Here is a 57,671-nt window from a genome sequence, read left to right as displayed (position 1 = left end):
GCTGATGAAGAACCAATTGCCGCCCCAGGCCACATCGCCGCGCACGCGGCCGAACTCCGGCACCTCGACCACGACGTCCTGGGCAAGGCGGTAGCTCTCGACGTTGTCGATCGACACGCGACCGTCTTCGTGCAGTTCCGCGACCACGGTGCCCACGGGCGTGTCGATCGCATGCCGTCCTGGCCCGATCCGGCCCAGGTGCGCCAGCGTCCGCACCAGGCCGATGGTGCCGTGACCGCACATGCCCAGGCAGCCGACGTTGTTGAAGAAGATCACCGAAGCCACCGAGCCGGTTTCCACCGGCGGCAGCAGCAATGCGCCGACCATGGTGTCGGATCCGCGCGGCTCGCAGGCCACCGCGCGACGCCAATGGTCGTGGGCGCTGCCGAACAGCGCGCGACGTTCGGCCAGGGTGCCGTCGCCCAGGTCGGGCGCGCCGGAAAGCACCACCCGGGTCGGTTCGCCGCCGGTATGGGAGTCGATGAAGGCTATGGTCTGCATGGCGCTCATCGTCCGTCGCGCGGGACCGCCGGGTCTAGCCGGCATCCCAGCCGACCGATGCGGAAATCAGCATAATCGGTCCATGCACGACAGCCCGCCCACCTTGATCGACGCCGACGAATTGCAGGCCCTGCTCGACGCAGTGCCGGACATCGTTTTCTTCGTCAAGGACCATTCCGGACGCTACACCCATGCCAATCTCACCTTGGTGCGGCGGCTGGGATTGGCCAAGCGCGCGGACGTCGTCGGCCGCAGCGTGGACGAAGTGTTTCCGCCCAAGCTCGGCAGCCGTTACGCCGCGCAGGACCGTCGCGTGCTGGCCGGGCAGCGCATTCACGACCAGCTCGAGATGCACATCTTCCCGAACCGCGTGGCCGGTTGGTGCCTGACCAGCAAGCGTCCGCTGATCAGCGGCGAGCGGGTCGTGGGCCTGATCGGAATTTCGCGCGATCTCGCCCAGCCCGACGGCCGCCATCCGGGCTACGATCGCCTGCGCAACGTGCTCGACCATCTGGAAAGCCATTTCGACGAACCGGTGCGGATGCAGGCCCTGGCCGATCTGGCCGGATTGTCCCTGTCGCAATTGGAGCGGCAGTTCCGCCGCGTGTTCCAGCTCAGTCCGCAGCAGTGGCTCACCCGCTTGCGCATCGAGGCCGCGATGCAGCGCCTGCGCGGGCCCGACACCATCGCCGCCATCGGCCATGCCTGCGGCTTCACCGACCAGAGCGCGTTCGCACGTCAGTTCAAGGCGACCGTGGGCATCACTCCGCGGAACTATCGGAAGCTGCACCCGCTCGGCTCCGCCGAGCCGACATGAGCATCTGCACCGCGGCGATCAGCACCACCACCAGCACCAGCCAGCGCAGCCAGATCACCGGCAGCGATTTGACCACGAACGCGGCGATCAACACGCCCGGAATGCCGCCCAGGGTCAGGCCCAGCGCCGCACGCAGATCGTAGCGTCCGGCGCGAACGAAGGCGCCGCCGCCTACCGGCATCAGGAAAGCGCAGGCGCCCATCATGATCGGGAACGCCGCCAGCGGACTCATGCCGAGCAGGCTCACCAGGATCAGGCAGGGCGCGTACAGCCCGATCCCGAGCATCATCAACGCGCCCAGCATGAAACTCGCCGCGACCGCGAACGCCAGCGTCGCCCCCTGCAGGCCCTGCGCATCGCCGCCGCCGGGCAGCCACTCCAGGTTGGTCGCCAGGAACAATGCCGCCGCGGCCAGCAAGGCCACGCCCATGCCGATCTGGATCGCGCGCCGCGGCAACCGCGTCACCACGCCCACGCCGATCCAGGCGCCCGCGACCGCGGCCGCGATCATGCTGGCCAAGGTGACGAAATCCACCGTCACCACCGCGATGAAGATCAGCGCCTGCGCGACCGTGGGCAGCGCGTGGCCTGCGTTCAAGGTGCCGGGAATGTCCTCGTCGGCGACCCGGCCGCGCAGCTTGAAGATCGCGGTGGTGGTGGCGAACGAGCCGATGCCGAGGGTGTCGAAGAAGTTGGCCGCGAAACCCGTCAACCAATCGCCGAGGCTGGGGCGCGGCGATGCGCCGGTCGCGGCGCTTCGGCGGCGCTCGATCGTCCACCAGCGCGCAGCGTAGGCCAAGGCCAGGGCCGCGAGCGCCGACAGCAGGACCAGGGGCCCGACGCTCATGGCGCGCAGCCCGCGAATCCGGCTATGGCCTGTGCAGCTGTTGCCATCGCATCCTCCCAAACCCCCATTCACGCATCTTCGGTGCAGGGCGCTGGCCTGGATTGGCCCGCTTCCGCGCCAGGGATGCGGATTTTTGCGTAGTCGGCGAGCGGCCGCGGTGCCTAGGATGGTGGCTCGAATCCGATGCCCAGGACCGCCCTTGATCCACCCATCGCCCACGGCGGGCGCGACGTCGATGCAACGCGCACCATCGCCTCTTCGCTGCCCGTGGCGCTGCGCATGAGCACCTCGGACAGTCACGACGGCCCCATCGCAGTGATCGGCGCCGGCGTCATCGGTTGCGCCGTCGCGTATGCGCTGGCGCGCGAGGGCCGACCAGTGCTGCTGATCGACCGGGCCGCGCCCGGCGAGGCCGGCGCGTCCTACGGCAATGTCGGGCACCTGGCCACGGAACTGGTCGAACCCCTGCCCTCGCCCGGGCTGTTGTTCGGCTTCTGGCGCGAGCTGTACGCGCTGGGCGGGCCGTTGGACGTGCCGGTGCGGCGGCTGGGCGCGTTCGCGCCATGGGCGCGGCGTTTCGCGATGGCCGCGTTCCGGCGCCGCGCCCACACCCAGCATCTGGCGCCGCTGGTGCGACCGGCCGGCGCGGCCTATGCGCAGCTGCTTGCGGAAATTGGTCGCGAGGATCTGCTGCGACGCAACGGCCACTACCAATTCTGGCTGAGCGCGAAGGGCGCGGCCCAGGCCACGGCCGAGGCGCGGCACATGCAGGCGCTGGGCATTCCGACCGCGCCGGTGGCGCCGGACGTGCTGGCGAACGTGCGTACGGCGGCCGGCGCGCAGCATGCCGCCGGCCTCTGGTTTCCCGAGAGTGGGCATATGCTCGATCCGCAAGCCGTATGCCAGGCGCTCGCGCATGCGGCCGCGGCGCGCGGCGCGCAGCTGCGGCAGCTCACGGTGCGCTCGCTCGAACCCGAAGGCGAGCGCATCGCGATCACCACCGCAGACGAACGCTTCAGCGTGCCCGCGGCCGTCGTCTGCGCAGGCGCCTGGTCGGCGCCGCTGCTGGCGCCGTTCGGCCTGCACGCGCCGCTGGAAGCCGCCTACGGCTACCACGTCGAACTGCCCGACGAAGCGGCCTATGTCGACGCGCCGGCGCTGTACGCGGATCAGAAAATCCTGGTGACGCCGATGCGCGGACGCCTGCGCGCCTCCGGCTACATGGAGTTCGGCGGATTGGACGGCGCGCCGGATCCGCGCAAGCCCGCGCGCTTGCGCAGCCAGCTCGCCGCGCTGGGTTATCGCTGCGCGGCCGATGGCCCGAGTTGGCGCGGGCCGCGACCGGTGCTGCCCGACTACCTGCCCGGCATCGGCCGCGCACCGGGGGCCGCCCCGCTGTACTACGCCGTCGGCCACCAGCACCTGGGCCTGACCCTGGCGCCGGCGACGGCGGACTTGATCGCCGACCTGGTCGCCGCACGCACGCCGCGCCAGGACCTGAAATCCTTCGATCTGTCGCGGTTCGGGTCGCCGAGCCGCCAACGACCTTCGATCCGAGCAACGCCATGACTCTGCATACCATCGCCGAACAATCGGACTTCCACCGAACCGGTCGCCTGGAGGAAGTCGAAGCCCTGTGCGCAGGCTACGCCGAACGCTGGCCCGAGGCGGTGCGCAGCTTCGTCTACGGCTACTCGGGCGAGGGCCGCCCCTTGCGCGCGTTGCTGGTCTCGCGCAGCGGCGCGCTGACCGCCACGGCGCTGCGCGAACGCGGCATCCCCTTGCTGATGATCCAGGCCGGCATCCATCCCGGCGAGAGCGACGGCAAGGACGCCGGCTTCGCCGCCCTGCGCGAGTTGCTGGGCGGCGAACCGATGACCGAACCCAGCCATCCGGGCAAGATCGCCATGCATGCGCCGGCGGCGGACGTGCTGGAGCGCATCGCGCTGCTGTTCGTGCCCGCGTTCAACGCCGACGGCCACGAACGCGTCGGACGTTGGAACCGGCCGAATCAGAGCGGACCGGAGGAGACCGGCTGGCGCGCCACCGCGCACAACCTCAATCTCAACCGCGACTACACCAAGGCCGATGCGCCGGAAATGCAGGCCATGCTGCAACTGCTGTGCGACTGGGATCCGCTGGTCTGCGCCGACATGCACGTGACCAACGGCGCCGATTTCGAGCCGGACGTGTCGATCCAGGTCGAGCCGATCCACCAGGGCGACCCGCAGCTGTACGCCAGCGGCATGCAGCTGCGCGATGCGCTGATCGAAAGGCTGGTCGCGCAAGGTTCGCTGGCGCTGCCGTTCTATCCCGATCTGGCGGTGGCGGACGACCCGGCCTCCGGCTTCCAGCTCACCGTCTACTCGCCGCGCTTCTCGACCGGCTACTTCCCGGCGCGCAACCGCTACACGGTGCTGGTGGAAACCCATTCGTGGAAGGACTACGCGACCCGCGTCCGGGTCACGCGCAATACCATCGTCGGTCTGGCCGAACTGACCGCCGAGCACGGTGCGCAATGGCGCGAGGCAGCGCTGCGCGCCGACGCGACCCCGCTCGGCGGCGAGAACGTGGTGCTCGACTACGCAGCCGGCTGGCGCGAGCCGACGGCGGACGCCGAGGACGCGGCGCCGGAGGCCATGCAGGGCGATGCGTCGCTCGGGACCATCGAAACCGTCGAGACCATCGAGTTTCGCGGTTACGCCTACACCCGCGATCCCTCGCCGATTTCCGGCGAACCCGTCACCGTCTACGATCCGCGCACGCCGCAGATCTGGCGCGTGCCGTTCCGCCGCAACGTCGCTCCCTCCCTGGTCGTGCGGGCGCCGCGCGGCGGCTACCTGGTGCCGCCCGCCTACGCGCAGGCCATCGAACGCAAGCTCGCGCTGCACGGACTGAGTTCGCGGCGCCTGGATAGGGACGCCGGAACGCTGGAGGTCGAAGCGTTCCGGGCGACGCGCGCCCGTTTCTCCCCGACGCCGTTCGAAGGGCGCATGCGACTGAGCTTGCAGGGCGCCTGGCGGCCGGAACCGCAACCGCTGCCGGCCGGCACCTTGTTCGTACCGATCGCGCAAACCCGTGCGCGCCTGCTGATGGCGCTGCTGGAGCCGCAGGCGCCGGACTCGTACGCGGCCTGGGGCGGCTTCAACGCTCACTTCGAGCCCAAGGAATACGTCGAGGCCTATGTGACCGAGATCTTCGCGCTGCGGATGCTGGACGAAGACGCCGTGCTGGCGGCCGAATTCCGGCGCCGCCTGAAGGAGGACACGGCCTTCGCCGCCAGCCCCGACGCACGGCGCGAGTTCTTCCAGAGATTGCACGCCTCATGGGATGCGCGCTTCAACATGTACCCGATCTACCGCAGCGACAGCGTGCCGGCGGAGGCCTGAGTCCCGCCGGCAGCCAGTCGCCGCATATCGGCTTCGCAATCCGATCCCGGCGCGGGTTTCGCCGCGCCTGCCGCGCTCTCGCCTTCGCTGCGAGAGCGGCCGCCCTATCCACGCCTGCTTCGGCGCACGCCCGCCTCGGCGGCCGGCAGCGGCGCATCCGGCTCCGCCGCCACCCGACCCTGCACGGTACGCGCTCGCATTGCCGGGCCCAGCGGCGCCTACGGCGGCTTTTTTTGCCTAGCGCGCGCCCCACGGGCGACAATCCGCCATCCCTACGCGATTTCCCGCCATGCCCATCCGCGCCATCCTCACCGACATCGAAGGCACCACCAGCAGCATCTCGTTCGTGAAGGACGTGCTGTTCCCGTACGCGCGCCGCGCCCTGCCCGGTTTCGTCGCCGCGCGCGGGCGCGAGCCGGCGGTGCGCAAATGGCTGGACGCGGTCGCGACCGAGAACGGCGGCGTCTGCGAGGACGCGATGATCGTCGAGGTGCTGCAGGGCTGGATCGACGAGGACCGCAAGCACACCGCGCTCAAGGCGCTGCAGGGCATGGTCTGGGCCGACGGCTACAAGGGCGCCGACTTCACCGCGCACATCTACCCCGACGCCGCCGCCGCGCTGCGCGCCTGGCACGCGGCCGGACTGCCGCTGTACGTGTATTCCTCCGGCAGCGTGCCGGCGCAGCGGCTGTTCTTCGGCCACAGCGACGACGGCGACCTGACCGGGCTGATCTCGGGCTGGTTCGACACCGAGATCGGCGGCAAGCGCGAGGCCGCCAGCTACGCCCGTATCGCCGAGGAGATCGGCCTTCCTCCGGGCGAGATCCTGTTCCTGTCCGACGTGGTCGAAGAATCCGACGCCGCGCGCGAGGCCGGCCTGGCCACGGTGCTGATCGATCGTCTGGACGACTACCCGCAGCCGCGCGTAGGCGAGGCCGCGCACGGGCATGCGCGCGCGACCGCGTTCGATCAGGTCGAGGTTTGACGCGACACCTGGAGTTGCGGTCGTCGTAGGCGGCCCGAGCAGAAGTTTGAGGCGTCAATCGCGGCTCACGCCGCTCCTACAGACGCAGACGCTGACGCTGACGCACCTTAGCTTTGGGGTAGGAGCGGTGTAAGCCGCGACCGTCGGCGCGAGCAGCCGCGCCGACCAAGCAAGTTGCCCGCAACGGGCTACATGCGTCGGTGCGACAGCTGATGCCTAGACGCTGAGAGGCCGCGGCTTACGCCGCTCCTACCCCAGGCCAGGCGAACACTATAGGCGACTGACGCTGCGCACCCGCACCTCCGCGCAATCCACACCGTGCGCCTCCGCCGCCTGGCGGCGGAGGCGCTCCAGCACCTGGGCCGGATCGAAGGCGCCGGCCGGCGCGTAGTCCAGCGTGCTCTGGCCCCACACGACGTAGCGGCCGCCAACCAGGATCTCGTAGTCGGCGAAGTAGTAGTAATGCGCGCTCATGTTTGGCGCCCGGGTCATAAGCTCTCGGCTCAGGTACCCACGTGCACGCCGTGCCCGCACTCGGCGCAGCCCAGATGTTCCAGTGCGATCGCCAGCGCCAGGGTGTAGCTCTGCGCGGCGTAGCCGTGCACCTGCGCCAGGCAGGCGCCGTCGCGCGGCGCCAGCGAGGGCTCCGGCGCGTCCATGTCGTCGTCGTGGACTTCGATGTAGGGCGTGTCGAGCGCGTTCAGGGCGCGACGCAGGCGTTCGCTGGCCGGAGCGCAGGCGCCGGGGTCGAACAACAGCAGCTCCACGCCGCTGGCGCGCAGGCCGCACAGGCCGTCGACCAGCTCGGCTTCGCTGCGGCAGCTGCGCAGAGCGATTGTCTTGCCGGCGTCGGCCGCGCATTCGGCCAGGCGCGCGCGCACCGCGTCGGGCACGCGTGCGGCTTGGGCGTAGTGGGCTTCGGGACCACGCAGAATCACGATGGACACGTTCTTGCTCGCTGCGCGCTCGGGGCGGCGCGCATGCGGCACTGTAGGCGCGGCCGACGTAAAGCCTCCATGCCGCGCGCGCGGCGCGGCGTAACCGCGGCGTAAATTCCGATGCGGCGTCGGCGACGGTTCAGCCGTGGATCTTCTCGCCGCGTTCCAGCATCGCCACCAGCTTCTCGATCCGGGCCGCGCGGGTCTCGGGCTTCTTCGCGGTCTGGATCCGCCACAGCACCGCGTAGCGATTGGCGCGGTCGATCTGCTCGAAGAATTTGCGCGCCTTGGCGTTCTTCTTGAACGCCGCGGCCAGGTCGTCGGGCACTTCGATGTTGCGCGCCGAATCGTAGGCGGCCTGCCAGCGTCCGTCGGCCTGGGCCGCCTCGACCTCGCGCAAACCGCCCGGACGCATGCGGCCGGCCGCGATCAGGGCCTCGACCTTGCCGATATTGATCTTGGACCAGACGCTGCGCGACCGCCGCGGGGTGAAGCGCTGCAGAAAGTGCTGCGTGTCGCAGCTGCGCTTGAGGCCGTCGATCCAACCGTGGCACAGGGCCACGTCCAGCGCCTCGGCATAGCTCACCGAGACCACGCCCTGGTCCTTCTTGGCGATCTTCAGCCACAGCCCGGGCGCATCGGCGTGCGCGATCAGCCAGGCCTCCCAGGCCGCGGCGTCGCGGAACAGCTGGATCGGCACATCGGTCGGCAGTTCGGCGCTCATGGCCTTATTCCTTGGCGTCCTGCAATCGGTAGACGGTCTGCGCGCGTTGCTCGCCCCGCCAGGGATCGAGCGTGCGCACTTCGATGCGGTGTTCGCCCGCGGCCAGATCGGTCGGCAAGGTGCCGCGCCACAGGTGCGCGGAGGGTTCGGCTTCGGGCGAGCGATCGTAGCCGCGCAGCGCGGCGGCCTGGTCGTCGCGCGCGTTCTCGGCCAGCAGGTTCGGATCGGCCTGTTCGCTGCGCTGCATCGGCGCCCAGGCGCCGTCGTCGATGCGGAACTCGACCCGGCTGTCGTCCTGGCCCATGTAGACGTTGGCGAATACGGAGAACGCCGGATAGGCGCCGCGCCGCAGCACGCGCGGCGCGTGCAGCGACATCGCCGGCGTCGACGCGGCCGCGGCGGCCAGGCGCGCGGGATGCCAGCTCAATCGATAGCTGCCGGCTGCGTCCACCGCCAGGCGCGCGTAGCCGTTGGGGGTGCCGTCGGCCATGGTCGCGTCGGGGATGCCCTGCCCGTCCTTGACTCCGGACCAGAACGCGCCGCAGGCGGCGCCGACGTTGTACTCGTGCAGCGGCGCAGCGCCGTGCCAGCCGTCCTTGGCGCCGTGATAGACATGGCGCTGGACATGGCCGTGGCCGCTGAGCAGCAGCACGTGCGGGAAATCGCGCAGTAGCGCGAACAGGCGCTCGCGGTCGGCGTGGCGAAAGGTCTCGCGGCCGGGCGCGGCGTCGAAGAACGGGATGTGCACGCCGATCACCAGCAGCCGGTCCTTGCGCGCCGTCGCCAGGTAGCGCTCGAGGAAGCCGAACTGCTCCTCGCGCAGGCCGCCGATGTAGGCCGGGCGCTGGCCGGGCCGGTAGATCACGTCGTCGAGCATCACGAACGAGGCCTCGGGCTCTTCCCAGGCATAGGTGTCCGGGCCGAACACATTGCGGTAGCTGAGCAGCGAATCCTCGTCGCGGCCGGCGTCGAAGTCGAGATCGTGATTGCCCGGCGCGTGCAGCCAGGGCACATCGAGCAGGGCGGTGGCGCGGTTCAGCGCGGGGTACAGCGACAGGTCGTCGTGGACGATGTCGCCCAGGCTCAGGCCCAGGTCGGCGACCGTGCCGCGACCGCGCGACTGCGCCAGCAAGGGTTCGACGATGTCGCGGCGGTAGTAGTCGACGTCGGTGGCGGTCTTGGGCTGCGGATCGGCGAACACCAGCACGTCCAGCTGCGGACGCGTGCGCGCCTGCTGCGGGATCAGGCCGTAATCGCGACAGCTCGGGAAGGAGGCCGGGATGCCGCCGTACTTGAGCTTGGGCCCGGGCTCGCGCTGCACGTTGAAGCTGAAATCCGGCAGTCCGTTGTCGCGGCGTCCGACCCGGTAGCCCGGCGGTTTGATCACGAAGCTGGTGCGGCCGTCGATCGCCGGCAGGTGGTAGCTGCCGTGGGCGTCGCTGACCACCAGATCGACGCCGTCGGAGACCCGGATGCCGGGCAGACCCGGTTCGCCGTCGTCGCGGCGGCCGTTGCCGTTGCGGTCCTCGTACACGGTACCGCTGTTGCACGGCGGCGGCAGCGCGAGCGCGGTGGCCGGGGCGATCAGGGCGAGCGACAAGAAGCAGGCGGTGACGGATGGGCGCATGGCGAACTCCGGGCGGGCGCCCATTATGCGGCGCCCGATTACCGATCCATGTGCCCGGGAACACAAGTACGCGCGCGGACACCGTGCCTACTGTGGGAGCGGCGTGAGCCGCGATATGCGACAACACGCTGGCCGACGCAAAGCCGACTCCGGGCGGACGCTCATTATGCGGCGCCCGGTTGCTGATCCATGTGCCCGGGAGCACGAGTACGCGCGCGGACACCGTGCCTACTGTGGGAGCGGCGTGAGCCGCGATACGCGGCAATACGCGGGGCGGCGCAAAGCCGACTCCGGGCGGGCGCTCACTATGCGGCGCCCGCTTACCGATCCATGTGCCCGGGAGCACGAGTACGCGCGCGGACACATGCCTTCTGTGGGAGCGGCGTGAGCCGCGATACGCGGCAATGCGCGGGGCGGCGCCAGGCCGGTCGCAGGCGGATCGCTCCTGTCTGCGTATTTCGTCGGACAGTGGAATTCTAATCGCGGCTCACGCCGCTCCCACAGACGGCATGCGCGAGGACAGCCGAGAGATTCGGGGCTAGGCCGGCTCGGAGCCGCGATGCGGCTGGCCGTGGCGCGACTTCAGCACCGCGACCGCGTCGGCCAGCGACAGGCCGCGCGCGCGCAGCAGCACCAGCAGGTGGTAAAGCAGGTCGGCGGCCTCGCCGCACAAGGCGGCATCGTCCTCGACCACGCCGGCCAGGGCGGTTTCCACGCCCTCCTCGCCCACCTTCTGGGCGATGCTGCGGCGGCCCTGTTCGAACAGGCGGGTGGTGTAGCTGCCGGGCGGACGCTCGCGTTCGCGGCGCGCGACCAGGCCGTCGAGTTCGACCAGGAAATCGTCGGGCGCGTGCTCGAAGCAGCTGGCGCGGCCGAGGTGGCAGGTCGGTCCCTGCGGGCGCGCCTGCACCAGCAGGGTGTCGCCGTCGCAGTCGGCTTCGATCGCGACCAGCTGCAGCACGTTGCCGGAGGTCTCGCCCTTGGTCCACAGGCGTTGCCGGCTGCGGCTGTAGAAGGTGACGTGTCCGCTGGCCAGCGTACGCGCCAGCGCTTCGCGGTCCATGTAGCCCAGCATCAGCACGCGCAGGGTCGCCGCATCCTGCACGACCGCGGGCAACAGGCCGCCCTGCTTGTCCCACGACAAGCCATCGATGGCTTCGGGCGCCAAGGTCGGCCATGCTGCCGGTTCAGTGGACATCGCGGATTTCTATGCCTTGCGCGCGCAGTTCGCGCTTGAGTTCGGGAATACGGATCGCGCCGGAGTGGAACACGCTGGCGGCCAGCGCGGCATCGGCGTCGGCGTCGCGGAACACCTGGGTGAAATGCTCGATCGCGCCGGCACCGCCGGACGCGACCAGCGGCACCTCGCAGCGCGCGCGCACCTCGCCGAGCTGCTCCAGGTCGTAGCCGTCGCGCACGCCGTCGCTGCCCATGCAGTTGAGCACGATCTCGCCGGCGCCGCGTTCCTGCGCCTCGACCACCCAGTCCAGGGTGCGTCGCGCCAGCGCGCGGGTACGCTCGGGATCGCCGGTGTACTGGCGCACGCGCCACTGCCCGTCCTCGTCGCGCAGGCTGTCGATACCGACCACCACGCATTGCACGCCGAAGGCATCGGCGATCTCGCCGATCAGCTCGGGCCGCTCCAGCGCCGGGGTGTTGATCGAGATCTTGTCGGCACCGGCGCTGAGCACCGCGCGCGCGTCGTCGACGCTGCGGATGCCGCCGGCGACGCAGAACGGGATGTCGATGCTGCGCGCCACCCGTTCGACCCAGTCGCGGTCGACGCTGCGGCCCTGCGGGCTGGCGGTGATGTCGTAGAACACCAGCTCGTCGGCGCCCTCGTCGCGGTAACGCAGCGCGAGTTCGACGATGTCGCCCATATCGACGTGATCGCGGAAGCGCACGCCCTTGACCACGCGGCCGTCGCGGACGTCGAGGCAGGGGACGATGCGCCGGCTCAGCATCGCTGTGCCTTGTGCAGGGCTTCGCCGAGGCCGAAACGGCCTTCGATCAGGGCCTTGCCCAGAACCGCGCCGCGGCAGCCGGCGTCGTGCGCGGCGACGATGTCGGCGATGTCGCGGATGCCGCCGGAGGCCTGCACCTGCATCTCCGGGGCGATCTCGCGCACGTGCCGGTACAGGTCCAGGTTCGGTCCCTGCATGGTGCCGTCGCGGGACACGTCGGTGCATAGCAGGTGGCGCACGCCGACGTCGGCAAAATGCTCCAGCATCGGCTCCAGCTGGGCGCCGCTGTCCTCGGTCCAGCCGGCCACGGGCAGCCGCCAGTGGCCGGTGCTGGACTGGCGCGCGTCCAGGGCGACGGTGATGCGGTCGGCGCCGTAGCGCTGCAGCCAGTCGCCGACGCGATCGGGTTCGCGCACCGCCAGCGAGCCGACCACAACGCGGTCGGCGCCGGCGTCGAGGATGGCCTCGATGTCGGCTTCGCTGCGCACGCCGCCGCCGGTCTGCACCCGCATCCAACTGGTGGTGGTGATCGCGCGCAGCAGCGGCGCCAGGGTGTAGCCGCCGTAGCGCGCGGCGTCCAGGTCGACCAGGTGCAGCCAGCGCGCGCCGGTGTCGGCGTAGCGCTTGGCCATGGTCAGCGGCTCTTCCTCGTAGGCGGTTTCCCGCTCGTAGTCGCCCTGGTGCAGGCGCACCACGCGGCCGGCGCGCACGTCGATGGCCGGGTACAGCGTGCAGTTGTTCATGCCGGCACCCCGTCGAGGAAGTTGCGCAGCAGACGCGCGCCCACCGCCGCCGAACGCTCGGGGTGGAATTGCGCGCCGTAGCGGTTGTCGCGGCCGACCACGGCCGAGAACGGCGCGCCGTGTTCGCTCGCGGCCAGCGTGTCGGGGCCTACCGGCACCGCGTAGCTGTGCACGAAATAGGCGCGGTCGCCGTCGGCGATGCCGTCCAGCAAGGGCGACGTGCGTCGCCGTTCCAAAGCATTCCATCCCATATGCGGCACGCGAACTCCCGGGCGCGGTTGCAGTTTGCCGATGCGTCCCGGCAACAGGCCGAGACACTCCACGTCGCCCTCCTCGGACGACTCGAACAGCAGCTGCATACCCAGGCAGATCCCGAGCAGCGGCTGACGCAGCGCCCGGATGGTGTCGACCAAACCGAGCTCGCGCAGCCGCGCCATCGCTGGCGCCGCCGCCCCGACCCCCGGCAGGATCACGCGCTCTGCCGAACCGATCGTGGCGGGGTCGGCGCTCAAAACCGCGTGCGCACCCAACCGCTCCAGTGCATAACGCACGGAGCCGATGTTCCCCCCCCCCATATCGATCAGTACGACGTTCGTCACGGAAACCTCTCAACCGTATCGCGGTCCCTCGCGATGGTGCTTATTCAGTTAATCGCGGGACCGGTCCCAAACCGGCCCCGGCCGGCCGCACGTGGCCTGCCTGAACGGCTGGGCACGGGCCACCCACGGCCTGCCCCCTGCCCGCGGCCTCAGAGGCTGCCCTTGGTGCTGGGCAGGCCATGGCCCTCGCGCCGGATCGCCTGGCGCAGGGCGCGCGCGACCGCCTTGAAGCAGGCCTCGACCTTGTGATGGTCGTTGTCGCCGCGCACGTTCAGGTTCAGGTTCAGGCCCGCCGACTCGCACAGCGAGCGAAAAAAATGCGGCACCAGCTCGGTCGGCACGTCGCCCACGCGTTCGCGCGCGAATCCGCCCTCGAACACGAAGTACGGGCGCCCGGAGAAGTCCAGCGCCGCGGTCGCCAGGCTTTCGTCCATCGGCAGCACGAAGCCGTAGCGGCCGATGCCGCGCTTGTCGCCGAGCGCCGCGCGCAGGGCCTGGCCCAGGGCCAGCGCGCTGTCCTCGATGGTGTGGTGCTCGTCGATGTGCAGGTCGCCCTTGCACTCCAGCTCCAGCGCGAAACCGCCGTGCTTGCCGAGCTGCTCGAGCATGTGGTCGAAGAAGCCCAGCCCGGTGCTCACGCGCGGCTCGGCCTCGCGGTCCAGGTCGACGCCGACCTCGATCCGGGTCTCGCGCGTGTTGCGCTGGATGCGCGCGGTACGCGGCGCATCGGCCAGCGCGTGCGCGATCCCCGACCAGTCCCATTCGCCGCCGAAATCGACGGTGCGCAGCTGGAAACCGCGGATGCCCAGATTGCGCGCGAATGCGATGTCGGTGTCGCGGTCGCCGACCATGGCCGAACGCGTCCAGTCGATGCCGCGGTCCTTGAGCAGGGGCAGCGCCAGGCCGATCGCCGGCTTGCGGGTGGGCGCGTTGTCGGCCGGCAGGCTGCTGTCGATCAGGACGTCGCGGAACTCGATGCCCTGGCTGGCGAACACCTGCAGCATCAGCGCATGCGGGCCTTCGAAGTCTTCGCGCGGGAACGCCAGGGTGCCCAGGCCGTCCTGATTGCTGATCATCACGAACTGGTAGCCGGCATCGCGCAGGCGCAGCATCGCCGGAATCACGCCTTCGACGAAGCGCAGCTTGGCGTAGCTGTCGATCTGGTAGTCGTCGGGTTCGGCGATCAGGGTGCCGTCGCGATCGACGAACAGGAGTGGGGTCTGGCTCATAGGTTCCGGTGGTCCGACAGGTTCATGCGGCGCGTTCGGCGGAGTCGCGCTGTGCCGCCGCGAGCGGCGCCAGGGCGTCGAGCACGCGTGCGTTTTGTTCTGCGGTGCCCAGGCTGATGCGCAGCGCGTCGCCCAGTTGCGGCGCCGCGCGCAGGTCGCGCACCACCACGCCGGCGGCGAGCAGCGCCTCGAACGCGGCCTGCGGCCGCTCGAAGCGCGCGAGCAGGAAGTTCGCCCGCGAGGGGTAGACCTGGCGCACGCCGGGCACGGCCGGCAGCGCCGCGTACAGGTGTTCGCGTTCGAGCACGCAGGCGGCCGCGTTGTCCTCGCTGAGCGCGCGGGCGCCAGCGTCGAGCGCGCGCAAGGCCAGTGCGACGCAGGGTTCGGCCAAGGGATACGGCGCCTGGCAGCGCTGCAGCGCGGCGATCAGCTCCGCGTCGGCGATGGTGCTGCCGATGCGCGCCGCCGCCAGCGCGTGCGCCTTGGACAAGGTGCGCAGAACGACCACGTTCGGCTGTTCGGCGATCAGGCCGATCGCCGACGGGGCCTGCGCGTATTCGAGGTAGGCCTCGTCGACCACCACCAGCGCGCGTTCGCGCAAGCGCTGCGCCAGCGCCGAGATCGCCGGCAGCGGCAGCAGCGTGCCCGAGGGATTGCCCGGCGAGCACAGGAACACCAGCTTGGCGCCGGAGTCCTCGGCCGCCGTGGCGACCGCGTCGAAATCGCAGACGAAGCCTTCCGGCGTATCGCGCAGCGCGACCTCGACCACGCGCGTGCCGTGCAGGCGTGCGCAGACCGCGTACATGCCGAAGGTCGGCGGCGTGGTCACGATGGCGTCGCCGCCTGGGCGGCAGAACGCGCGCAGCAGCAGGTCGATGCCTTCGTCGCTGCCGCGCCCGGCCAGCAATTGCGCCGGCTCGCAGCCGTACAGCGCGGCCAGCGCCGCGCGCAGCGGCGGCGGCTGCGGATCGGGGTAGCGGCGCAGCGCGCCGTCGGTGTCGGCGGCGTTGGCCCAGGCCGACTCGTTGGCGTTGAGCCAGATCGAACCGCTGAGGGCTTCGCTGCGCGCCGACTTGTAGCCGGCGAAATCGCGCAGGTCCTCGCGCAGCAGCGACAGCGGCGCGTTCATGCCGCCACCTGCCGCAAGCGCAGCGCGACCGCGATCCGGTGCGCGTCCAGGCCTTCGGCAGCGGCCAGTTCGACCGCGCAGGGGCCGATCGCGGCGATCCCGCGCGGCTGCACTTCCTGGACCGTGATCGCGACCTGGAAGCTGGCCACGCTGACCCCGCCGGCGTAGCGCGCCGCGCCGCTGGTCGGCAGCACGTGGTTGGTGCCGCTGCAGTAGTCGCCCAGAGCTTCCGGGGCCCAGTCGCCCAGGAACACCGAACCGGCCGCGAGCACCTGCGGCAGCCACGCGCGGGCGTCGCGCAGGGCCAGGATCAGGTGCTCGGGCGCGTAGCGATTGCTGACCGCGAGCGCGTCGGCGATCGACGTCACCGTGATCGAACGCGAAGCGCGCAAGGCGGCGCGCGCGGTCTCGGCGCGCGGCAGCGCGGCCAGCTGGGAGTCGATCTGGGCGTCGACCGCGTCCAGCAGCGCCGCGTCGTCGCTGAGCAGGATCACCTGCGAGTCCGGGCCGTGTTCGGCCTGCGACAGCAGATCGGCGGCGACGAAGGCCGGATTGGCGCCGGCGTCGGCGATCACCAGCACTTCCGACGGCCCGGCCGGCAGATCGATGGCCGCGCCGCCTTCGAGCAACGCGACCTGGCGCTTGGCCTCGGTGACATAGGCGTTGCCCGGCCCGAACAGTTTGTCGCACTTGCCGACGCTAGCGGTGCCGAAGGCCATCGCCGCGATCGCCTGGGCGCCGCCGAGCTTGTAGAGCCGGCTCACTCCGCAGCGGCGTGCGGCATACAGCACCGCCGGATCGGCACGGCCGTCGCGGCGCGGCGGCGTGCACAGCACGATCTCCGGGCAGGCGGCCAGGCGCGCCGGCATGCACAGCATCAGCGCGGTCGAAGGCAGCGGCGCCGAACCGGCCGGCACGTACAGGCCGACGCGCTGGATCGGGCGCAGGATGCGTTCGCAGCGCACGCCGTCGCCGCTGTCCAGGGCGTAGGGCTGGGTCATGCCGGCGGCGTGGAAGGCCTCGATGCGGCGCGCGGCCTGGTCGATGGCGGCGCGCAACGGCGCGGAGATCTCGCGTTCGGCGGCATCGAACTCTTCGATACCCACCACGAATTCGTCCAGCGCCACGCCGTCGTAGCGCGCGCTCAGGGCGCGCAGCGCGGCGTCGCCGTCCGCACGAACCTGCTCGATGATGGCTGCGACCGACTCGGCGGTGTCGCGGCGGGTCTGCTGGGCCGGACGGCGCAGCGCGGCCTCGCGCTGGTTCTCGTCCAAGGTGTTCCAGTCCAGCCGCTGCATGATGCTTTCGCCGTTCATGCCAGCATGCCCTCGACCGGCAGCACCATCAGTCCGCGCGCGCCGGCGCGCTTGAGCTCTTCCAGTCGTTGCCAGGTCACCGCGCCGTGGCACAAGGCCTGCAGGGCGACGCCGTCGCCGCCGTCCAGTTGCATCACCGTCGGCGTTTCCGCATCGGGCAGCAGCGGCAGCAGCTCGGCCAGCAGCTGGCGCGGAGCCTGGAACAGCAACAGCTTGCTGTGGCGGATGCGCAGCGCGCCGTCGAGGCGGCGCAGCAGCAGGTCGGCCAGTTCGCCGCGCACGTCGTCGAAAGGATGGATCGGCCCGGCCAGCACGGCTTCGCTCTGGATCAGGGTGGTGACCGCCTTGAGCTGATTGGCGGCGAGCGTGGCGCCGCTGGAGACCAGGTCGCAGATCGCCTCGGCCTGGCCCAGGCGCGGCGCGATCTCGACCGAACCCGACAGCAGCACGACCTGCGCGTCCACGCCCTGCTCGGCCAGCCAGGCCGACAGCAGCGCCGGGTAGCTGGTGGCGATGCGCTTGCCCGCCAGTTGCGCCGGGCCCTGCCAGTCCCAAGCCTCGGGCACGGCCAGGTCCAGCCGGCAGGCGCCGAAACCCAGCGCGCGCCATTCGCGGAAGGCGGCGGCGCGGCCGTTGCCGCGACGGTCGCCGTCCTGTTCCAGCAGCACGTTGCGGCCGACCACGCCCAGGTCGCAGACGCCGTCGGCGATCAGCCCGGGGATGTCGTCGTCGCGCACCAGCAGCAGGTCCACCGGCAGGGTTTCGCCGTAGCAGAACAGGCGGTCGCGGCTCTCGCGCCAGCTCAGCCCGCACGAGGCCAACAGCGCGCGCGCCGGCTCGGCCAGGCGGCCCGACTTCTGGATGGCGATGCGCAACCGGTCGCGCGCGGCCGGACTGGCGGTAGGACTCATGGCGGGGGATCTCGAAGAGGCGGGAAGCGAAGGGCGCACAGGCCCGGCGGAACGGTTCAGCGGACGCGCGTGGGGCGTCGATGGAGCGCCGCGGCGTAGCCGCCGGCACCGCGCTCCAGGGTCCGTGCGACACGCCCGATCGTGGTCACGCTGACGCCGGTGCGGTCGTGAATTTCGCGGTAGGGCACGCCGTCGCGCAGCAACGGCACCACGCGCCAGCGGTCGGTCATGGCCTCGAGCTCGGCCGGCGTGCACAGGTCTTCGAGGAAGGCCCGCATCTGCTCCGGATTGCGCAGCCCCACCAGCGCGCCCGCCAGGCTGGCGATCGGGTCTTCGCTGTCGTCGATGTCTATGGCGCGGCGCTTCATGGGGGTTCGCTTCGGGTCCGGCTCGGGTCTGCTTCGGGTTCGCGATCGATAATGTACTAATGCGTTAATACATTAAACGATCCGCCAACCGCCCGTCAAGCCGGCCACGGCCCCGCCCCGCGGGCGGCCGGCATCGGCGAAAGCCGCCGTTCATCACACTAAGACAGGCCGATCGGCGGTCGCTGGCGCTACGCGTGTGGCCGCGCCAGCCGCAAACTAGGGCGGTGCCGGAGCGTAGACTGCCTCCGAGCCCGCGCCGCCGAGACCTGCCGCCGGCCGGACAATGGAGAGAGGGTGCGCATGGGGCGTGGTTGGAGAGGCCTACAGCTTTGGCTGCTCGCGTTCGGGCTCTGCCTCGCCGCTGCGTCGTGGGCCGCAACCGGAAACTCGACGCTGGTGCTGGACGCCACCCATAGCGGCGTTCCGCTGGAACCGTACATCGCCTATTACCACGACGTCGACGGCCGCCAGAGCCTGGCCGGCGCCGAGCAAGCCCTGCGCGACGGCCGCTACGCTCCGCTGCCCAACGGCAACGCCGCATTCGGCTTCCAGCCCGGCGCCTACTGGTTCCATGTGCGCCTGCTCAACCGCGACCGCGACGAGCGGCGCTGGCTGCTGGTGCAGCAGTACGCGCTCAGCGATCGCATCGACGTCTACACCCGCCATGCCGACGGCCGCGTCGAGCATCTCGCCGGCGGCGACAGCCTGCCGTTCTCCTCGCGCAGCATCCGCTACCGGCACCCGAATTTCTGGTTGAACCTGCCTGCGGGCCAGCCCGCGGATCTGTACGTGCGGGTGCAGAGCCAGAGTTCGATGCAGGTGCCGCTGACGTTATTCACGCCGACCGCGTTCACCGAGGTCTCGCGCGACGCGCAGTTCGGCATCGGCCTGTACTACGGCATCCTGCTGGCCTTGTTCATCTACAACCTGGTGCTGTGGCTGAGCCTGCGCGACGCCAGCTATTTCTGGTACCTGCTGCATATCTCGGCCTTCGGCCTGGTGCTGCTGACCCTCAACGGCCTGGGCTTCGAATACCTGTGGCCGCGCTCGACCTGGCTGGCCGACAAATCGGTGCCGCTGTCGATCTGCCTGGCCCAGGTCGGCATGCAGCAGTTCGCCCGCACCTTCCTCAGCCTCAAGCAGCGCTGGCGGCTGGGCGACCGGGTCGGTCTGGCGATGATCGGCTTCTTCGTCCTGCTCGGCCTGGCCGCGACCCGCCTGCCCTACAACGTCGCCACCCCGATCGCTTCGGCGGCGGTGTTCTTCAGCATCGCCTGGATCGCGGTCGCGACCCTGGTGGTGCTGCGCAGCGGCTATAAGCCGGCGCAGTTGTTCCTGCTGGCCTGGTCGATGTTCCTGTTCGGCACCGGCATGTTCACCGCGATCGCCTTCGGCCTGCTGCCCAAGGTATTCATCACCGAGTACGGGGTGCAGATCGGCTCGGCCCTGGAGATGCTGCTGCTGTCGGTGGCCCTCGGCTATCGCTACGCCTCGCTGCGCAGCGAGAACGAACGCATCGTGCACGAGGCCAAGACCCAGCTCGAACACAAGGTCGAGCAGCGCACGGTCGAACTGCGCAGCGCGCTGGCGCAACTGGAAGACGCGCACGAGCGGCTGCGCGAGAGCAGCCAGCGCGACGGCCTGACCGGCCTGCACAACCGCACCCACTTCCGCAACGTGTTCCAGGACCTGCTGGAGAAATCGCAGCAGAGCGGGCGGCCGCTGTCGCTGCTGATGATCGATCTGGACCACTTCAAGCAGATCAACGACCGTTACGGCCATCTGGTCGGCGACGAATGCCTGTGTTGGGCCGCGCGCACGCTCGGCCATGCGCTGCAGCCGCATCGCGCGCTGCTGGCGCGCTTCGGCGGCGAGGAGTTCATCGTCGCCCTGCCCGGCCTGGACCTGCAGGCGGCCTCGCGCGTCGCCGAGGACGTGCGCCAGCACCTGCGCGAGCAGCCCTGCCGCAGCGGCGAGCACGCGATCACCATCACCGCCAGCATCGGCGTGCACGCGATCCAGCGCGAAGCCGACAACGACAGCGATAGCGACAACGCGATCGACCCGGCCCTGCAGGACGCCGACCAGGCCCTGTACCAGGCCAAGGCCGACGGCCGCGACTGCGTGCGCACTTCGATGCCGGAGACGGGCGACCGCCGCGGCTAGCCGATCAGCTGCGGGTCGATCAGCTGCGGGGCAATCAGCCGCGAGGCGACCGGCCGCGTGCGCTTAAGCCGGATGCCCGTAGAGCACGTCGGAACGCAGCACGTACTTGACGCCCTGCTCGACCGCCGCGCCTTCGTGCCAGGTGTCGTGCACGAACAGCAGGGCCTCGCCGGTCGCCGGCGCGATGCGGAAATCGCGGAAGTCGGTATCGCCGCCGACGAAGCCTTCATTGAGATAGACCAGCAGGGTCAGCTTGCTGCTCAAGCCGTCCTCGGTCCAGGGACCGTCCTTGTGCATGCGGAAGCGCTGGCCGGGACCGTATTTGTAGAAGCGCAGGGATTTCGGCAATCCCCGCGCGACCTGACCGTCCAGCGCCGGCAATGCGACGCCGGACAGGCGCTGCCACAGCAAGCCGACCCAGTCCGGCGACTCGAACACCACGCGCTCGTTGTTGCGCACGTGCGGCATCGCCTGCTGACCGGCCGTGGTGCGCACGCCTGCGGCCTCGAAACCGTGCTCTTCGGCCAATGCGATCAACTGCGCGCACTCGTCGGCGCCGAACAGGCCGCCGACGGTGAACGCACGCTCCGAATGCGCGGTCAGCTGCATGCCGATCCCGCAGACCAGGTCACCCGGCTCATTCGCGCACGACCGCGCGCGCGGCCGCGAGCACGCTGCCGTCGGACACCATGCGCAGCGCGGTCGCCACTTCGCCGTCCAGGGCGCGATCGCGCGGCAGGAAGGCGATGCGTTCGCGGATCGCGGCGTGCGCAGCCGCGACCGCACGGCCAGGACGGAACTCGTCGGCGGCCGCGAGTTCGGCGCGCAGGCCTTCGACCTCGGCCAGGAAGCCGGCGTGGTCGCTCTCGCCCGCGGCGGGACCGCCCGCGACCTTGGCGGCCAGCCCGAGCGCGTCCGCGCGATCGGCCAGATCGCGTGCGGCGTTGATCATGTCGCGACGCAGATCCAGCGCTTGCGCGGCGGTGTACAGCTCCAGCGCCAGCACCTTGCCCAGGTCGTCGGCCATGGCCAGCACGTGGCGGGCCTCGTTGGCGCCCATCGAGACGTGGTCCTCGGCGTTGGCGCTGGTCGGGATCGAATACACCGAGGCCGGATGCGCGCGGCTGGCGAGGTCGTTGACGATGGCCGCGGCGGTGTACTGCACGATCATGTGACCGGACTCGGTCGAATCCTCGTTGCCGATCAGGAACGCCGGCAGGCCGTCGTTAGTGGCCGGATCGACCAGCTTGTTGAGACGGCGCTCGGAAATGCTCGCCAGCACCGGGATTGCGGCCTTGACGTAGCTCATCGCCAGCGCCAGCGGCATGCCATGGAAGTGGCCGGCCGAAATCACCTGCTGCTCGACGTGCTCGGCCTGCGCATCCGGGAACACGATCGGATTGTCGGTGAGCGAGTTGAGCTCGACCTCGAGCACGCGCGCGGCCTGGGCCAGCGCATCGCGCACCGCGCCGTGCACCTGCGGGATGCAGCGCAGCGAATAGCTGTCCTGCGGCTGGTGCTTCTTGCCGCCGCGGAACGGACGGAAACGCAGGTAGAACTTCTCGCGGCCGTGACGCTGGCCGAACGGCACCCAGTCCCAGCCGATGTCGAAGCGCAGCGTCTGCGATTCCGGCGTGCTCCAGCTGTGCGGCTGCCAGGCGCGGAAGCGCGGCACCAGGTGATAGGGAATGTCCGACAGGGTCGAACCTTCGAGCAGCCGGCGCAGGTGCGCGGCGACTTCGACCTGGCCCGGGTGCGGACGCAGCGCGTGCACTTCCTCGGCGAACGCGCCCAGGCGGCCGGCGAAGGCGTCGATGGTCATGGCCGCGGCGAGGTCGGCGGTGTCGGCCAGGTCCTCGAGCTTCTCCAGCGCGAGCACGCCGCAGGCGAGCATCTGCGCGGTGCCGTTGTTGAGCGCCAGGCCTTCCTTGTACGACAGCGTCACCGGCTTCAGGCCGGCGCGCTGCAGCGCCTGGCCGCCGGGCATGCGCTCGCCCTCGTAGAAGGCTTCGCCGCCGCCCAGCAGCACGATGGCCAGATGCGACAGCGGCGCCAGATCGCCGCTGGCGCCGACCGAACCCAACTGCGGCACCACCGGCACGATCCCGGCGTTGAGCATCGCCGCCAGCGCCTGCAGGGTCTGCACGCGGATGCCGGAGTGGCCGCGCATCAGGGTGTTGATGCGGATGCACAGCATCGCGCGCACGATTTCGGGAGCGAACGCCTCGCCGACGCAGACCGCATGGGTGACGATCAGATTGCGTTGCAGTTCCTCGTGCAGGGTCTCGCCCGAGGGCTGCGCGCCCGGCAGTTGGTCGCGCAGGTGGTGCGCGCCGAGCAGGCGGTCGGCGTTGCTGCCGAAACCGGTGGAAACACCGTAGATCGGTTCTTCGCGGCGCACCTGTTCGGCCAAGAAGTCGGCCGCGCGTTGCACCGCCGGGAGTTGCGCCGCGGCCAGTTCGACCTGCGCGCCATAAGCCACCGCCACCAGCTGCGCCCGCGTCAGCGAACGGCCATCGAGTTGGATCTTGTTCATTTGCAACCTCGCCTCGCACCCTGGCGATCATCTGAACGGCGGGCCTTCGCCGCGAACGGCTCAGCCCGACCGAGCGTACTCGGGAGTCGGTGCGTCAATGACACATGGTGAACCGCGACGGCGAATGCGCGCCGCGGGATGATTCAGCCCGCCACGGCGCCGGATTCCGATCCGGCGCGCAGCGAACCGTGGAGCGGAATCCGGACGCGAACCCGCGCGCCCGGCACCGCGATTCATCGGCGCACAACGCCATCGGAGCTGCGCGACCCGCAACCCCGATGCCGTCCGCGCCGCTGCAACTCATTCGGAGACGGTCCGCGGCATGACCCGCGCCTGCTCCAGCTCGACCCGCAGCGTGCGCGCCAGATCGCCGCGCGCCACCTCGAACTGGTCTTCGCGACGCAGGTCCTTGACCGTCGCGGTGCCCTTGGCGATCTCGTTCTCGCCCAGCACCACCACGAAGCGGATGCCGGCGCGGTCGGCGTATTTGAACTGCTTGGCGAGCTTGGACGGCTCCATCACCACTTCGGTGTTGAGACCGCCGTGGCGCAGCTCGTTGGCGACCGCCAGGCAGTGCGGCATGTGCGCATCGTCCATCTGCGTGACCAGCACCTGCACGGTGCTGGCGGCGGTGTCGACCAGGCCGGCCTCGCGCAGTTGCCAGAACAAGCGGGTCAGGCCGATCGAGATGCCGACGCCGGGCAGGCGCGACTTGGTGTAGTGGCTGGCCAGGTCTTCGTAACGGCCGCCGGAGCAGATCGAACCGATCTGCGGGTAGTCGTCCAGGGTGGTCTCGTAGACGGTACCGGTGTAGTAGTCCAGGCCGCGCGCGATCGAGAAGTTCAGCGCGTAGTTGGCTTCGGGCACGCCCAGCGCGCGCACCAGTTCCAGCACCTCGCGCAGTTCCGCCACGCCCACGCGCAGCGACTCGTTGCCCTCGCCCAGCGCGTCCAGGTGCGCCATCGCGTCGGCGTGCGAGGTCGAACGGATCTTGACGAAGTCGAGGATGGTCGCGGTGCCCTGCGCGCTCAGGCCGAATTCGGGACCGGTCAGGGTCTCGCGCACGTAGTCCTCGCCGCGCTTGTCGAGTTTGTCGACCTCGCGCAGCACCCGCGCCTGCAGCTCGCCGTCGGCTACGCCCTGGGCCTCGAAGAAGCCGCGCAGCAGCTTGCGGTTGTTGAGCTGGATGGTGAACTTGCCGATGTCGAGCTCGGAGAACACGGCGTGGATCGCGGCCGGCATCTCGGCGTCATGGCGCACGCTCAGCGAGTCCTTGCCGATCACGTCGATGTCGCACTGGTAGAACTCGCGGAAGCGGCCGCGCTGCTGGCGCTCGCCGCGGTAGACGCGCTGCATCTGGTAGCGGCGGAACGGGAACGCCAGCTCATGCTCGTGCTCGGCCACGTAGCGCGCCAGCGGCACGGTCAGATCGAAGCGCAGCGCCAGCTCGGGCACGCCTTCACCGCCGCCCTCGGCGGCCTTGTTCAAGTTGCCGGTGGACTGGACGAAATACACCTGGCGCTCGGTCTCGCCGCCGGACTTGGTCAGCAGCACCTCCGACAGCTCCATCACCGGCGTTTCCACCGGCAGGAAGCCGAAGCGCTCGAAGTTGCGGCGGATCGTGTCGAGCATGCGCTGGAAGGCGATCTGGTCGGGCGGCAGCAGCTCCATGACGCCGGGCGGGGTGCGTGGCTTGATCAAGCGGGACTCCGGAGGTAAGACGCGGCGGGCGGCGCGAGGCGCGCGCCGTCGACGCAAGAGCCGTAGTTTAACGTTCCGACCGTACGGCGCACCCGCACCCGGAATGCCGTGAACGCGGGCTCGCGAAATCGATTGGCTCCGACCCCTTGCCTCGGCCCCTGGGGTGTCGCTAGAATTGTCGGCTCAGCTGTCGGGGTGTAGCTCAGTCTGGTAGAGCGCTACGTTCGGGACGTAGAGGTCGCAGGTTCGAATCCTGTCTCCCCGACCAATCTGAAACCGGAAAAGCCTGGAAACTCACGTTTCCGGGCTTTTTTGTGGGCGCAGCTTTTGTGGGCGGGCTCCGGCGAGGAGCCTGCCCTGCCGCCCGCCGGAGCCGAATCCGCGTCGCGCCCCAGCGTTGTCCCAGCCGCCATCGGCCTTTCATGAACCAATCGAGTGCTTCAGGGCGCGTCGCCCCTGACGGAGCGCCCGGTCGCCCATGCGGCGGCCAAGGCCCTCGGCAAAGAGCCGTCGCCCACTCCGTCGACTATTAAATAGAAGGCAGGCGCGATGGCCGCGGAATGAAGATCGGGCGCTCGCGGATCACGCCGCCGGCCGGACCGCGCCGTCTGGAGCAGGCAGCCCGGACCACGAAGCCCGAGCCCTGCGGGAGCGGCGGCTCAGCCGCACGCACCGCAGCCGGGTCCGGGCATCCCCCACGGAGGCGACCCCGGACCCCACCAGGCAAATCCCTTCCAGCCGTTACGGCTGCACGGCGTATCCGGCAAAGCGCCAGATGCCGTCTTCGTCCAACCGGAACGACACCAGCTCGCGCACCGGCGGCTTGCCGGCGAATTCGGCCAGGAACTCGGTCGAGGCATACAGGCCCGGCGGCAAGGCGCTGCCGTCGCCGGACTGGCGGCGCACCGACAGCCAGCTGCGACTGGGGGTTTTGCCCAGCGGCTGGCGCGACTTGGTGATGCCGGCGACGAACGCATCGCGGGTCAACGACTTCTTGGTGACCACCGAGGCCTCGTCCCACAGCTTCGCCGCCTGGCCCGCGTCCACCGAACTGGCAACGCGCAGGGCCGCATCGCGTATCGCATTGGGATCGACCGCCCCCGGGGTCGCACGGGCAGCGGCCTGAGACGCGCCCGGGCGGGCGGCCTGCGGCTGTTGCGCCGCCACCACGCCCGTGGTCAGCAGCAGGGCGATACCGATTGCAGAAATTAGCTTGTTCATCCGAATACCTCGATCGAAGTTCTATGCCGCGTGCACTAAGCCTAGTGCCGCGGTGTTATTGAAGCCCCCACACCACCACCTCGACGCGGCGATTGGGCTGCAGGCAGGCCACCAGTTCGTCTTTCGGCAGCGAATCGGAGCACTCCTTCACCGGCTCCGACTCCCCTACCCCCTGCGCCTTCAGGCTGTCTGCCGCCACGCCGTTCTCGATCAGCAGTTCGCGCACGGTCTGCGCGCGCGCCTGCGACAGGGTCTGGTTGGCGGCCTCGTCGCCGATCCGGTCGGTATGGCCGATCACCTGGACGATCGTCGCTTTCGAGCCCTTGAGCTGGCCGGCGATGGACGCCAGTTCCGCGCGGCCTTGCGGCAGGATGTCCTGCGGCCCGGAGCGCGCGAACGCGAACAGCGCATCGGCGGACAGTTCGAAACGCTTCGGCCCGGCCGCGGGCGCGGCCGCCGCAACGGCCGGAGCCTGCGTCTTCAACAGGTCCGCGCATCCGGCCGGCGACCAATGGAAACTCTGGCCGTGGTAGTCCTGGTCGAAGAGCACCTTGTACTGACAGGTGACGACGGTGTCGTCCTGGCGGAAATGAAACAGGTAGTCCCACTCGCGGGCGGCGTAGCCTTCACGGAAATGCGGCCTGCCGATCAGGTAGTACAGCTGATCCTTGGTGACGCCGGCGCCGATCTGGCGCAGGTTGTCGACATTCGGGAACGTGCCTTCCTTCAGCACGATCCGGTCGACGGATGGAAAGACGACCTCGCCCGCCCGGCCGTCCGGCGCGATGTCGCGGCTGACATGGCGCGTGCACGCCGTCAGCGTGGCGGTCGCGATGAGGGCGCATAGTGCGAACCGTGCGATTCGCGTCGAGTTGTTCGTGATGACCATGCTTGTATCGCCTCTTGTATGTCGTCTCATGACTTCGGTGGTCGGTCGGATGTCCCTGGCGACGGCTGCTAGCCCGAGGATGTCCGCCGCCGCTGGCCGGTATCCGCTTGGTAAAAAGGAAGCGGCAGGCCATGCCGGGGTGGGCGCTTGCGCAGGCCTGCCGCTTCGGCAACTACCATTGAATTCCGGCGCCCACCGAGAAGCCCCAATCGCGAGTGGTATTGCCGCTGGCCTGGGCCTTGTAGACGAAGCGGCCGTTGTCGGTGATGCCCGACAGGCCCAGGGCCATGCCGTACTCGCCCTGGTAGCCGCCGAAGCCCACCGCCAACATGCTCTTGCCCGGCAGGTAGGCCTGCGGCAGGCCGGCCATGGCCATCGCCGAGGATGTCGCGCCGCGGTAACCGCGTTCCATCGTCCACACATCGTTGTCCAGCTGGGCCAGGCGGGCGTCGGTGTACTGGTTGGCCTGGTTGATCGCGTAGTTCACGCCCGAGCTCAACTGGTTGACGTTGACCGCGTCGGTGCCGGCGATGCCCGGCGCCACGCCGGTGATCGTGCGGCCGCCGATGTTCATCTCGCCGGTCGAGGTGCTGTTGCCCACGTAGGCAGCGTTGTAGTTGCTCTGCGCGCCGACGGTGGTGGCCGAGCCGTTGCCGACGGCGACGCTGTTGACGTGGGTGGCCGTCGAACCGGCACCCAGGGCCGCGGAGTTGTTCGCCGTGGCGCTGGTGTTCGCGCCGATCGCGACGCTGTTGTTGCCGCTGGCGCTGGAGTTGACGCCGCCGGCCATGGCGTTGTTGCCGGTGGCGCCGTTGTTGGCGTAGTTGCCGCCCTGCACGCCGCCGTCGTTGACGCTGTAGTAGTGGGTCGCGGTGGCGTTGACGTGGTTCTGCACCGCCTGCAGCTGGGCGACGTTGACGGCATCGCTGGGCGCGGTGCCGGCGGCCACGCCGGTGATCTGGCGGTACAGGCCGTTGCTGGCGTCGCCGACGCTGACCGCACCGGCGGTGCTGGTGGTGGCCGCAATGGCCGCGGTCTGGCCGGCGGTCGCCCCCGGAGGCACGTAGCCGGCGACACCGGCGGCCGTGTTGGAGACCGAGTTCGCGCCCAGGGCGACGCCGCCCGCCACCGTGGATTGCGAACCCGAGCCCACCGCCACCGAACCGGTGCCGGCCGCGTTGCTGTTGACGCCCACCGCGACGCCGCCCTGGCCGCTGGCCGAGGCGTTGACGCCGGCCGCCACCGAGTTCACGCCGCTGGCGCCGTCGTTGTTGTAGTTGCCGCCGTGCGTGCCGCCGTCGTTGACGCTGTAGTAGTGCGCCGTGGACGCATTGACCACGTTGCTCAGGTTGGCGATCGCCTGGTTGGTCGCATACAGCTGCGAGCCGTTGATCGCATCCGTGCTGGTGCCCGAGATGCGACCGGCCGCGACGTTGGTGATGGTGCGCTCGGCGCCCAGGCTGCCCACGCTCACGGTGCCGACCGGCGCGGTGCCGGCGAAGCTGTAGCTGGTTCCGCCGATGACCACGCCCGCCGTCCCCACCGCCGCCGCCGTCGACGCGTTCGATCCCAGCGCCACGCTGTTGGCGTCGGTCGCCGTCGCGTTGAAGCCGATGGCCACGGCGCCGTCTCCGCCCGCCGCCGCGTTCACGCCCGCTGCCAGCGCGTTCAAGCCGGTGGCGCCGTCGTTGGCATGGTTGCCGCCCTGCACGCCGCCGTCGTTGACGCTGTAGTAATGCGTCGCGCCGGCATCGACCTCGTTGCTGAGGTTCTCGATCGACTGGTTGGTCGCGAACAGCTGCGAGCCGTTGATCGCATCGGTCGAGCTGCCGGAAATCCGGCCGGCCGCGACGTTGGTGATGGTGCGCTCGGCGCCGAGACTGCCCACGCTGACGGTACCGATCGGCGTGGTGCCGGCGAAGTTGTAGCTGGTGCCGGCGATGACGACGCTGGAGGTACCCACCGCGACCGCCGTCGAGGCGTTCGAACCCAGCGCCACGCTGTTGGCGTCCGCCGCCGTCGCGCCGAAGCCGATGGCCACGGAGCCGGCACCGCCCGCCGCCGCGTTCACGCCTGCGGCCAGCGAGTTGAGGCCGGTGGCGCCGTCGTTGGCGTAGTTGCCGCCCTGCACGCCGCCGTCGTTGACGCTGTAGTAATGCGTCGCGCCGGCTTCGACCACGTTGCTGAGGTTCTCGATCGACTGATTGGTCGCGAACAGCTGCGAGCCGTTGATCGCATCCGTCGAGCTGCCCGAGATCCGGCCCGCCGCGACGTTGGTGATGGTGCGTTCGGCGCCCAGGCTGCCCACGCTCACCGTGCCGGTCGGGGTGGTGCCGGCGAAGTTGTAGGTCACGCCGTCGATCGTGGTATTGGCGGTTCCGACGGCAGCCGTCGTCGCCGAGCCCGCGCCCAGCGCTACGCTGTTGGCATCGGCCGCCGTCGCGCCGGAACCGATGGCCACGGAGCCGGCACCGCCCGCCGTTGCGTTCACGCCCGCCGCCAGAGAATTCAGGCCGGTGGCGCCGTCGTTGGCGTAGTTGCCGCCCTGCACGCCGCCGTCGTTGACGCTGTAGTAGTGCGTCTGTCCCGCCGTCACTTCCTGCGACAGCGCGCGCAACTGAGCGACGTTGACCGCGTCGGTGTCGGTGGAGCCCGCCGCCACGTTGGTGATCTGGCGAGTCTGACCGCTGCTGCCCACGCTCACCGCGCCCAGGCGGCTGACCCAGGTGCTGCTGGTATCGGTGGAAGGCAGGCCGGTGACCGGGTCGTAGCCCGCCGCGCCGGCCGCCGTATTGGCCACCGAGAACGAACCCAAGGCGACGCCCTGAGGAGCGCTGGCGATCGAGCCCGCACCCAGGGCACTGGCGTATTGGCCGCTGGCGGCGGAACTGTCGCCCAGCGCGACGGCGCTGCGCCCACTGGCCGCCGAGGCCGGTCCCAATGCCAGCGCGCCCAAGGCGCTGGCGTTGGCGCCGCCGCCGAACGCGGCCGACGAGGCTCCCGATGCCTGCGAAGTGTCGCCCACGGCGACGGCGCTGACGCCGGAGGCGCCGGCGTTGGGACCGATGGCGGTGGCCGCGCGTCCCGAGGCGTTCGCGTTCGTGCCGAATGCGCTCGAGAACTGATCGCCGGCCTGGGCGTTGTTGCCCACGGCCGTCGCGAACTGCCCGCTCGCGGTCGCCGTGTCGCCGACCGCGGTCGTCCAGCCCGCGGCCGCATCGGAGTTCACGCCCACCGCCACCGCGCCCTGATCGGCGGCGGAGGAATTGAATCCGACCGCCACCGACAGGTTGCCGCTGGCGCTGGCATTCACGCCGGCCGCCAAGGCATTGGTTCCGGTCGCGCCATCGTTGGCGTAATTGCCGCCCTGCACGCCGTTGTCGTTGACGCTGTAGTAGTGCGTCGCGCCGGCTTCGACCTCGTTGCTGAGGTTTTCGATCGACTGATTGGTCGCGAACAGCTGCGAGCCGTTGATCGCATCGGTCGAGCTGCCGGAGATCCGACCAGCCGCGACGTTGGTGATGGTGCGTTCGCCGCCGACGGTGCCCACACTGACCGTGCTGGTCGGCGTGGTGCCAGCGAAGTTGTAGGTCACGCCGTCGATGGTGGTGCTGGACGTCGCCACCGCAGCGGCCGTCGCCGAGCCCGAACCCAGGGCGACGCCGCCGGCATTCGCCGCGGTCGCGCCGAAACCGATGGCCACGCCGCCGTCCCCGGCCGCCGTCGCGTTGACGCCNGCCGAGCCCGAACCCAGGGCGACGCCGCCGGCATTCGCCGCGGTCGCGCCGAAACCGATGGCCACGCCGCCGTCCCCGGCCGCCGTCGCGTTGACGCCCGCCGCCAGCGCATTCAGACCGGTCGCACCGTCGTTGGCGTAGTTGCCACCCTGCACACCGTTGTCGTTGACGCTGTAGTAGTGCGTCGCGCCGGCTTCGACCTCGTTGCTGAGGTTCTCGATCGACTGGTTGGTCGCGAACAGCTGCGAGCCGTTGATCGCATCCGTCGAACTGCCGGAGATCCGGCCGGCCGCGACGTTGGTGATGGTGCGTTCCGAGCCCAGGTTGCCCACGCTGACCGTGCTGTTCGGTGTGGTGCCGGCGAAGTTGTAGGTCACCCCGTCGATGGTCGTGCTGGACGTCGCCACCGCAGCGGCCGTCGCCGAGCCCGAACCCAGGGCGACGCCGCCGGCATTCGCCGCGGTCGCGCCGAAACCGATGGCCACGCCNGCCGAGCCCGAACCCAGGGCGACGCCGCCGGCATTCGCCGCGGTCGCGCCGAAACCGATGGCCACGCCGCCGTCCCCGGCCGCCGTCGCGTTGACGCCGGCCGCCAGCGCATTCAGACCGGTGGCGCCGTCGTTGGCGTAGTTGCCGCCCTGCACGCCGTTGTCGTTGACGCTGTAGTAGTGCGTCGCTACCCCGTCCACCAGATTGGTCACCTGGTCCAGATTGACCGCGTCGCCGCCATTGACTGCCGGAGCCACATTGGTGATGGTGGTATTGCCGGCATCGATGCCGATGTTGGTGATGCTGGGACCGCCGCTGATGAAGCTGATGCTGCCGTCGTTGATGACGGTATCGCCGACGGTGACCGAGTTGAAGCTCGGGTCGGCCACTACGCCCACGGTCAGCGTGCCGGTGCCATCGTTGTAGTTCACTGTCGCGTTGCTGCCGGCCGTCACCGTTAGCGTTTCATCCGGAGCGATGTTGCCGGTGTTGGTGCCGTCGCTGATGTTCCAACCCGCATTGGCGGTGGTGGCCACCGCTTCGATGGCCTGGTTCGTGGCGAACAGCTGCGAGCCGTTGATCGCATCCGTCGAACTGCCGGAAATCCGGCCGGCCGCGACGTTGGTGATGGTGCGTTCCGAGCCCAGGTTGCCCACGCTGACCGTGCTGTTCGGCGTGGTGCCGGCGAAGTTGTAGGTCACCCCGTCGATGGTCGTGCTGGACGTCGCCACCGCAGCGGCCGTCGCCGAGCCCGAACCCAGAGCGACGCCGCCGGCATTCGCCGCAGTCGCGCCGAAACCGATGGCCACGCCGCCGTCCCCAGCCGCCGTTGCGTTCACGCCGGCCGCCAGCGCATTCAGACCGGTCGCGCCGTCGTTGGCGTAGTTGCCGCCCTGCACGCCGTTGTCGTTGACGCTGTAGTAATGGGTCGCGCCGGCTTCGACGACGTTGCTGAGGTTCTCGATCGACTGGTTCGTGGCGAACAGCTGCGAACCGTTGATCGCATCGGTCGAGCTGCCGGAGATCCGGCCGGCCGCGACGTTGGTGATGGTGCGCTCGGTGCCCAGATTGCCCACGCTGACCGTGCTGGTCGGCGTGGTGCCGGCGAAGTTGTAGGTCACGCCGTCGATGGTGGTGCTGGAGGTCGCCACGGCGGTCGCCGTGACCGAACCCGAGCCCAGCGCCACATCGCGGGCGTTGTTGGCCACGGCCGTATCGCCCAGCGCGACCGCGCCCGCCGCCAGCGCGCTGCTGGTGCTGCCCAGCGCGACGCTGCCCTGGCCGACCACGGTGTTCTGATAGCCGATGCCGACCGCGCCCTGCGCCGCCGTGCCGGCCACGCCCACGGCCTGGCCGCCGCCGCCGACCATATTGGTATTGCCCATCGCCACCGAACCGTTGCCGGTGGCGGTGTTGTCCAGGCCTTGCGCGACCGCGCCGTTGCCGGTCGCGGNCTGCTGGTGCTGCCCAGCGCGACGCTGCCCTGGCCGACCACGGTGTTCTGATAGCCGATGCCGACCGCGCCCTGCGCCGCCGTGCCGGCCACGCCCACGGCCTGGCCGCCGCCGCCGACCATATTGGTATTGCCCATCGCCACCGAACCGTTGCCGGTGGCGGTGTTGTCCAGGCCTTGCGCGACCGCGCCGTTGCCGGTCGCGGTGTTCGGATCGCCGATGGCCACGGCGCCATTGCCGCTGGCGAAGTTGCCCGCGCCGATCGCGACCGCGCGGCCNGCGACCGCGCCGTTGCCGGTCGCGGTGTTCGGATCGCCGATGGCCACGGCGCCATTGCCGCTGGCGAAGTTGCCCGCGCCGATCGCGACCGCGCGGCCACCGGTGGCGGTGGAAGCCGTGCCGATGGCCACTGCGTCGGCGGAGTTCGCGTTGGCGTCCGTGCCTACCGCGATACTGTTCTGACCCGTTGCAATGGCGTGCAGGCCCACGGCCGTAGACGCTATCCCGCCTGCAGTGGCCTGGTAACCCGCGCCGAATGCGAACGTGGCGGTGGCGTTCGTGCCCCCGCCGATGGCGGTGGCCGTGGTGGTGCCCGCATTCGCACCGTTGCCGTAGGCCGTCGCCCAATCGCCGATGGCTCTCGCGCCTTCGCCGACCGCGGTTCCGTAAGACCCGGTCGCGCTGGAATTGCGGCCGATTGCGATGGCGTAGGTTCCCGAGGACCCGGCGTCCGTGCCTATCGCGATACCGCTCTCACCGGCAGCGTTGGCGTGCAGGCCCATGGCCGTGGATGCCACGCCACCCGCATTGGCCTGATAGCCCGTTCCCAATGCGAACGTGGCGGTGGCGTTGGTGCCTGCGCCGACGGCAATGGCCGTAGTGGTGCTCGCATTGGCGCCGTTGCCGTAAGCGGTCGCCCAATCGCCGATGGCTCTCGCGCCTTCGCCGACCGCGGTCCCATAGGACCCTGTCGCGGTGGCATTGCGCCCGATCGCTATGGCGAAAGGTGCCGTCGCACCGTCGTTGAGATAGTTCGCCTGCGGCGCGCCGCCATCGTTCACGCTGAAGTAGTGAACGGGCGTGCTGGCCGCGATGGCCGCGATCGCCTGGTTGGTGGCGAACAGCTGCGATCCGTTGATCGCATCCGTCGAGCTGCCCGAGATCCGGCCAGCCGCGACGTTGGTGATGGTGCGTTCCGAACCCAGATTGCCGACGCTGACCGTGCTGGTCGGTGCGATGCCGGCGAAGTTGTAAGTCGTACCGCCGATGGTCGTGCTGGCCGTACCGACCGCCGTCGTCGTGACCGAGCCCGAGCCCAGCGCCACATCGCGGGCGTTGTTGGCCACGGCCGTATCGCCCAGCGCGACCGCGCCCGCCGCCAGCGCACTGCTGGTGCTGCCCAGCGCGACGCTGCCCTGGCCGACCACGGTGTTCTGATAGCCGATGCCGACCGCGCCCTGCGCCGCCGTGCCGGCCACGCCCACGGCCGCCGCCGACCATATTGGTGTTGCCCATCGCCACCGAACCGTTGCCGGTGGCGGTGTTGTCCAGGCCTTGCGCGACCGCGCCGTTGCCGGTCGCGGTGTTCGGATCGCCGATGGCCACGGCGCCATTGCCGCTGGCGAAGTTGCCCGCGCCGATCGCGACCGCGCGGCCGCCGGTGGCGGTGGAGCCGCGACCGATGGCGACCGCCTCATCGGCATCGGCGACGGATTCACCGCCGATGGCGATGGCATTGGCGCCCGATGCAAGGGCACCGAGGGTGGCATTGCCACCGATGGCGACCGAACCGATGCCGGTAGCGCGCACGGCCGTTGCTGCGCTGTTACCGCCTGAGCCGAGCGCCGTCGCGTTGTCTGCAGCCGCATTGGCCCGAGTACCGGCCGCCAGCGCATCCAGGCCGGTTGCCCGGCTTGCGATGCCCACTGCGACCGCGCGATCCTGCGATGCCATCACATCCGTACCGATGGCGATAGCGCCCGCCGCAGTGGCGCCCCCTCCCACAAGCGTGCGCGCACCCAGATTGATGGAATTGATATGGCTCGCGACCGACTGGAAGCCGATGGCGATGGCGTTGCGGCCGCTTGCGTTGGCGCTGCTGCCTTGCCCGATGGCATCCAGTGCGGACGCGCTCGACCGCGAACCGATGGCGATCGCATTGCCCACGCTCGCATTCGCGTTCAGGCCGATCGACGTCGTTGCGTTGGCCCCGACGCCGATACCTGCGTTTGTACCGATGGCGATATTGTCGCTACCGGTGACCAGGTTGCCCGCGGAAGCGCTCAGAGTGCCGTCATAGGTGACGCTGCCGTCGCCTGTGCCGAAGGCGACATTGCGCGCACCCGTAACGCCGGAGCCGGCGCCTCTCAAGACGCTTGCGATGCCGCCGCCGACTGCGTTGTTCTGGCCACCGCTGACGAGCGTGCCAGCCGCAATGCCCACCGCAACGGAACTGGCGTTGCCGGTGGTCGATCCGGCGCCGGCGCCCTGACCGACGGCCACCGTACTGCCGCCAACGGCGACAGCCTGCGCTCCGAGCGCAAGCGAACTATTGCCTAGCGCCTGAGCGCTGTTGCCGACAGCGGTGGCCGCGGCGATGTTGGCCGTTGCCTGGCTGCCTATCGCGACGGTATTGGCTCCGCTGGCAACGGACGCCCAGCCTCCGGCGAACGAGGTATTGCCGCTGGCCAAGGAGCTGACACCGACTGCCGTGGCGTTCCCTCCCGTGGCGTTGGAGAAGGTGCCCAAGGCGCTGGCGCCGGCGCCGGTGGCCAGCGCGTCGGCACCGAGGGCGATAGTGTTGATGTTGGTCGCGCGCGTGCCCGACCCTATGGCGACGGCCAGATTGGCGCTTGAGACGGATAGAGTGCCGATGGCAACGGCACTGGTTCCGCTCGCGGTCACGTCCTGTCCAATGGCAACGGTGCTATTGGCCAACGCGCCAGTCGTCGGGCCGGTACGGGCACCCAAATAGATGGAGTTGACGCCGGCCGAGTAAGCCTGGAACCCCAAGGAAATGGAATTCTGCGCGGCGCTACGGGAGTTGTAGCCGACCGCAAGCCCGCCCAGAACATCGACGCGCGCGAGAGAGCCCAGCGCGGTCGCGCCGATGCCCGAAGCTACGGCGTTCAGGCCCATGCACGAGGCGGTGCCGTTGTACTCGTCCCAGGGCGCGGTATCGCAGTTCACCGCCTGCGCCTGCGCCGATGGCGTCCATCCGATCCACCCGATGGCCATCAGCGCGGTCAGTACGCCCGCGCGCACCGTTCCCGCCGGGCGCGAAGCCGTCTTTCCGCCGGATGCCTTGCCGCGCGGCGAGGCCAACTCGGAAACAACCACCAGCTGATTGAGGGAAGGGCTCCATACGACGCTATAGATCTTGTTCATCAGTGTTTTCCCAGTTATCGAGCCAGTGCGGCGGTCTGCGAAACGAAGCGATCGGGTATGCGGTCGGCGGCGGGAGGTCGAGATCGCAGGCCGGAGTACGGTGGCCAGGTTCCGTCTCGGCTCCACCGCCCATAGCGGTCCATGCCGCGTTCCCTCTCTCGTTCGATCTGCGGCTTCGACGCGGCGCCGCCGTCCGCTGTCCGCCCGTGCTTGCGAGGGTCGGGACGCGGCGCGGTGGCGGGATCGGCAAGCGTGCGGTGGCGCGGGCCACCGTCCTGGAAGGCGCGCTCTTCGATGGCGCGCACCGCGAAGGCACGCATACCGACGCGGTCGGCTGCGGCGTCGGCAAAAGTCGTGCGGACCGGCCGCGGCGAGTAGGCAGCAGGTCTATCGAAAGCCTTGAACGCGAACACCAGCGGCGCCCAGAACGCCGACCGCAGCAGCGACGCCGCGTATCGCAACAGGTCTTGGCATGCGCCGACAGGCCTGATCCATGCTGTCGCACCGCCGCTACGCTCGTCGATTGTCCGCTTCATGCACTGCCCATCCTGATGGCGGTCCGAAGCGCGCCGTCTCCGCTGTCCGGAGCTGCGCTACTGGTCTTGCGTGACGAACGTTAGCGATTGAAAACAGCGATTACACGCACGCTTGCTCACGAAAAATTCTTGTCGTCGCGCGTTGCGTTCGCGGCATGGGGCGATCGTCGCGTCGACCCAGCGCACCTGCCCGTGGGGTCGGCATCCGCTCGGTGCGATCGATCGCGGATGGGAGCCGTCTTGCGTCGTTCGCAGCGTCCATGCACGCGAACATTCCGATGGGTCGGCCCATCGAATCGCCTGCCGCGACCTGCAGCTCGCGAATGCCGCCGGCGTCGCGCTCATTCGATGCATCGATCGTGGCCGAACTAGGTTCGGCATCGCGACGACGGCTCCCGGCCCAAGCACCGCCAATGCCATGCGGCGCATACGGACGAGGCTTCCTCACGCTCACCAGCAGTGAGAAATCGAAAAGGATTCGAGCGACGTCCGGCGATACCGGCTGCGCAAAGAGTGACCGCCATTACGGTTTTCCGCTGGCACTGCCAACTTCGCATTGCATGGCCGAACCACGCTGCTACCCTGGCCACCGGTGGTCATTCGGACAGGGGACCGCAACCAGTCGCGCCCGCTCCGTCGAGCGCGCGAGCGGTGCATGGGGTGGTCCAACCGCTCCCCGGCCATCGACCGCCCTCCCCTGCGCCCATGCCACCGATGACCCTCCGCGTATCGCAGCCCTCTTTTCGGCATCGCCTCCTCGCCTGGATCAGGCGTGTGCCCACCCGCTCGACCCACGACAAGCGCAACGCGCTGACCCTGCAGGCGCTGCTGGTCGTCGCCATCGCGACAGCGCTGCTCGCAACCATCGGCTCATGCGCGGCGGCGGAGGACATGACGGGGATCACCGAGAACTGGCTGACGCTGGTCATCGGCGCCTACGCGTGGTCCTGCCTTTGCCTGCTGCGCAACGGCCTGTACCGGCTGTCGGCCAGCCTCACCGTCATCGGCGGCCTGATCCTGATGGGCATGAGCTATCAGGCGTACGGCTTGCGCGCGCAGTCCGGCCTGCAGATCACTCACCTGCTGCCGCTGCTGTTCTCGGGCCTGCTGCTGGGGCGGACCGCCGTATGGTGGACCGCCCTGGCCTACGCGGCCGTGCTGGCCTTGGGCACGCACACCGACCTGCGGCTGGCGACGGGCTCCAACCAGGTCTCGGAAGCCTTGGCCAACCTGCTGCTGGCCGGCATGAATTTCCTGGTCCTGGCGACCATCCTCGACCGCCTGATCCTGTCGACGCAGCAGGCGATCAAGCGCAGCGAGGAACTGGATGCGGCCTGCCAGGAACTCGAGCGCCAGGTGCAGGAAAAGGAGCGTGCCTACGAACGCCTGTTGCAAACCCAGAAGATGGAAACCATAGGCCGGCTTTCGACCGGCATCGCCCACGACTTCAACGCCATCCTCAGCGTCATCCTGGGGCATGCGACCTCGGTGAACATGCGCGGCGACTCCGCCGACGCCATCCTTCCGGGGATCCGCCAGGCGGCACGGCGTGGCGCCACCCTGACCCGGCGCCTGCTCAGTTTCAGCCGCCCGCATATCAGGCAGGTCTCGGTGTTCGACCTCGCCGAAGCGATCGACGAAGTACGGCCATTGATCCTGCCGATGTTCCATCGCGGGATCCAGGCGACCCTGGACACGTCCGTCTCCGGCCTGCGGATCGAGGCGGACCGCGACGAATTGGTGCTCGCGCTGCTCAACATCGCCAGCAACGCCTGCGATGCCATGCCGCAGGGCGGTCGCTTTCTATTGTCCGTCGAAGCCGACGGGACTCACGCCGCGCTGCGCATGGAGGACACCGGGACCGGAATGACACCGGAGGTACTCGCGCGCGTGTTCGAACCGTTCTTCACGACCAAGCCCAAGGACAAGGGAACCGGCATCGGCATGGCGACCGTGCACCGCTTCGTGCTCGAGCATGGCGGCGAAATAACCGCCGATAGCAGCCCCGAGGGAGGCACCCGCATTCGCATCCGGTTGCCGCTGTCGCAACGTGGCGACGAAGTGGGCGACGGGGGCGATGCCGGCCTGGCGCTTCAGCGGGCGCCTGCGGTCGAGGCCGGTCACCAACGTCCGTCGCCTGCCGCTCGCGGAGCGGCCGATCGGTAATCGCGTCGGCTTCCGCGAACGCTATTTCGAACACGATCTCGTACGCGCCATTACTTGTCCGGAGTTTCCCCGCGCCCCAAACCTATCTGGCTCGCGCCGAACTGGGTTCCGCCGACCAAGGCCAACAGGCTCAACGCTGTCGCCAGGATCAGGATCCAGGTCCGCAGATACCAGGGCTGCGGATTGAGGATCTTCAGGCGGGCCGAAAGCGGCGACCATTGCCCGCCTTGGGTGCGGGCCTGGACTTCGAATACATGCTCTCCCCAGGGAATCGAAGGGTAGAGAATGCTGCGGTTCTGCCCCGCATCCACCCAATCGGGGTCGAAACCTCGAAGACGGAAGCGGAAATTGGTTTCCCGGGGCCGGCTCAGATTGACGGCGGTGTAGTGGATTTCGACGCTGCGCGCGAACGGCTCCAGGGCCAGCGACGATCCGACGATCTTCTGCATGCGCCCGGAAACCGCGACCCCTTCGATGCGTGGCCTGAGCCGCGCGGGCTGGACGTCGGGGAAATCCGCGGGATCGAGTACGGCGAAGCCCTCGACCAGGGAAAACCAGAGCATGCCCTGCGTATCGCGATGGCAGGCAGTCGAGTACCCGCCGTTGATTTCGGAGGGGATCAGGCCATCGCTGGCCGCGTAGCCGATGGATTCGATCTCGGTTGCGGCTTGCCGTGGCGCCGGCAACAGGGTGATGCCACGATTGCCGCCCAGCCACAAACGTCCGCGCCCGTCGCTCAGGATGCACGACACCGTATCGTCGAACAGGCCGTTGCGGCTGTCGTAGCGGGACACCCGGCCGTTGCGGATGCGGTTCAGGCCGCCACCGTAGAGCCCCACCCAGAGCGTGGCGGTCTCTTTGTCTTCGTACAGGGCACGCGCAAAACGGGAGGACAATCCCTCCCGAGGCGTCCATCGCTCGACGACCCGGTTATCGACCACTCGCCACACGCCGCGGTCGCCGACGAACCAGTCGCCCCCGCGCGCGGCAGGAACGATGTTGTTGACGTTCATGCCCTCGAGCGCGGCGATGCGCTGCTGCCCGACGATGCGCCCCTCGCCGTCGGTCCGGACATCGAACATGGAGCGCTCGGAGCTGACGAGAAAACGCCGGTCGCCGCGCAGCCAGACATTGATCGGGTTACCGATCGACCAGGCCCCGACCGCTTCGGCCTTGCCGTGGACCACGCGTACCAACCGCCCCTCTGCCGTTCCGACCCAGAGCGTGTCCTCGCGATCCAGGGCCAAGCTGGCCACGCAGCCGTTGCCCTGGCCCGACTGGATCGGATGGCGCCGCATGTTGCCGTCGGGCGTCCGATGCCACAGCCCTGCGCAGGCCGATCCCAGCCACAGCCCGCCGCGGCCGTCGCCGATCACCGCGCGGCCGGCCATGTTCATGTCCCATCCCAGTGTCGACACCAGCCCGAACAGCGGCTTGCGCACGCGCGACAAGCCCTTGCTGCCGGTGCCTATCCACAGATTGCCTTCGTTGTCCCAGGCCAAGTCGGTGATGCCCAGGCCGAACAGTTCGGGCACGTCGCGCCATTGTCCCGAGTCGGTCTCCCGAAACAGATGTCCGGATACCGTAGCGACCCACCATCGGCCGTCCGCGTCCGTCGCGGCGGCCTTGGGACCGGCCACGCCCAGCGGCTGCCATTGCCCGTGCGCGGGATCGTAGCGATAGAGCGCGCGCTCCGTGCCGACCAGCAGGCCGCTGCCGCTGGCTTTCAGCAACGGTACCCGCCGCTCGCCGTCGGGCAACGGGATGCGTCGCAACTGCCGATCGACGAGGACGAAGAAATCTTCGTTTCCGGCCACGTAGATGCGGCCCTGGCTGTCGCGCGCCAGACGGCTGTAACCGATGCTTCCACGACCGATCCAGGTCTCGCGCCCATGCACGGGATCCAGATTCAGCACCCCTACGCTGGTGGCTATCCATAAGCTGCGGTCGGGGGTCTGCAGGATGTCGTTGATCTGACAGATGCCGCCGCAGACCGGCAGATGATGGAACATGCCCTGCCTGCGCACGCTCAGCCCGGCATCCTGGGTGCCGACCCAGAGCCAATCGCGGTCGTCCTGATACAGCGTCAGGACGCGATCGCTGGCCGGCCCCGTTTGCGGCGTACCCTCCGAGACGGACGTATCGAACGCGGGCTTTCCGCGGAATATCGTGAACGCCAGGCCGTCGAAACGCGCCAGGCCGCCGAACGTGCCGACCCAGAGATAGCCGTCGCGGGTCTGGAGCACGGTATTGGCGCCCGACTGCGGAAGCCCGTCGTCGCTGGTGAAAATCCGCGAACCCATCCGGTAGTCGAACGCGCCTGCGGGCAAGGCCGAAGCGGGACCGCAGATGACGAGCAATCCTGCGGCCAAGCCCATCGACCGCAGCCATATCAACCGCAACCAGACCCCGATGTTGCTCACGCCGTTCTTCCCCACCGTCAGCCTTATGCCGACCCGATCGACTACCAGTTCAATACATAGCCGACGCTGCGCACGGCGCGCAGAGGAAGTTCTTCTTCCGCCAGCTGCTGGCATTTCTTGCGCAGGCGGTGGATCAGCATCTCCAACCGATGCGGGTCGAAGTCGTGGGCGTTCTTGACCAGACGCGCGATCAGCGCCTCGCGTTGCACCGGCATCCCGGCCGCCTCGGCCAGAATCTCCATGACTTGCCGCTCGGCCAGGTTCATCTCGATCTGGGCGCCCCTCGGGCTCAGGATGCACCACCCTCGTTCGTCCAGGCGCCACTTCGCATGCGTCGGTGCGGGGTTCGCGTCCGGAACCACCCATCGGGCCAGGTTGCGCAAGGTCGTCACGACCTCTTCCATGTCGACCGGCTTGGGCAGATAGGCGTCCGCGCCCGCGCGCAGTCCGCGCAGCCGGTCCTGGTTGGAATCGTATCCGGTCAACATCACGATCCCGACGCGCGGCGACAGACCGCGCAGATGCGTTGCGATGCTGAAGCCGTCCTCGTCGGGCAGGTCGACGTCGAGCAGCACGAGATCGTAGGAACGAAGGGTCATCGAACGGTAGAGTTCCAGCGCCCCGCCCATACCCACGACGGAGAATCCGGAGTGGCTCAGCACGGGCATCAGGATCTCTTCTCTGAATGTCCGATCGTCTTCCACCACCGCGAGCGTGGGCAGCCGGTGCACGGCTTCCATCAAGCTAGCGCTCATCGCATTCCCCCTGCGCAAACCATATCCAGCTCCCTGGAACCACGCGAGTCCCCTCCCTGTTTTCGCGCGCAATCAAAGTAGCATGGCGCTATTCGCCGCAACGACGGCGAATTTGCTTCCGTGATCGAAGTCACAGCGATCCCGCGTGCGCGCAAGCGCGCGATGTTGGCGACGGATCGCCGATGCCGTATAGCAGCCGTTGCTTGAGTGATTCTCCCTACGACTTTCGTCCTATTGCCGAAGCTCGATGCTGGGGTTCGGCGATCGACGGATGCTTCGCATGACGCGCCGAACACGAGCATCGAGAGCGCAGGTTCGCGTGTTGTTGCTCATCCATCCATTGCAAGAAAGCGCTCTGCAAGGCGCGCATCGTCGCAGCACGCGGGCGTGCGATAGGACATGAACGCTGGCGCCGCTCGGCGCTCACTTTGCCGAGTCTGTCGTTTCGCATTCGTAGCGATGCAAGATCGACCGACGCGCTAGTCGTTGGTCTCCTGCCCGTCTCCTTGTTGTGAGTCTGGATATCGTCGTGGGCGCTCAAGCGAGCATCGGGTTGCTGGGCGCGATACGCACGGTCATGGCCCGCAAGGGACGCCGATGACTTCGGACTGGGAATGCTCCGCCTGCCGGCCGCTGTCGCCGCGGAACCGTCGGCCGCAATCCGCCGCACGGCACCACCCGGCCGCCGACCGAGCGGCTTGCGACGGATCGGGCACGCCGATCATCCCTAAGTACACAGACCGCACCCGCCGGGCAGCACCGGTGGCCGCGACCGACGCTTCGACAGGTTCTGCTCCTGTCCCCCAAACCGGCCCCGCGCCGGTTTTTTTTGCCCGCGTGCCGACCCCGCCGGCCGGGGCTCAGGCTGCTCAAGCCCGCCTAGGGCGCCTCAAGCGCGTAAGTGCCCGTCCTAACTGAACAAAACGGCGTCCAAGGAGCCAAATGGCACGGACTTTGCATCTACAACCTGTGACTTAGCTCACATTTTTTGAGCCACTACCCGGGGGCCGCCCGCCCCCGCTAGGTCACACGGGATACGGACTATCCATGCAGGCTTTCCATCCACTTTCGCTGTCCCTGGCTTTGGCATTGGCCGGTGGAACTTTCCCCGTCGCGTCAGTAGCTGCCGCTGCGAGTCAGGCCGCGGCCGCGATTCCCTACCCCCGCATCGAGCAGCTGCGCGCGGACCGCGACTGGCTGGGCGCGCTGTCCCTGATCGAACAACACCTCGCCGCGCAGCCCGCCGACGCGCGCCTGTACCGCCTGCGCGTGCTGACCCTGGCCGACATCGGCGCCCGCGACCGCGCGCGCAAGCTGTACCTGGCCCGCCCCGAAGTGTTCAGCGCCGAAGAAGCCGCCAGCCTCGACGCCGCCGGCCTGGCCCGGCGCATCGTCTGGAGCAAGCTCTATGCGGTCGACGAAGCCACCCGCCTGGAAGAAGCGCGTGCCGCCGAGGCCGCGATCGAGGCCTACCGCGCCCAACTCGCGCGCAGCGGCACGCCGGAACCGGCCAGCCTGGCCTACGACCGCCTGATCGTGCTCAACCGCCTCGGCCGCCATCAGGAAGTCGCCGACGACTACCTGCGCCTGGAAGCCGGCGGCCGTCCGGTGCCGGGCTATGCCCTGGGCGCGGTCGGCGATTCCCTGCTCGCGCTGCGCCGTCCGGACGAGGCCGCGCCGGTACTGGAACGTGCGATGCAGGCCGATCCCGACGACCCCGACCTGCCGATCCAGCTCGGCTACGCCCAGCTGGAACGCGAACGCTACGACCTGGCCCTGCCGCTGCTGCGCGGGCTGGTCGAAGCGCGCACGCCCTGGCCGCGCGCGCCGGGCGCACGCCGCGGCTTCGAGAACTGGCAGCGCTACGACGCCGAAACCGACTACGCCATGGCCCGCGCCTTCGGCGAAGACCTGCCCGGCGCCCAGGCCATGATCGAACCGCTGGCCGCGATCGGTCCCAACAACGCCGACCTGCAGACCACGCTCGGCTCCATCTACAGGTTCCGCGGCTGGCAGGAGCGCGCGCTGGAACGTTTCTCGATCGCCGGCACCCTGGACGAACGCAACGTCGAAGCGCGCATCGGCCAAGTCGAAACCCTGTCCAGCCTGCAGCGCTACGAGCAGGCGCGACCGATCCACGACCAGCTGCTGGCGCGCTACCCGAACGAGCCGCACGTGCGCTCGATGGACAACAACTGGGACATGCGCCGTGGCTGGCAGGCACGCGTCTACGCCGCCGGCGGACGCAACCGCGACGGCGGCGGCGCCTCGCCCTTGGGCAACCGCGACCGCGAGTACGGCGTCGAAGCGGCGACCCCGCTGATCGGCGACCGCTGGCGTCTGCTCGCGCGCAGCGGCCGGCGCTGGGCCGATTTCAAAGGTGCGCAACTCCAGGGCGGCCGCAGCGTCGCCCAACGCAACGAGCTCGGCCTGAGCTATGCCTACGATCGCTTCGACGCCAAGCTCCGCGTCGGCCGCGACCGCGACGATCTGGGCGGCACCGCCGTCGCCATCGACGCCGGCTGGCGCATCGACGACCGCTTCGCCCTGCGCGCGCGCGTCAGCCGCAACGACGCCGCGGCCTCGCTGCAGGCCCGCGCCTCCGGCATCACCGCCGACCTGTACGAGTTCGGCGCCGACTACCACCCCAGCGAACGCACCTCGCTGGCCGCCACCGCGCAGCACTGGCGCTACGACGACGGCAACAATCGCGACCAGCTGAGCCTGGCGCTCGACCAGCGCCTGCTCAGCCGCCCGCACCTGCTGATCGACGGCCTGGCCAGCATCGGCAGCGGCCGCGGCAGCCGCGACGACGCGCCCTACTTCAATCCTTCGCGCGACGCCTCGGTCGAGTTCGGGGTCCGCTTCGATCACCTGACCTGGCGCCGCTACGACCGCCACTTCCGCCAGCGCTTGACCCTGTCTTCGGGCGCGTACTGGCAGCAGGACTACGGCACGGCCTGGGTGCCGTCGCTGCGTTACGAGCACGAGTGGCAATTCGCCCCGGGGCGGGTGCTGAGCTACGGCCTGAACTGGTCGCGCCCGGTCTACGACGGCCAGCGCGAACAGCGCCTGGGCTTCGACGCCGAATTCCGCTGGGGAGAATGAGATGACCCGTCCACACCGCCCCTCGCGACTGGTCCTGTTCGTGCTGATCCTGTACGCGCTGGTGTTCTGCCTGCTGCTGCCGGTCGCCGCACAGGCCGCCGAACCGCTGCTGGTGCTGAGCTATCACGATGTGCGCGACGACGTCGCGCGCAAGGGCGACGCCGACGCCTATGCCGTCAGCACCCAGAACTTCGCCGCCCACCTCGATTGGCTGTCCGGCCACGGCTACCACCCGGTCTCGCTGTCGCAGGTGATCGACGCCAACCGCGGCGGCGCCGCACTGCCGTCCAAGCCGGTGCTGATCACCTTCGACGACGGCCTGCGCAGCCTGTACACGCACGCCTTCCCGCTGCTGCGCGCGTACGGCTACCCGGCCCTGGCCGCGGTGGTCACGCACTGGGTCGAACTGCCGGCCGGCGAGCGCGTGGACTACGGTCCGCGTCCGTTCACCGCCGACGACTTCGTGACCTGGGCGCAGCTGCGCGAGATGCAGGCCAGCGGCCTGGTCGAAGTCGCCAGCCACAGCGACGACCTGCACCACGGCATCGTCTCCAACCCGCAGGGCAACTCGACCCCGGCCGCGGTCACCCGCCGCTACGACGCCGCCGCCGGCCGCTACGAAACCGAAGCCGAATACCTCGCCCGCATCCGCACCGACCTGGAACGCAGCAAGTCGCGCCTGCAGCGCGAACTCGACCGCGCCCCGCGCGCGGTGGTGTGGCCGTACGCGGCCTACAACCGCGCCAGCAACGACATCGCCGATCAGCTCGGCATGAGCGTCTCCTTCGATCTGGAAGGCCGCAGCACGCCGATGCCCTCCGACCTGCACGGCATGGCGCGCCTGCTGGTGATGAACAACGCCACCGTCGGCGACCTGGCCTACCAGTTGCGTCACGACGAGGAGCGCACCGGCATGCGCGCGCTGCAGATCGACCTGGACTCGGTCTACGACGCCGACCCGGCCCAGACCGAGCGCAACCTCGACGCCCTGGTCGAACGGGTCAAGCAGATCGCGCCCAGTCATGTGTTCCTGCAGGCCTTCGCCGACCCGGACGGCAACGGTTCGGCCGACGCGCTGTACTTCCCCAACCACGCCCTGCCGATGCGCGCCGACCTGTTCAACCGTGTCGCCTGGCAACTCAAGTCGCGTGCCGGCGTGGTCGTGTACGCCTGGCTGCCGGTGCTGGGTTTCGAACTGCCCGACCCGGCGCAACGCGCCGCGCTCGCGATCCCGGGCGCGCGCGCCGACGAGGTCTACCGCCTCGACTACACCCGGCCCGAAGTGCGGCGCCTGGTCGCCGGCATCTACGCCGACCTGGCCGCCGGCGCCTACCTGGAAGGCCTGCTGTTCCACGACGACGCCTACCTGCGCGACACCGAACTCCAGGGCAGCGCGGCGGTGCAATCGCAGGCGCGCACCCAGGAACTGATCGACTTCACCCTGGAACTCAAGCGCGCCGCCGAACGCTGGCGGCCCAAGCTCAAGACCGTGCGCAACCTGTACGCGCGCCCGGTGCTGGAGCCGCAGAGCGAAGCCTGGTTCGCCCAGCGCCTGGACAGCTTCAACCGCGCCTACGACTACACCGCGCTGATGGCGATGCCGTGGATGGAAGGCAGCCGCGAACCCGAACCCTGGCTCGACCGCCTGGTCGTGGCCGCGCGCACGCACGACCCGCAGCTGACCCAGACCCTGTTCGAACTGCAGACCGTGGACTGGCGCACGCGCCGGCCGATCCCGGCCGAGCGCTTGCAGGCCCAGGTGCGGCGCCTGCTCGCCCAGGGCGTACGCCACGTCGGCTGGTACCCGGACGATTTCGTCGCCGACCGCCCCGCCACCGCCGATGCGCGCGCCGCGATCTCCGCGCGCTCGTTCCCCTATCTGGAAAAGTGAGGAGATGGTCATGCAACGTTTCCTCACCCTGCTGTTCGAGTTCGCGTTCTTCTACCCGATCGTGATGTCGTTCTTCTGGATCTCCGGCGGGCTCTACTACTACCTGCGCCGCGAACGCCACGCGCGCCCGCGCACCGATCCGCCGCCGCTGGCGCACAGCCCACCGGTGTCGATCCTGATCCCGTGCCACAACGAAGGCGACAACGTCCAGGAAACCATCGCCGCGGCGATGGCACAGCGCTATCCGGATTTCGAAGTCATCGCCATCAACGACGGCAGCAGCGACGACACCGCCGAGAAGCTCAACATCCTGGCCCAGCAGTACCAGCGTCTGCGCGTGATCCATCTCGACCGCAACCTGGGCAAGGCCAACGCGATGCGCATGGGCGCGCTGGCCGCGCGTTCGGAATATCTGGTCTGCATCGACGGCGACGCCCTGCTCGACGAGTACGCCACCCATTGGATGGTCTGGCACCTGTCCTCGGGCCAGCGCGTCGGCGCGGTCACCGGCAACCCGCGCATCCGCAACCGCTCGACCCTGCTCGGGCGCCTGCAGGTCGGCGAGTTCTCCTCGATCATCGGCATGATCAAGCGCGCCCAGCGCGTCTACGGGCGTTTGTTCACCGTGTCCGGGGTGATCTGCGCGTTCCGCCGCACCGCTCTGCACCGGATCGGCTACTGGGCCGACAACATGGTGACCGAGGACATCGACATCAGCTGGCGCCTGCAGATGGACCATTGGGACATCCGCTACGAGCCCAACGCGCTGTGCTTCATCCTGATGCCGGAAACGCTCAAGGGCCTGTGGCGCCAGCGTCTGCGCTGGGCCCAGGGCGGCGTCGAGGTGCTGCTGCGGCATAGCCGCGATCTGCTGCTGTGGCGCAAGCGCCGCATGTGGGCGGTGATGGCCGAATACCTGTTCAGCGTGGTCTGGGCCTACACCATGGCCTTGATCATGCTGCTGTGGCTGGTCGGCCTCGCCGTACCCCTGCCGCCGGAGCTGTACATCCGCAGTCTGCTGCCCTCGTGGCACGGCATGATCCTGGCGATGGTCTGCCTGCTGCAGTTCGCCGCCAGCATCGTGATCGACCGCCGCTACGAGACCGGCGTCGGCCGCAACTACTACTGGATGATCTGGTACCCGATGGCGTACTGGTTGTTGAGTTTCCTGACCACAGTGACCGCCGTGCCCAAAGCGCTGCTCAAGCGCCGCGACACCCGTGCGACCTGGGTCAGTCCTGACAGGGGAATCCGATGAGCACCACCGACCTGAGCCTCAAGACGGCCCGCCTGAGCGCGGCCCGATTCGACTCGCGCCTGATCCAGAAGCGGCGCGCGCAACCGCGCCTGCGCCGCACCGCCTGGGGTTTCGTGACCGCGGTGTTCTGGGGCATGTACGTGTACCTGTGGATGCCGGTGATCACCCTGGTGCTGTGGCTGCTCGGCATACGCAACGCCTACTTCGAGCTGTACCTGCGCGAGCACCGGGTCGAACCCTTCCTGCTGATCGCCCTGCCCAGCATGGCGGTGTGCGCGGCGACGCTGCTGATCGTGTGGGCCGAGTACAACCGCTGGCGCTTCGCCGGCAAGGACCGCCGCGGCGCCCCGGCCAGCGCCTCGCTGGACGAGATCGCGCTGGCGCTGGGCGCGAACGCCGAACTCGGCGCCGCGATCAACGCCGGCCGCGTGATGGTGCTGAACATGGACGGGCACGCGATCCCGCGTGCGGTCCGCAACGTCGCCCTTCCAGACGTTTCGGCAGCACCCGTCTGAGTCTTGCAGGAGCGGCGCGCGTCGCGCCCGAGCGACGGCCCGTGACGTCAGCGCGCGGCCGCGATACGCGCCGCTCCTGCGGATTTTTTTCCCGGCCCTTGCGCGACCGCCGCGTCGGCGCCGTGCGCCTCCGGACCGACGCTGTACAAGGATGCGAAGACAGGCCTCGGCAGCGGTGGGCAAAGGTCGGCTTTTTTTACGATCGCTGGCCGCTGATGGAAAAAAGAATTCGTCGGCTCCTTGTTCCGTTGGCCGATGGAGTTCGGGCGATTCCCGATGGTTCGTACGCGCTCGTGCCGCTCACCTCACCTTGACGACCACCTTGCCTTTGACCCGCCCCGTCGCGAGGTAGTCCATCGCCTCATTGGTGGCCTGGAACGGGAAGACCCGATCCATGATCGGGCGGACGATACCGGATTCGATCAGCGAGCTGATCTTGCCCAGTTGCTCGCCGTTCGCCCGCATGAAGACGAACGAATAGCCGATGCCGTGCCGCCTGGCTTTGCTGCGGATGCCGAAGCTCAGCAGGCGCATGACCTGGCGCAGGAACCCATTCAGGCCGGCTTCCCTGGCGAACGCGACATCGGGCGGGCCGGAGATGGAAATGAGCATGCCTCCGGGCTTCAGCACCTTGAGCGACTGCTCCAGCGTGTCCTTGCCCAGACTGTTCAGGACCACGTCGTAGCCGCTCAGGACCTTCGTGTAGTCCTCTTTCCTGTAGTCGACGACGACGTCCGCACCGAGGCTTTTGACCCAGTCGACGTTCTCCGTGCTGGTAGTCGTCGCCACCGTCGCGCCAAGGTGCTTGGCCAACTGGATCGCGAACGTGCCGACCCCGCCGGAACCGGCGTGGATCAGGACCTTCTGTCCCCGCTTCAGCTCGGCGCGATCGACCAGCACCTGCCACGCGGTCAGGCCCACCAGCGGGATCGAGGCGGCCGCTTCCATGCTGAGGTTGGTGGGCTTCAACGCCAGGTCGGCTTCGTCGATGGCGATGAATTCCGCGAGCGTGCCGATCCGGTCCTGGTTCGGCCGCGCATACACCTCGTCGCCGGGCTTGAAGCCGCGAACCTTCGACCCGACCCGGACCACGACGCCGGCAACGTCGTTGCCCATGATCAGCGGCAAGCGATACGGCAGGATGAACTTGAACTCGCCGTCCCGGATCTTGGCGTCCAACTGGTTCAAACTAGCCGCGTGCACGGCGACCAGAACATCCCGGTCGCGCACTTCCGGCTCCGGCATGTCGCCCAGGCGCAACGCGGCTTGCTTCTTGTAGCGATCGAGGATGTACGCCTTCATGAGGCTTTCTCCGATGTCCGCTGGTGCGGCGAGGCAGCCGTGTTGGATGCAGCAACCGCGGCAAACCGCAGGTTTTTCCTGATCCCGTCGTCCACGATAGCGGCGGGCGCGAATCGCCTGAGCCACTGCAGACGGCTCGCGCGAGCACCGGCGGGGTAGCGGAGTTTTGGCTTCGCCGCGACGGCGGCCTTGAGCACCGTATCCGCCACGATGCCCGGCTGATCGGCGGTCTCGATCAGCTCCCTGAGCCTGGCGCCGACGGCGGCGCGCACCTCGCGGTACGTATCGAGCTTCGCGTCGGGCTCCAGCAGGTTGGCGTCGAACTGGGTGTTCGTGTTTGCCGGTTCGATGATCGAGACCCGGATGCCATGGTTGCGCAACTCGTGGTCCAGCGATTCGGAATAGCCCTCTACCGCGTGCTTCGTCGCGGCATAGAGCGCCATGTACGGCATCGGCAGGAAACCGAATATCGAACCGATGTTGATTATGCGGCCGCTGCCGTTGCGGCGCATGTGCGGTACGACGGCGCGGGTCATGCGCACGATGCCGAAGAAGTTCGTATCGAAGATGGAACGGGCCTGGTCGATCGAGCTTTCTTCCGCCCCGGCCGGCGCCACGCTGAAGCCGGCGTTGTTCACCAGCAGATCGATGCGGCCTTCCAGGCGGATCAGCTGGCTGACGGCAGCCTCGACGGATTCGTCGCTGGTCACGTCGAGCGGAAGCATGCGGAACGCGTGCTGGCCCGCCTGCGCGCCGCGCCTGCTGGTGCCGTAGACCGTATAGCCGGCTTTCGCCAGCCGCTCCGCAGTGGCCAGGCCGATGCCCGACGAGGCGCCGGTGACGAGCGCGACCGATCCTTTGGTGTTCATGACGATGCTCCGATGTATACGCGCGGCTGCGCAACCAGTCCGGCATGCACGTGGTGAGTGGTCGGATCGGCCAGCAACTCGGGCTGCCCGGCCTGCAGCGCGGCGATAGCCTGCTGCACCAGATCCTCGGGAGCGATCTTCTCTCCCGGCGCGCCGCGGCCCATGTCGGTGTCGATGACCGCGGAATGCACCGCCAGCAGCTCGGTACCCTGCGCCTTCAATTCTTGCCGGAGCGCATTGCCCAATGCCCAGCCCGCGGCCTTGGAAGCGCTGTAGCCGCCGCTGCCCGGCATCGTCAGCCAGCTCAGCACCGACAACACATTGATAACGGCGCCGCCGCCGTTACCGGCCAGGATGGGCGCGAACGCCTGTACCAGCCGCAGCGGCCCGACCGCATTGGTCTCGAACTGGCGGTGCAGCGCGTCGAGCGCATTCGGGTCGAGCAACGATCCGAACTCGGCGATGCCGGCGTTGTTGACGAGCAGCGTTACGTCGCCCAGTTCGCGCGCCAATGCCGCGATCTGTTCCGGCTGCGTAACGTCCAGTCGCACCGGCACCACGCCGGGCAAGCTGACGCTGGCGGGGTCGCGCGCCGCGGCATAGACCTTGCTCGCGCCGGCTGCGAGCAGACTGCGCGCGAATGCGGCGCCGAGGCCGCGATTGGCGCCGGTGACCAGCGCGATGGAACCTTCGATCTTCATTGGGGGAAGCCTTCTAGTGTGAGGTGGCGACGAATGCGATGAGTGGCAGCGATGAACGCCGAGATGGATGCGTAGAACCCATGTTTATGACGATCATCATATTCAAGTGCGGGCGAAAGACCCTGTCGTCCGGCAGGGTCAGGAATGAGCGGGAATGAGCTGCTTGAGCGTGGCTTCGCGGAGCCCGTCGGCTAGCTTGGGATCATCGACCGCACGCGCCAGCACCAAGGCACCGACCAGCGCCGCGACGCTGAAGAGCGCGCGTTCATGCGCGGCCGGCTGCCCCCAGTCGGGCGACTGGCGACTGACGAGATCGATCATCTCCTTGATGCGACGCGTGGCGGCGCGCCTGACCTCGGGCGCCTGGCGCGGCATCTCCGAGCCCAGCGCGGCCGTGGCGCAGCCGGTCTCGATCGCTTCGAGGTGCTCCTGCGAGAGATAAGCCTGCATCATGGCCGGCAGCGCCTCCTGCGGTGGCAGGCTGGCGGCGATGCGCTCCATCATCGCCACGCTCTCGCCGCCGGCGCGGTCGGCGGCCTCGGCCAGCATCGCCTCGCGCGATGGGAAATGGGCATAGAAGCCGCCATGGGTCAGACCGGCGGCCTTCATGATGTCCGCGACGCCGGTGCCGTTGTAGCCGCTGCGACGGATAGCGCGCGCGGCGGCGTCGACGATGCGGTCGTGCGTGGCTTCTTTGGAGCGGGTGGCGGTCTTTTTCATATGATCATCATCATATTTCCTTTCTGAGCCCGGCGCAAGGGGGTTTCCGCGCCCAGGTCGCATGCTCCAGAGGGCGTTCTCAGGCCACCCGCGTCCCGCCTTTTGGCCGGAAGCGGTCGCGCGGGCGCCCTGCCCGCGCTATTTGCGGCCAGATCGGCCACGACGACGTGACGACGAGCCCGAGGTCGATGAGCCCGCCTAGGGGACCTCGATCGAGATGTTGGCCCGTTCGGTGCCCGGCGTGTCGGACAGCGTCGCCCAGAAATCCGTGCTGCGCATCCAGGGCTGCAGGCCCATGGGAAAGTCCCGGCTTGGAATCGGCGGCAGCTCGGCCGCCGTGAAATCGTTGCCGTAAGGCAGCAAAGGCTTGGTCACGTCAGGGTTCTGGATGTGGGGACGCAGCTTGTTCAGAGCGACGTTCCAATTGTCGAGCAGATCCTGGCGCGTGATCGGGCCGCCGGGTTTGTCGGCCGTGGGATGCAGCGCCCGCTGATGGAAGGCCGTCACCGCTTGCCCCGCCGGCGTCGCCTTGAACGCGGTCCACGCGTTGAACGCAGGGTTGCCGAACGTGACCACCGCTTCGATCTTGCCCTTGGCGAACGCCGCCTCCAGCCACTGGTGGCGATAGGCTTGAATACCCGGATCGTTCAAGTGCGGCAGCGCCATGTCCTGATTGAAGATGCCGTATACGAACGCGTTGATCATCAGATAGCTCTTCGAGAAACCCAGCTTCTCGACGAAGCCCTGCACGCGGCGGCCGGCCTGGCCCGACAGAATGCGGCGCGTGACCGCCTCGGTCTGCGCGGGGTCCTGGCCGATGACCAGCAGACGCGCGGTGCCGTTGGCGCGGCCGCGGTAGAAGATTGGGCCCCAAAGCGACCGGAAACCGTCCGCGCCCCGGTATACGGTGTCGTCGGGATACTTCTGGCACAGCGTCCGGAATTTGCCCGTAGGCCCGGTATCGAACGGGTCCGTGTTCATCGTGGCCTCCATGGCTCGGCGGTGTCGCTATCTTGGAACGCGATCTTCCCCGGTCAGCGGCCATGGCCTGGAGGCGTTGGCTAGCTGAAGCCATGTCCCCCCAAGCAGAGCATGTCGATTCCGGGGGCCCTCATTCGTCCATGTGGGAGGGGATGGCAGTTAACCGGTCAAGGTCGGCCGGGGCGCCGCCCCTCATCAGAGGACATTGGTAATGAGCAAGGGCGTCATCACGCAAGTTCTTCAGTTCACCGCAGCCGCAGTCATTTTGACGTTGTGCATCGCGACACCGGCAGCCGCACAGAATCAGGGAAAATCCGCAATGAACCAGAGCAGGCAGTCTGTCCAGACCGGCTACGCCCCCGTTAACGGTCTCAAGATCTACTTCGAGATCCACGGCGTCGCGAACCCCGGGCAACCGCCGCTGGTGCTACTGCACGGCGGTGGCGACACGATCGGCACCAGCTTCGGGCACCTGTTGCCGAAGCTCTCCCGCAACCGGCAGGTCATCGCATTCGAACAGCAGGGCTATGGGCACACGGCCGACATCGTCGAGCGCCCCTTCAGCTTCGAGCAGTCGGCCGACGACACCGCGGCCTTGTTGAACTATCTGCGGATCGAAAAGGCGGATCTCTTTGGTTTCAGCAATGGCGGCACCATCGCGTTGCAGGTGGCGATCAGGCATCCGAACGTTGTGCGCAAGCTCGTGGTCGCGTCGGCGCTGCTGACGCGCGACGGTGCGTATCCGTGGCTCTGGGATGCCATGGCCAATGCCACGCTGGAGAACATGCCGAAGGAACTGCAGGAGGAGTACCTTAAAGTAGCGCCGCACCCGGAAAATCTGCGTCTGTTCCATGACAAGGCGGCTCAGCGCGTGCGTGACTTCAAGGACATTCCGGCTGAGGCGATTCGCGGCATCGCCGCACCGACGCTGGTTATCGTCGGCGATGCCGATGTGGTGCGACCCGAACACGCTGTGGACACTTTCCGGCTTCTCCAGCAGGCGCAGCTCGCCGTGCTTCCAGGAACCGATCACATGAAGGTGCCGACGCGCGTCGATTGGCTGGTGCCTATGATCGACGGGTTTCTCGACGAGGACGCCGCAAAGTAAGGCCCTGGTTCCAACGGTTGCGCTCTGACGACTGAGTTAAGCCGCGCCGCGAAGCGGCGTCGGCTCAGGCGGCGCCGGAACGCCGTCAAGGCCCATTGCAGATAAGGAAGTCAGAGGCTCACGCGCAGTCCGTGCGCGCGTGAGCCTATACCGACGCGCATGGGGACGATCCGGGCCGAGAGGTGTCTTGCCCTCACTGGATGGTCCTTTGCACACTGCGCCAGCGACCGCTCAGGGGTCGGAAGCGGTGTTCAATCTTCGCTAAAATACGGCAGCAAAAAGCACGTCGGGTTCCGACAGGCGCGCATCGGCGCGCGTCGCAGTGCATGGTATAGACTCGTCCGGCGCCGCACGCGAGTTGCAACGTGCGGGCCATCACGAATAAGCACAGGCCGCCGATGTCGATAAGGAAAAGAAGCTATCGATTTGGCGGTTTCGAGCTGAATACGCATGCACGCGAGCTGCTTCGGGACGGCCAGCCGGTGGCGTTGCCCGTAGTCGCTCTCGACTGCCTCGCCTATCTGATCGAGCACCGCGATCGTCCGGTCGGCCGCGACGAGCTGATCTCCGCCGTGTGGGGTCGCACCGACGTCAGCGAATCCACGCTCGCGCATACCATCGTGCGTTTACGCCAGGTGCTCGGCGATAGCGGCAACGACCAGCACAGCATCCGCACGGTACCCCGACTGGGTTTTCGTTGGGTCGCCGATACCGCGATCGAGGAAACCGAAGTGGTTGCGGCAGCCGCCGCCGCGAATGAGCCGATACCGGACGCAGCGCCGATGTCGGACTTGGCGCCAACCGAAGCGCCGTCGCGGAAATCCCGGTGGCAACGATTGCCGCTGCGGCCGCGCTGGCTCTGGCCGATGGCGGCGCTGCTGGTGGCCGTGTCCCTTATCGTCGTGTTCGCAACCAGGACGCCGCCGACTCCGACTCCGCCCCCAGCCGCGCCCACAGAGCCGTACACGGCATGGGTAATGCCGGCCGAAATCGATGCACCCGAGGACTGGGCCTGGTTGCGTCTGGGACTGATGGATCTGGTGGCGAACCGGCTGCGGCTCGGCGCGCTGCCAACGGTGCCGAGCGAGACCGCGTTGGCCTTATCGACCAAATGGAGGCAGGCCGCGCCCGGCGTCCCGCCAGATCCACGGCTCGGCATTTCCTTGCGCGTGCAACCGCGGGTCGAACGCATCGATGGCGCTTGGCGGGTGAGCTTGGCGGCGTATCCGAACGAGGGGCGCGCCCTGCACGCCGAGGCCCAGGCCGGCGATGTACTGGTCGCGGCGCGCCGGGCCGCGGACGATCTGCTGGTCGCGCTGGGACATGCGCCGCCGATGGACGGCAGCCGCTCGCCGGCGGATCCGGAAAAATTGCTGCAACAGGTCACCGCGGCGCGGCTGGCGGGCCGCTTGCCGCTGGCACTGGAACTGCTGCAACGCGCTCCGGCGCAATGGCTGCAGCAACCCGAAATCGCGCTGGTCGCCGCCAAGGTCGACTGCGATCGCGGCGAACGCAAAGCCTGCGAGCAACGGTTGAACGACCTGTTGAAGCAGCTTCCGGCCGACAAGAATCCGGTGCTGCGGGCGCGCGTACTGACGTCGGTGGCTTGGTTGCACGCCAACCGCGCCGAGTACGATCAGGCCGAGCGCGTCCTGACCGAGGCGCTGGCGCTGTTGCGCGGCCAGAACGCGCCGGGCGTGCTCGGCAATGTCTACTCGCAGCGCGGCTGGGTGCGGTTGACGCTGTCGCGCCTGGACGAGGCGGAGGCGGTGGCGGATCTGAGCCTGGCGCGACTGGCCTTCGTCCGCAGCGGCGACATCCGCGAGATCGCCCGTACCGATCAGCGCCTGGGTGTGGTCGCCGGTCGACGCGGTCAGCCGGGAGCCGCGCTGGCGCTGCTGCAGCGTGCCGCCGACCGTTTCGAGGCGGTCGGTGCCGAAAACGATCTGGCCGTGACCCTGATCGCGACCGCCGAGATCCAGGAAAATCTGCTCGAATTCGAGCAAGCGCTGGCGACCACCGACCGCTTCTGGTCGCCGCAATTCGCCCGTGATTGGGGGCGCAGCATCTGCCGCGCCTGGGTACTGGCGCAGAACGGCCGGCTACAGGAAGCCACGGCCCTGGCCGAGTCGATCCTCGCCGAAACCGATGCGAGCGAGGAAGAGGCCTTGCGTGCCGAGGCGCAGGCCTTGCTGGCACGGATCGCGCTGCAGCGCGGGCAGGCCGAGGACGCGGTACGGCTGGCGCAGCAGGTGGCGGAGCCGGCATTGGAGGAAAGCGATCGCCGCGAATACCTGGGCAACCAGATGGTGCTGATTCGCGGCCTGCGCAGCCTGGGCCGGCTCGACGCCGCGCGGCGCGAGGTCGAGCGTCTGCGCGCCTGGGTCGATGCAGCACCGGACGACTGGTTGCGCACCGGCGCGCTGCTGATGGAAGCGGAGCAGGACCTGGCCGAGGGCCGGCTGGAACCGGCGCTGCGCCGCCATGCCGAGGCGATGGCCAGCGCCGAACGCCTGGGCGTGCCGGAATGGCTGGTAGCGGTCGCCTACTCCTATGTGCCCGCGTTGATCGAAGCGGGCCGCCTCGACCAGGCCGGCGTGATCGGCGGCCGTATCGGTGCCTGGGCCGATCAGGACATGCGCGCCGCCTGGGTGCAGGCGCGCCTGCATCAGGCGCTGGGCGATGTCGAAACCGGGCGAGCAGCGGAGCAGCGGGCGAAACGGCTGGCTGGAGAGCGCCGGCTGCCGTAGACGCTGGTCGAACCGGCGTCTTGCGAACCAGCCATGCCACGGCAAGCCGGTGGCATGCCTGCGAAAGCATGCCTGCGAAAGCATGCCTGCAAAAGCATGCCGGCGCTGCAAGCGGCAGGGAATCCTGCACAGCGTGACCGCGACCCAAGTGCAAGTGTGCTGCCGTTCCAACAATCGGCAAATGCCCATGCGCCTTGCATGAATATTGCGTCCTCGATGCATGCGCCGTCGCTGCGATCGAGGCCAAGCTGCGGCTGCAACATCGAGTAGGGGGCTGACTTGGCCACCATCCCAGCGCACCGGGAGGACAGCGCGTGCTTGAGCATGCCCGGGCATGCTTCTGCCATCGGGCGGCTGGACACTCGTGCCGCCTTTTTGAACGCAATCCAAGGAAATCCATGTCCAGTTCGCGCCCCGTCGCACCCGGCAACGACGATGTTTCGAACCTGCCGTTGCTGTGGCGGCAGTCGATCATCGACAATGCACGCGAGCAAGCCGAGCGCGATCTCACTCAGCGCCGCCGCAAGACGCTGTACTTCTCCGTCGTCACCGCCCTGGTGACCGGGGCGATGGCGCGGCCTGCCGTGGTGCAGGCGACCGATTACAAGGACACGGTCACCGGCGTCGCCGACAACGACCGGCCCGGCGGCGCCGGCGACTACGATCCCGGCTACGACATCGCGGACGAAAACGGCACCCTGCACTACCGCTTCGTCAACGGCGACAACGTGGCGCTGGAAGGCGTCGACCGCGACGTGCTTGCCATGTCCATTACCAGCGGCAAACCGCCGGTCGTCCTGGACGTGGTCGGCGGCGGCTGGTTGAACCTGTCGGCGGTCCGCCCGGAAAGCACCAACCGGGGGATGGCGATCGGCATCCTCAACGACGGCAACACGGTTACCGTCAACGGCAACACCCGGA

42 protein-coding genes and 1 tRNA gene (2 of these 43 cut by a window edge) are annotated in these 57,671 nt (G+C 68.9%); 14 read left to right on the top strand and 29 right to left on the bottom strand.

The genetic code is table 11. From position 1 onward, the window contains the following. Window positions 1–501 carry the 5' portion of a proline racemase family protein gene (locus tag ASD78_RS19435; protein ID WP_056104723.1) on the bottom strand. Its footprint begins 492 nt before the window's first position, so 501 of the gene's 993 nt are visible here — the first part of the coding sequence; it begins with the start codon at window positions 499–501; the stop codon falls past the left edge of the window. 82 nt (window positions 502–583) lie between these two features. On the opposite strand from ASD78_RS19435, the gene ASD78_RS19430 reads away from it, so the two are divergent. Next, the gene (locus ASD78_RS19430; protein ID WP_056104557.1) at window positions 584–1,318 is read left to right on the top strand and encodes an AraC family transcriptional regulator; all 735 of its coding nucleotides are present in this window, start codon (window positions 584–586) and stop codon (window positions 1,316–1,318) included. Here ASD78_RS19430 and ASD78_RS19425 read toward each other — a convergent pair. After that, window positions 1,263–2,165 (bottom strand): sulfite exporter TauE/SafE family protein, encoded by a 903-nt coding sequence (locus tag ASD78_RS19425; RefSeq protein WP_056104554.1) that lies wholly within the window; start codon window positions 2,163–2,165, stop codon window positions 1,263–1,265. The two genes, ASD78_RS19430 and ASD78_RS19425, sit on opposite strands and share 56 nt — an antisense overlap. Window positions 2,166–2,348: 183 nt before the next feature. Between ASD78_RS19425 and ASD78_RS19420 the strand changes: the two genes are divergently transcribed. The 3 genes from ASD78_RS19420 to mtnC all read left to right on the top strand — a co-directional run bounded on the left by ASD78_RS19420 (window position 2,349) and on the right by mtnC (window position 6,539). Beyond that, on the top strand, window positions 2,349–3,734 hold the full coding sequence (locus tag ASD78_RS19420) for an FAD-binding oxidoreductase (RefSeq protein ID WP_056104551.1): 1,386 nt from the start codon (window positions 2,349–2,351) through the stop codon (window positions 3,732–3,734). Then, complete coding sequence (locus tag ASD78_RS19415; protein WP_156087900.1) at window positions 3,731–5,554, top strand: M14 family zinc carboxypeptidase; 1,824 nt, start codon at window positions 3,731–3,733, stop codon at window positions 5,552–5,554. Before ASD78_RS19420 ends, ASD78_RS19415 begins: the two co-directional genes overlap by 4 nt. A 289-nt stretch (window positions 5,555–5,843) precedes the next feature. Then, a complete protein-coding gene (gene mtnC, locus ASD78_RS19410; RefSeq protein ID WP_056104550.1) occupies window positions 5,844–6,539 on the top strand; it encodes an acireductone synthase in 696 nt (231 codons plus the stop codon). 270 nt (window positions 6,540–6,809) lie between these two features. On the opposite strand, the gene ASD78_RS19405 is transcribed toward mtnC, so the two are convergent. From ASD78_RS19405 to ASD78_RS19345, 13 genes are all read right to left on the bottom strand, one after another. Beyond that, on the bottom strand, window positions 6,810–7,031 hold the full coding sequence (locus ASD78_RS19405; RefSeq protein ID WP_156087899.1) for a hypothetical protein: 222 nt from the start codon (window positions 7,029–7,031) through the stop codon (window positions 6,810–6,812). A gap of 11 nt (window positions 7,032–7,042) precedes the next feature. Next, the gene (locus tag ASD78_RS19400) at window positions 7,043–7,486 is read right to left on the bottom strand and encodes a type II 3-dehydroquinate dehydratase (RefSeq protein WP_055910663.1); all 444 of its coding nucleotides are present in this window, start codon (window positions 7,484–7,486) and stop codon (window positions 7,043–7,045) included. Between the two features lie 130 nt (window positions 7,487–7,616). Beyond that, a complete protein-coding gene (locus ASD78_RS19395) occupies window positions 7,617–8,201 on the bottom strand; it encodes a YdeI/OmpD-associated family protein (RefSeq protein ID WP_056104547.1) in 585 nt (194 codons plus the stop codon). A gap of 4 nt (window positions 8,202–8,205) precedes the next feature. Further along, entirely contained in the window at window positions 8,206–9,828 is a 1,623-nt protein-coding gene (locus tag ASD78_RS19390; RefSeq protein ID WP_056104717.1) for a calcineurin-like phosphoesterase C-terminal domain-containing protein, read from the bottom strand. 538 nt (window positions 9,829–10,366) lie between these two features. Continuing rightward, entirely contained in the window at window positions 10,367–11,026 is a 660-nt protein-coding gene (hisIE, locus tag ASD78_RS19385; RefSeq protein ID WP_055910317.1) for a bifunctional phosphoribosyl-AMP cyclohydrolase/phosphoribosyl-ATP diphosphatase HisIE, read from the bottom strand. Continuing rightward, complete coding sequence (hisF, locus tag ASD78_RS19380; RefSeq protein ID WP_055910319.1) at window positions 11,016–11,792, bottom strand: imidazole glycerol phosphate synthase subunit HisF; 777 nt, start codon at window positions 11,790–11,792, stop codon at window positions 11,016–11,018. The genes hisIE and hisF overlap by 11 nt, the downstream gene beginning before the upstream one ends. After that, window positions 11,786–12,535, bottom strand: coding sequence for a 1-(5-phosphoribosyl)-5-[(5-phosphoribosylamino)methylideneamino]imidazole-4-carboxamide isomerase (gene hisA / locus ASD78_RS19375; RefSeq protein WP_055910322.1), 750 nt, complete (start codon window positions 12,533–12,535; stop codon window positions 11,786–11,788). The genes hisF and hisA overlap by 7 nt, the downstream gene beginning before the upstream one ends. Further along, window positions 12,532–13,134 carry an imidazole glycerol phosphate synthase subunit HisH gene (hisH, locus tag ASD78_RS19370; protein ID WP_055910325.1) on the bottom strand — a complete coding sequence of 201 codons (603 nt, stop codon included), beginning with the start codon at window positions 13,132–13,134 and terminating at the stop codon, window positions 12,532–12,534. The genes hisA and hisH overlap by 4 nt, the downstream gene beginning before the upstream one ends. A gap of 149 nt (window positions 13,135–13,283) precedes the next feature. Further along, window positions 13,284–14,363 carry a bifunctional histidinol-phosphatase/imidazoleglycerol-phosphate dehydratase HisB gene (gene hisB, locus ASD78_RS19365; protein WP_056104542.1) on the bottom strand — a complete coding sequence of 360 codons (1,080 nt, stop codon included), beginning with the start codon at window positions 14,361–14,363 and terminating at the stop codon, window positions 13,284–13,286. A 22-nt stretch (window positions 14,364–14,385) separates the two neighbouring features. Continuing rightward, entirely contained in the window at window positions 14,386–15,492 is a 1,107-nt protein-coding gene (hisC, locus tag ASD78_RS19360) for a histidinol-phosphate transaminase (protein WP_056104539.1), read from the bottom strand. After that, the gene (hisD, locus tag ASD78_RS19355; RefSeq protein WP_056104714.1) at window positions 15,489–16,790 is read right to left on the bottom strand and encodes a histidinol dehydrogenase; all 1,302 of its coding nucleotides are present in this window, start codon (window positions 16,788–16,790) and stop codon (window positions 15,489–15,491) included. Before hisD ends, hisC begins: the two co-directional genes overlap by 4 nt. A gap of 14 nt (window positions 16,791–16,804) precedes the next feature. Continuing rightward, window positions 16,805–17,719 carry an ATP phosphoribosyltransferase gene (hisG, locus tag ASD78_RS19350; protein WP_055910334.1) on the bottom strand — a complete coding sequence of 305 codons (915 nt, stop codon included), beginning with the start codon at window positions 17,717–17,719 and terminating at the stop codon, window positions 16,805–16,807. 56 nt (window positions 17,720–17,775) lie between these two features. Continuing rightward, on the bottom strand, window positions 17,776–18,087 hold the full coding sequence (locus ASD78_RS19345) for a YerC/YecD family TrpR-related protein (RefSeq protein WP_055910338.1): 312 nt from the start codon (window positions 18,085–18,087) through the stop codon (window positions 17,776–17,778). Window positions 18,088–18,483: 396 nt separating this feature from the next. On the opposite strand from ASD78_RS19345, the gene ASD78_RS19340 reads away from it, so the two are divergent. Further along, window positions 18,484–20,253 (top strand): diguanylate cyclase, encoded by a 1,770-nt coding sequence (locus ASD78_RS19340; RefSeq protein ID WP_056104536.1) that lies wholly within the window; start codon window positions 18,484–18,486, stop codon window positions 20,251–20,253. A 63-nt stretch (window positions 20,254–20,316) separates the two neighbouring features. On the opposite strand, the gene ASD78_RS19335 is transcribed toward ASD78_RS19340, so the two are convergent. The 3 genes from ASD78_RS19335 to hisS form a co-directional block, all read right to left on the bottom strand. Beyond that, window positions 20,317–20,862, bottom strand: a complete 546-nt coding sequence (locus tag ASD78_RS19335; protein ID WP_200944289.1) for a 2OG-Fe(II) oxygenase — start codon at window positions 20,860–20,862, stop codon at window positions 20,317–20,319. 28 nt (window positions 20,863–20,890) lie between these two features. Then, window positions 20,891–22,789, bottom strand: coding sequence for an aromatic amino acid ammonia-lyase (locus tag ASD78_RS19330; RefSeq protein ID WP_056104533.1), 1,899 nt, complete (start codon window positions 22,787–22,789; stop codon window positions 20,891–20,893). 300 nt (window positions 22,790–23,089) lie between these two features. Beyond that, the gene (hisS, locus tag ASD78_RS19325) at window positions 23,090–24,490 is read right to left on the bottom strand and encodes a histidine--tRNA ligase (RefSeq protein WP_082575739.1); all 1,401 of its coding nucleotides are present in this window, start codon (window positions 24,488–24,490) and stop codon (window positions 23,090–23,092) included. 191 nt (window positions 24,491–24,681) lie between these two features. Between hisS and ASD78_RS19320 the strand changes: the two genes are divergently transcribed. Next, window positions 24,682–24,758, top strand: a tRNA-Pro gene (locus ASD78_RS19320). Window positions 24,759–25,231: 473 nt separating this feature from the next. Here the strand turns inward: ASD78_RS19320 and ASD78_RS19315 are convergent. The 4 genes from ASD78_RS19315 to ASD78_RS21005 all read right to left on the bottom strand — a co-directional run bounded on the left by ASD78_RS19315 (window position 25,232) and on the right by ASD78_RS21005 (window position 36,203). After that, window positions 25,232–25,711 (bottom strand): DUF4019 domain-containing protein, encoded by a 480-nt coding sequence (locus ASD78_RS19315; RefSeq protein ID WP_056104527.1) that lies wholly within the window; start codon window positions 25,709–25,711, stop codon window positions 25,232–25,234. Window positions 25,712–25,766: 55 nt separating this feature from the next. Continuing rightward, entirely contained in the window at window positions 25,767–26,600 is an 834-nt protein-coding gene (locus ASD78_RS19310) for an OmpA family protein (protein WP_056104524.1), read from the bottom strand. 6,433 nt (window positions 26,601–33,033) lie between these two features. Beyond that, the gene (locus ASD78_RS20275) at window positions 33,034–35,667 is read right to left on the bottom strand and encodes an ESPR-type extended signal peptide-containing protein (protein WP_082575737.1); all 2,634 of its coding nucleotides are present in this window, start codon (window positions 35,665–35,667) and stop codon (window positions 33,034–33,036) included. Between the two features lie 14 nt (window positions 35,668–35,681). After that, a complete protein-coding gene (locus ASD78_RS21005; RefSeq protein WP_156087898.1) occupies window positions 35,682–36,203 on the bottom strand; it encodes a hypothetical protein in 522 nt (173 codons plus the stop codon). Between the two features lie 714 nt (window positions 36,204–36,917). Between ASD78_RS21005 and ASD78_RS19285 the strand changes: the two genes are divergently transcribed. After that, entirely contained in the window at window positions 36,918–38,369 is a 1,452-nt protein-coding gene (locus tag ASD78_RS19285; RefSeq protein WP_156087897.1) for an ATP-binding protein, read from the top strand. A 50-nt stretch (window positions 38,370–38,419) separates the two neighbouring features. Here ASD78_RS19285 and ASD78_RS19280 read toward each other — a convergent pair whose 3' ends face one another. Both ASD78_RS19280 and ASD78_RS19275 read right to left on the bottom strand, forming a co-directional pair. Continuing rightward, entirely contained in the window at window positions 38,420–40,792 is a 2,373-nt protein-coding gene (locus tag ASD78_RS19280) for a two-component regulator propeller domain-containing protein (protein ID WP_162250191.1), read from the bottom strand. 41 nt (window positions 40,793–40,833) lie between these two features. Beyond that, window positions 40,834–41,532 carry a response regulator transcription factor gene (locus ASD78_RS19275; RefSeq protein WP_055910379.1) on the bottom strand — a complete coding sequence of 233 codons (699 nt, stop codon included), beginning with the start codon at window positions 41,530–41,532 and terminating at the stop codon, window positions 40,834–40,836. 1,062 nt (window positions 41,533–42,594) lie between these two features. Here ASD78_RS19275 and pgaA point away from each other — a divergent pair. Genes pgaA through pgaD form a run of 4 tightly spaced genes read left to right on the top strand, consistent with a single transcriptional unit; the run spans window position 42,595 to window position 48,319 of the window. Next, entirely contained in the window at window positions 42,595–44,655 is a 2,061-nt protein-coding gene (pgaA, locus tag ASD78_RS19270; protein WP_082575734.1) for a poly-beta-1,6 N-acetyl-D-glucosamine export porin PgaA, read from the top strand. A 1-nt stretch (window position 44,656) separates the two neighbouring features. Beyond that, window positions 44,657–46,546, top strand: a complete 1,890-nt coding sequence (pgaB, locus tag ASD78_RS19265) for a poly-beta-1,6-N-acetyl-D-glucosamine N-deacetylase PgaB (protein ID WP_082575733.1) — start codon at window positions 44,657–44,659, stop codon at window positions 46,544–46,546. A gap of 10 nt (window positions 46,547–46,556) precedes the next feature. After that, a complete protein-coding gene (pgaC, locus tag ASD78_RS19260; protein ID WP_156087896.1) occupies window positions 46,557–47,804 on the top strand; it encodes a poly-beta-1,6-N-acetyl-D-glucosamine synthase in 1,248 nt (415 codons plus the stop codon). After that, window positions 47,801–48,319: a poly-beta-1,6-N-acetyl-D-glucosamine biosynthesis protein PgaD gene (gene pgaD / locus ASD78_RS19255; RefSeq protein ID WP_056104503.1), complete on the top strand. Its 519-nt coding sequence runs from the start codon at window positions 47,801–47,803 to the stop codon at window positions 48,317–48,319. The genes pgaC and pgaD overlap by 4 nt, the downstream gene beginning before the upstream one ends. Window positions 48,320–48,619: 300 nt before the next feature. On the opposite strand, the gene ASD78_RS19250 is transcribed toward pgaD, so the two are convergent. The 5 genes from ASD78_RS19250 to ASD78_RS19230 all read right to left on the bottom strand — a co-directional run bounded on the left by ASD78_RS19250 (window position 48,620) and on the right by ASD78_RS19230 (window position 52,892). Beyond that, complete coding sequence (locus ASD78_RS19250) at window positions 48,620–49,621, bottom strand: NADP-dependent oxidoreductase (protein WP_056104500.1); 1,002 nt, start codon at window positions 49,619–49,621, stop codon at window positions 48,620–48,622. Beyond that, a complete protein-coding gene (locus ASD78_RS19245; RefSeq protein WP_056104498.1) occupies window positions 49,618–50,490 on the bottom strand; it encodes an oxidoreductase in 873 nt (290 codons plus the stop codon). The genes ASD78_RS19250 and ASD78_RS19245 overlap by 4 nt, the downstream gene beginning before the upstream one ends. Further along, entirely contained in the window at window positions 50,487–51,191 is a 705-nt protein-coding gene (locus ASD78_RS19240) for an SDR family oxidoreductase (protein ID WP_056104495.1), read from the bottom strand. Before ASD78_RS19240 ends, ASD78_RS19245 begins: the two co-directional genes overlap by 4 nt. Before the next feature lie 138 nt (window positions 51,192–51,329). Then, complete coding sequence (locus ASD78_RS19235; RefSeq protein ID WP_235566548.1) at window positions 51,330–51,974, bottom strand: TetR/AcrR family transcriptional regulator; 645 nt, start codon at window positions 51,972–51,974, stop codon at window positions 51,330–51,332. A gap of 135 nt (window positions 51,975–52,109) precedes the next feature. Further along, the gene (locus ASD78_RS19230; protein ID WP_055910675.1) at window positions 52,110–52,892 is read right to left on the bottom strand and encodes a uracil-DNA glycosylase family protein; all 783 of its coding nucleotides are present in this window, start codon (window positions 52,890–52,892) and stop codon (window positions 52,110–52,112) included. Window positions 52,893–53,103: 211 nt separating this feature from the next. On the opposite strand from ASD78_RS19230, the gene ASD78_RS19225 reads away from it, so the two are divergent. The 3 genes from ASD78_RS19225 to ASD78_RS19215 all read left to right on the top strand — a co-directional run. Continuing rightward, complete coding sequence (locus ASD78_RS19225; protein WP_200944281.1) at window positions 53,104–54,000, top strand: alpha/beta hydrolase; 897 nt, start codon at window positions 53,104–53,106, stop codon at window positions 53,998–54,000. A 365-nt stretch (window positions 54,001–54,365) separates the two neighbouring features. Further along, window positions 54,366–56,750: a transcriptional regulator gene (locus ASD78_RS21000; RefSeq protein WP_162250190.1), complete on the top strand. Its 2,385-nt coding sequence runs from the start codon at window positions 54,366–54,368 to the stop codon at window positions 56,748–56,750. Between the two features lie 398 nt (window positions 56,751–57,148). Continuing rightward, on the top strand, window positions 57,149–57,671 hold the beginning of the coding sequence (locus ASD78_RS19215) for an autotransporter outer membrane beta-barrel domain-containing protein (RefSeq protein WP_056104481.1). It continues 2,666 nt past the right edge of the window; only the first 523 of its 3,189 coding nucleotides appear in the window; the start codon lies at window positions 57,149–57,151; its stop codon lies beyond the right edge, outside the window.

The sequence above is a fragment of the Lysobacter sp. Root667 genome (assembly GCF_001427715.1).
Classification (GTDB): Bacteria; Pseudomonadota; Gammaproteobacteria; order Xanthomonadales; family Xanthomonadaceae; genus Lysobacter.
Note: the sequence above shows the minus strand (reverse complement) of the source record. Positions and strands in the feature narration are given on the sequence as shown.

Bases quoted from the DNA above. Each gene is read 5' to 3' on its own strand.
- ASD78_RS19430 (WP_056104557.1), top strand. From the start codon at position 584: ATGCACGACAGCCCGCCCACCTTGATCGACGCCGACGAATTGCAGGCC.
- ASD78_RS19425 (WP_056104554.1), bottom strand. From the start codon at position 2,165: ATGAGCGTCGGGCCCCTGGTCCTGCTGTCGGCGCTCGCGGCCCTGGCC.
- ASD78_RS19420 (WP_056104551.1), top strand. From the start codon at position 2,349: ATGCCCAGGACCGCCCTTGATCCACCCATCGCCCACGGCGGGCGCGAC.
- ASD78_RS19415 (WP_156087900.1), top strand. From the start codon at position 3,731: ATGACTCTGCATACCATCGCCGAACAATCGGACTTCCACCGAACCGGT.
- mtnC (WP_056104550.1), top strand. From the start codon at position 5,844: ATGCCCATCCGCGCCATCCTCACCGACATCGAAGGCACCACCAGCAGC.
- ASD78_RS19405 (WP_156087899.1), bottom strand. From the start codon at position 7,031: ATGACCCGGGCGCCAAACATGAGCGCGCATTACTACTACTTCGCCGAC.
- ASD78_RS19395 (WP_056104547.1), bottom strand. From the start codon at position 8,201: ATGAGCGCCGAACTGCCGACCGATGTGCCGATCCAGCTGTTCCGCGAC.
- ASD78_RS19390 (WP_056104717.1), bottom strand. From the start codon at position 9,828: ATGCGCCCATCCGTCACCGCCTGCTTCTTGTCGCTCGCCCTGATCGCC.
- hisIE (WP_055910317.1), bottom strand. From the start codon at position 11,026: ATGTCCACTGAACCGGCAGCATGGCCGACCTTGGCGCCCGAAGCCATC.
- hisF (WP_055910319.1), bottom strand. From the start codon at position 11,792: ATGCTGAGCCGGCGCATCGTCCCCTGCCTCGACGTCCGCGACGGCCGC.
- hisA (WP_055910322.1), bottom strand. From the start codon at position 12,535: ATGAACAACTGCACGCTGTACCCGGCCATCGACGTGCGCGCCGGCCGC.
- hisB (WP_056104542.1), bottom strand. From the start codon at position 14,363: ATGAGCCAGACCCCACTCCTGTTCGTCGATCGCGACGGCACCCTGATC.
- hisC (WP_056104539.1), bottom strand. From the start codon at position 15,492: ATGAACGCGCCGCTGTCGCTGCTGCGCGAGGACCTGCGCGATTTCGCC.
- hisD (WP_056104714.1), bottom strand. From the start codon at position 16,790: ATGCAGCGGCTGGACTGGAACACCTTGGACGAGAACCAGCGCGAGGCC.
- hisG (WP_055910334.1), bottom strand. From the start codon at position 17,719: ATGAGTCCTACCGCCAGTCCGGCCGCGCGCGACCGGTTGCGCATCGCC.
- ASD78_RS19345 (WP_055910338.1), bottom strand. From the start codon at position 18,087: ATGAAGCGCCGCGCCATAGACATCGACGACAGCGAAGACCCGATCGCC.
- ASD78_RS19335 (WP_200944289.1), bottom strand. From the start codon at position 20,862: ATGCAGCTGACCGCGCATTCGGAGCGTGCGTTCACCGTCGGCGGCCTG.
- ASD78_RS19330 (WP_056104533.1), bottom strand. From the start codon at position 22,789: ATGAACAAGATCCAACTCGATGGCCGTTCGCTGACGCGGGCGCAGCTG.
- ASD78_RS19315 (WP_056104527.1), bottom strand. From the start codon at position 25,711: ATGAACAAGCTAATTTCTGCAATCGGTATCGCCCTGCTGCTGACCACG.
- ASD78_RS19310 (WP_056104524.1), bottom strand. From the start codon at position 26,600: ATGGTCATCACGAACAACTCGACGCGAATCGCACGGTTCGCACTATGC.
- ASD78_RS20275 (WP_082575737.1), bottom strand. From the start codon at position 35,667: ATGAACAAGATCTATAGCGTCGTATGGAGCCCTTCCCTCAATCAGCTG.
- ASD78_RS21005 (WP_156087898.1), bottom strand. From the start codon at position 36,203: ATGAAGCGGACAATCGACGAGCGTAGCGGCGGTGCGACAGCATGGATC.
- ASD78_RS19285 (WP_156087897.1), top strand. From the start codon at position 36,918: ATGACCCTCCGCGTATCGCAGCCCTCTTTTCGGCATCGCCTCCTCGCC.
- ASD78_RS19275 (WP_055910379.1), bottom strand. From the start codon at position 41,532: ATGGAAGCCGTGCACCGGCTGCCCACGCTCGCGGTGGTGGAAGACGAT.
- pgaA (WP_082575734.1), top strand. From the start codon at position 42,595: ATGCAGGCTTTCCATCCACTTTCGCTGTCCCTGGCTTTGGCATTGGCC.
- pgaB (WP_082575733.1), top strand. From the start codon at position 44,657: ATGACCCGTCCACACCGCCCCTCGCGACTGGTCCTGTTCGTGCTGATC.
- pgaC (WP_156087896.1), top strand. From the start codon at position 46,557: ATGCAACGTTTCCTCACCCTGCTGTTCGAGTTCGCGTTCTTCTACCCG.
- pgaD (WP_056104503.1), top strand. From the start codon at position 47,801: ATGAGCACCACCGACCTGAGCCTCAAGACGGCCCGCCTGAGCGCGGCC.
- ASD78_RS19250 (WP_056104500.1), bottom strand. From the start codon at position 49,621: ATGAAGGCGTACATCCTCGATCGCTACAAGAAGCAAGCCGCGTTGCGC.
- ASD78_RS19245 (WP_056104498.1), bottom strand. From the start codon at position 50,490: ATGAACACCAAAGGATCGGTCGCGCTCGTCACCGGCGCCTCGTCGGGC.
- ASD78_RS19240 (WP_056104495.1), bottom strand. From the start codon at position 51,191: ATGAAGATCGAAGGTTCCATCGCGCTGGTCACCGGCGCCAATCGCGGC.
- ASD78_RS19235 (WP_235566548.1), bottom strand. From the start codon at position 51,974: ATGCGACCTGGGCGCGGAAACCCCCTTGCGCCGGGCTCAGAAAGGAAA.
- ASD78_RS19230 (WP_055910675.1), bottom strand. From the start codon at position 52,892: ATGAACACGGACCCGTTCGATACCGGGCCTACGGGCAAATTCCGGACG.
- ASD78_RS19225 (WP_200944281.1), top strand. From the start codon at position 53,104: ATGAGCAAGGGCGTCATCACGCAAGTTCTTCAGTTCACCGCAGCCGCA.